The 57,671-nt window shown below is 52.8% G+C and carries 52 protein-coding genes, 1 tRNA gene and 1 pseudogene (2 of these 54 only partly in view); 39 read left to right on the top strand and 15 right to left on the bottom strand.

Annotated features, from left to right (window positions below; all coding sequences use genetic code 11):
• Window positions 1–222: the 5' portion of a DUF1272 domain-containing protein gene (locus tag PanJK_RS10955; RefSeq protein WP_256695884.1), read on the bottom strand. 9 nt of this gene lie to the left of the window's left edge; the window shows 222 of its 231 coding nt (coding positions 1–222); the start codon lies at window positions 220–222; the stop codon falls past the left edge of the window.
• 204 nt (window positions 223–426) lie between these two features.
• Between PanJK_RS10955 and PanJK_RS10960 the strand changes: the two genes are divergently transcribed.
• Entirely contained in the window at window positions 427–1,551 is a 1,125-nt protein-coding gene (locus tag PanJK_RS10960; RefSeq protein ID WP_256695883.1) for an AI-2E family transporter, read from the top strand.
• 111 nt (window positions 1,552–1,662) lie between these two features.
• Window positions 1,663–2,343, top strand: a complete 681-nt coding sequence (locus PanJK_RS10965; protein ID WP_265299597.1) for an HAD family hydrolase — start codon at window positions 1,663–1,665, stop codon at window positions 2,341–2,343.
• Between the two features lie 76 nt (window positions 2,344–2,419).
• Here the strand turns inward: PanJK_RS10965 and PanJK_RS10970 are convergent, their stop codons facing one another.
• From PanJK_RS10970 to PanJK_RS10995, 6 genes are read right to left on the bottom strand one after another with little or no spacing between them, the layout of a single operon-like run.
• Window positions 2,420–2,995 carry a TerD family protein gene (locus PanJK_RS10970; protein WP_008103742.1) on the bottom strand — a complete coding sequence of 192 codons (576 nt, stop codon included), beginning with the start codon at window positions 2,993–2,995 and terminating at the stop codon, window positions 2,420–2,422.
• A gap of 57 nt (window positions 2,996–3,052) precedes the next feature.
• Window positions 3,053–3,631 (bottom strand): TerD family protein, encoded by a 579-nt coding sequence (locus PanJK_RS10975; RefSeq protein WP_061717414.1) that lies wholly within the window; start codon window positions 3,629–3,631, stop codon window positions 3,053–3,055.
• A 50-nt stretch (window positions 3,632–3,681) separates the two neighbouring features.
• The gene (locus PanJK_RS10980) at window positions 3,682–4,719 is read right to left on the bottom strand and encodes a TerC/Alx family metal homeostasis membrane protein (RefSeq protein WP_008103746.1); all 1,038 of its coding nucleotides are present in this window, start codon (window positions 4,717–4,719) and stop codon (window positions 3,682–3,684) included.
• A gap of 24 nt (window positions 4,720–4,743) precedes the next feature.
• The gene (locus PanJK_RS10985; protein ID WP_192236653.1) at window positions 4,744–5,199 is read right to left on the bottom strand and encodes a tellurite resistance TerB family protein; all 456 of its coding nucleotides are present in this window, start codon (window positions 5,197–5,199) and stop codon (window positions 4,744–4,746) included.
• Window positions 5,200–5,219: 20 nt separating this feature from the next.
• Window positions 5,220–6,389 (bottom strand): TerD family protein, encoded by a 1,170-nt coding sequence (locus tag PanJK_RS10990; protein ID WP_265299601.1) that lies wholly within the window; start codon window positions 6,387–6,389, stop codon window positions 5,220–5,222.
• Window positions 6,389–6,973, bottom strand: a complete 585-nt coding sequence (locus tag PanJK_RS10995) for a TerD family protein (RefSeq protein WP_008103751.1) — start codon at window positions 6,971–6,973, stop codon at window positions 6,389–6,391. The genes PanJK_RS10990 and PanJK_RS10995 overlap by 1 nt, the downstream gene beginning before the upstream one ends.
• A 320-nt stretch (window positions 6,974–7,293) precedes the next feature.
• On the opposite strand from PanJK_RS10995, the gene PanJK_RS11000 reads away from it, so the two are divergent.
• The 24 genes from PanJK_RS11000 (at window position 7,294) to PanJK_RS11115 (ending at window position 34,592) form a co-directional block, all read left to right on the top strand.
• Complete coding sequence (locus tag PanJK_RS11000) at window positions 7,294–8,352, top strand: ATP-grasp domain-containing protein (protein ID WP_265299605.1); 1,059 nt, start codon at window positions 7,294–7,296, stop codon at window positions 8,350–8,352.
• A 10-nt stretch (window positions 8,353–8,362) separates the two neighbouring features.
• Entirely contained in the window at window positions 8,363–9,490 is a 1,128-nt protein-coding gene (locus PanJK_RS11005) for a phosphoribosyltransferase domain-containing protein (protein ID WP_265299607.1), read from the top strand.
• Window positions 9,483–10,268 (top strand): hypothetical protein, encoded by a 786-nt coding sequence (locus PanJK_RS11010; RefSeq protein ID WP_265299609.1) that lies wholly within the window; start codon window positions 9,483–9,485, stop codon window positions 10,266–10,268. The genes PanJK_RS11005 and PanJK_RS11010 overlap by 8 nt, the downstream gene beginning before the upstream one ends.
• The gene (locus tag PanJK_RS11015) at window positions 10,258–11,337 is read left to right on the top strand and encodes a cysteine protease StiP family protein (RefSeq protein WP_265299611.1); all 1,080 of its coding nucleotides are present in this window, start codon (window positions 10,258–10,260) and stop codon (window positions 11,335–11,337) included. Before PanJK_RS11010 ends, PanJK_RS11015 begins: the two co-directional genes overlap by 11 nt.
• Entirely contained in the window at window positions 11,337–12,281 is a 945-nt protein-coding gene (locus PanJK_RS11020; RefSeq protein ID WP_265299613.1) for an HpcH/HpaI aldolase/citrate lyase family protein, read from the top strand. Before PanJK_RS11015 ends, PanJK_RS11020 begins: the two co-directional genes overlap by 1 nt.
• 174 nt (window positions 12,282–12,455) lie before the next feature.
• A complete protein-coding gene (locus PanJK_RS11025; protein WP_008103765.1) occupies window positions 12,456–12,923 on the top strand; it encodes a hypothetical protein in 468 nt (155 codons plus the stop codon).
• A 559-nt stretch (window positions 12,924–13,482) separates the two neighbouring features.
• Window positions 13,483–14,139 carry a type VI secretion system protein TssL, short form gene (gene tssL / locus PanJK_RS11030; protein WP_265299616.1) on the top strand — a complete coding sequence of 219 codons (657 nt, stop codon included), beginning with the start codon at window positions 13,483–13,485 and terminating at the stop codon, window positions 14,137–14,139.
• Between the two features lie 36 nt (window positions 14,140–14,175).
• On the top strand, window positions 14,176–16,560 hold the full coding sequence (locus PanJK_RS11035; protein WP_265299618.1) for a type VI secretion system Vgr family protein: 2,385 nt from the start codon (window positions 14,176–14,178) through the stop codon (window positions 16,558–16,560).
• Between the two features lie 2 nt (window positions 16,561–16,562).
• Window positions 16,563–17,306 carry a DUF4123 domain-containing protein gene (locus PanJK_RS11040; protein WP_265299620.1) on the top strand — a complete coding sequence of 248 codons (744 nt, stop codon included), beginning with the start codon at window positions 16,563–16,565 and terminating at the stop codon, window positions 17,304–17,306.
• Window positions 17,307–17,312: 6 nt separating this feature from the next.
• Window positions 17,313–17,825, top strand: a complete 513-nt coding sequence (locus PanJK_RS11045; protein WP_265299622.1) for a DUF3304 domain-containing protein — start codon at window positions 17,313–17,315, stop codon at window positions 17,823–17,825.
• Window positions 17,810–20,119, top strand: a complete 2,310-nt coding sequence (locus PanJK_RS11050) for a T6SS phospholipase effector Tle1-like catalytic domain-containing protein (protein WP_265299624.1) — start codon at window positions 17,810–17,812, stop codon at window positions 20,117–20,119. The genes PanJK_RS11045 and PanJK_RS11050 overlap by 16 nt, the downstream gene beginning before the upstream one ends.
• Window positions 20,116–20,379 carry a PAAR domain-containing protein gene (locus PanJK_RS11055; protein ID WP_265299626.1) on the top strand — a complete coding sequence of 88 codons (264 nt, stop codon included), beginning with the start codon at window positions 20,116–20,118 and terminating at the stop codon, window positions 20,377–20,379. The genes PanJK_RS11050 and PanJK_RS11055 overlap by 4 nt, the downstream gene beginning before the upstream one ends.
• Entirely contained in the window at window positions 20,376–21,512 is a 1,137-nt protein-coding gene (locus PanJK_RS11060; protein WP_265299628.1) for a hypothetical protein, read from the top strand. Before PanJK_RS11055 ends, PanJK_RS11060 begins: the two co-directional genes overlap by 4 nt.
• A complete protein-coding gene (locus PanJK_RS11065; RefSeq protein WP_265299630.1) occupies window positions 21,493–24,828 on the top strand; it encodes an ImcF-related family protein in 3,336 nt (1,111 codons plus the stop codon). Before PanJK_RS11060 ends, PanJK_RS11065 begins: the two co-directional genes overlap by 20 nt.
• Window positions 24,825–25,346: a type VI secretion system lipoprotein TssJ gene (tssJ, locus tag PanJK_RS11070; RefSeq protein ID WP_265299632.1), complete on the top strand. Its 522-nt coding sequence runs from the start codon at window positions 24,825–24,827 to the stop codon at window positions 25,344–25,346. Before PanJK_RS11065 ends, tssJ begins: the two co-directional genes overlap by 4 nt.
• Before the next feature lie 29 nt (window positions 25,347–25,375).
• Entirely contained in the window at window positions 25,376–25,978 is a 603-nt protein-coding gene (locus tag PanJK_RS11075) for a CDP-alcohol phosphatidyltransferase family protein (protein WP_265299634.1), read from the top strand.
• The gene (locus tag PanJK_RS11080; RefSeq protein ID WP_265299636.1) at window positions 25,971–26,900 is read left to right on the top strand and encodes a phosphatidate cytidylyltransferase; all 930 of its coding nucleotides are present in this window, start codon (window positions 25,971–25,973) and stop codon (window positions 26,898–26,900) included. Before PanJK_RS11075 ends, PanJK_RS11080 begins: the two co-directional genes overlap by 8 nt.
• Before the next feature lie 9 nt (window positions 26,901–26,909).
• Window positions 26,910–27,542 (top strand): lysophospholipid acyltransferase family protein, encoded by a 633-nt coding sequence (locus PanJK_RS11085; protein ID WP_265299638.1) that lies wholly within the window; start codon window positions 26,910–26,912, stop codon window positions 27,540–27,542.
• Window positions 27,539–29,293: a bifunctional alpha/beta hydrolase/class I SAM-dependent methyltransferase gene (locus PanJK_RS11090; RefSeq protein ID WP_265299640.1), complete on the top strand. Its 1,755-nt coding sequence runs from the start codon at window positions 27,539–27,541 to the stop codon at window positions 29,291–29,293. The genes PanJK_RS11085 and PanJK_RS11090 overlap by 4 nt, the downstream gene beginning before the upstream one ends.
• 1 nt (window position 29,294) lies before the next feature.
• Window positions 29,295–30,614 (top strand): phosphatase PAP2/dual specificity phosphatase family protein, encoded by a 1,320-nt coding sequence (locus tag PanJK_RS11095; RefSeq protein ID WP_265299642.1) that lies wholly within the window; start codon window positions 29,295–29,297, stop codon window positions 30,612–30,614.
• Window positions 30,599–31,000 (top strand): hypothetical protein, encoded by a 402-nt coding sequence (locus tag PanJK_RS11100; RefSeq protein ID WP_265299644.1) that lies wholly within the window; start codon window positions 30,599–30,601, stop codon window positions 30,998–31,000. Before PanJK_RS11095 ends, PanJK_RS11100 begins: the two co-directional genes overlap by 16 nt.
• 7 nt (window positions 31,001–31,007) lie before the next feature.
• Window positions 31,008–32,792: a type VI secretion system baseplate subunit TssF gene (tssF, locus tag PanJK_RS11105; protein WP_265299646.1), complete on the top strand. Its 1,785-nt coding sequence runs from the start codon at window positions 31,008–31,010 to the stop codon at window positions 32,790–32,792.
• On the top strand, window positions 32,789–33,805 hold the full coding sequence (gene tssG, locus PanJK_RS11110; protein WP_265299647.1) for a type VI secretion system baseplate subunit TssG: 1,017 nt from the start codon (window positions 32,789–32,791) through the stop codon (window positions 33,803–33,805). The genes tssF and tssG overlap by 4 nt, the downstream gene beginning before the upstream one ends.
• A 22-nt stretch (window positions 33,806–33,827) precedes the next feature.
• A complete protein-coding gene (locus PanJK_RS11115) occupies window positions 33,828–34,592 on the top strand; it encodes a hypothetical protein (protein WP_265299649.1) in 765 nt (254 codons plus the stop codon).
• Between the two features lie 119 nt (window positions 34,593–34,711).
• Here the strand turns inward: PanJK_RS11115 and PanJK_RS11120 are convergent.
• A pseudogene (locus tag PanJK_RS11120) lies at window positions 34,712–35,389 on the bottom strand (type I restriction endonuclease subunit R); the annotation flags it as partial.
• A gap of 209 nt (window positions 35,390–35,598) precedes the next feature.
• Here PanJK_RS11120 and PanJK_RS11125 point away from each other — a divergent pair.
• Both PanJK_RS11125 and PanJK_RS11130 read left to right on the top strand, forming a co-directional pair.
• Window positions 35,599–40,455 carry an ATP-binding protein gene (locus PanJK_RS11125; RefSeq protein WP_265299651.1) on the top strand — a complete coding sequence of 1,619 codons (4,857 nt, stop codon included), beginning with the start codon at window positions 35,599–35,601 and terminating at the stop codon, window positions 40,453–40,455.
• Complete coding sequence (locus PanJK_RS11130; RefSeq protein WP_265299653.1) at window positions 40,452–41,879, top strand: hypothetical protein; 1,428 nt, start codon at window positions 40,452–40,454, stop codon at window positions 41,877–41,879. The genes PanJK_RS11125 and PanJK_RS11130 overlap by 4 nt, the downstream gene beginning before the upstream one ends.
• Before the next feature lie 499 nt (window positions 41,880–42,378).
• On the opposite strand, the gene PanJK_RS11140 is transcribed toward PanJK_RS11130, so the two are convergent.
• Together PanJK_RS11140 and PanJK_RS11145 are read right to left on the bottom strand one after the other, a co-directional pair.
• Window positions 42,379–42,455, bottom strand: a tRNA-Arg gene (locus PanJK_RS11140).
• Between the two features lie 95 nt (window positions 42,456–42,550).
• The gene (locus PanJK_RS11145; RefSeq protein WP_265299655.1) at window positions 42,551–43,054 is read right to left on the bottom strand and encodes a DUF1198 domain-containing protein; all 504 of its coding nucleotides are present in this window, start codon (window positions 43,052–43,054) and stop codon (window positions 42,551–42,553) included.
• Window positions 43,055–43,229: 175 nt separating this feature from the next.
• Between PanJK_RS11145 and folD the strand changes: the two genes are divergently transcribed.
• Window positions 43,230–44,096 carry a bifunctional methylenetetrahydrofolate dehydrogenase/methenyltetrahydrofolate cyclohydrolase FolD gene (gene folD, locus PanJK_RS11150; protein WP_061717422.1) on the top strand — a complete coding sequence of 289 codons (867 nt, stop codon included), beginning with the start codon at window positions 43,230–43,232 and terminating at the stop codon, window positions 44,094–44,096.
• Complete coding sequence (gene ybcJ / locus PanJK_RS11155; RefSeq protein WP_007890771.1) at window positions 44,096–44,308, top strand: ribosome-associated protein YbcJ; 213 nt, start codon at window positions 44,096–44,098, stop codon at window positions 44,306–44,308. The genes folD and ybcJ overlap by 1 nt, the downstream gene beginning before the upstream one ends.
• A gap of 30 nt (window positions 44,309–44,338) precedes the next feature.
• On the opposite strand, the gene PanJK_RS11160 is transcribed toward ybcJ, so the two are convergent.
• A complete protein-coding gene (locus PanJK_RS11160) occupies window positions 44,339–45,427 on the bottom strand; it encodes an AAA family ATPase (RefSeq protein ID WP_265299658.1) in 1,089 nt (362 codons plus the stop codon).
• A 32-nt stretch (window positions 45,428–45,459) separates the two neighbouring features.
• Window positions 45,460–46,845 carry a cysteine--tRNA ligase gene (cysS, locus tag PanJK_RS11165; protein WP_265299660.1) on the bottom strand — a complete coding sequence of 462 codons (1,386 nt, stop codon included), beginning with the start codon at window positions 46,843–46,845 and terminating at the stop codon, window positions 45,460–45,462.
• 273 nt (window positions 46,846–47,118) lie between these two features.
• On the opposite strand from cysS, the gene ppiB reads away from it, so the two are divergent.
• The 4 genes from ppiB to purK all read left to right on the top strand — a co-directional run bounded on the left by ppiB (window position 47,119) and on the right by purK (window position 50,031).
• Window positions 47,119–47,613: a peptidylprolyl isomerase B gene (gene ppiB, locus PanJK_RS11170; RefSeq protein ID WP_008103818.1), complete on the top strand. Its 495-nt coding sequence runs from the start codon at window positions 47,119–47,121 to the stop codon at window positions 47,611–47,613.
• Window positions 47,613–48,329, top strand: a complete 717-nt coding sequence (gene lpxH / locus PanJK_RS11175; protein WP_265299663.1) for a UDP-2,3-diacylglucosamine diphosphatase — start codon at window positions 47,613–47,615, stop codon at window positions 48,327–48,329. Before ppiB ends, lpxH begins: the two co-directional genes overlap by 1 nt.
• 131 nt (window positions 48,330–48,460) lie before the next feature.
• On the top strand, window positions 48,461–48,970 hold the full coding sequence (gene purE, locus PanJK_RS11180; RefSeq protein ID WP_256695844.1) for a 5-(carboxyamino)imidazole ribonucleotide mutase: 510 nt from the start codon (window positions 48,461–48,463) through the stop codon (window positions 48,968–48,970).
• Entirely contained in the window at window positions 48,967–50,031 is a 1,065-nt protein-coding gene (gene purK / locus PanJK_RS11185; protein WP_256695843.1) for a 5-(carboxyamino)imidazole ribonucleotide synthase, read from the top strand. The genes purE and purK overlap by 4 nt, the downstream gene beginning before the upstream one ends.
• A gap of 112 nt (window positions 50,032–50,143) precedes the next feature.
• On the opposite strand, the gene PanJK_RS11190 is transcribed toward purK, so the two are convergent.
• The 3 genes from PanJK_RS11190 to ybbA all read right to left on the bottom strand — a co-directional run bounded on the left by PanJK_RS11190 (window position 50,144) and on the right by ybbA (window position 54,070).
• Window positions 50,144–50,887: a class I SAM-dependent methyltransferase gene (locus PanJK_RS11190; RefSeq protein ID WP_265299666.1), complete on the bottom strand. Its 744-nt coding sequence runs from the start codon at window positions 50,885–50,887 to the stop codon at window positions 50,144–50,146.
• Between the two features lie 82 nt (window positions 50,888–50,969).
• Window positions 50,970–53,387: a putative ABC transporter permease subunit YbbP gene (gene ybbP / locus PanJK_RS11195; protein WP_265299668.1), complete on the bottom strand. Its 2,418-nt coding sequence runs from the start codon at window positions 53,385–53,387 to the stop codon at window positions 50,970–50,972.
• A complete protein-coding gene (gene ybbA / locus PanJK_RS11200; RefSeq protein WP_008103831.1) occupies window positions 53,384–54,070 on the bottom strand; it encodes a putative ABC transporter ATP-binding protein YbbA in 687 nt (228 codons plus the stop codon). The genes ybbP and ybbA overlap by 4 nt, the downstream gene beginning before the upstream one ends.
• Here ybbA and tesA point away from each other — a divergent pair.
• The 5 genes from tesA to PanJK_RS11225 form a co-directional block, all read left to right on the top strand.
• Window positions 54,038–54,664 carry a multifunctional acyl-CoA thioesterase I/protease I/lysophospholipase L1 gene (gene tesA / locus PanJK_RS11205; RefSeq protein WP_265299671.1) on the top strand — a complete coding sequence of 209 codons (627 nt, stop codon included), beginning with the start codon at window positions 54,038–54,040 and terminating at the stop codon, window positions 54,662–54,664. The genes ybbA and tesA overlap by 33 nt on opposite strands.
• 30 nt (window positions 54,665–54,694) lie before the next feature.
• On the top strand, window positions 54,695–55,468 hold the full coding sequence (locus tag PanJK_RS11210) for an SDR family oxidoreductase (protein WP_061717430.1): 774 nt from the start codon (window positions 54,695–54,697) through the stop codon (window positions 55,466–55,468).
• 79 nt (window positions 55,469–55,547) lie between these two features.
• The gene (locus PanJK_RS11215; RefSeq protein ID WP_265299674.1) at window positions 55,548–56,402 is read left to right on the top strand and encodes a co-chaperone YbbN; all 855 of its coding nucleotides are present in this window, start codon (window positions 55,548–55,550) and stop codon (window positions 56,400–56,402) included.
• 63 nt (window positions 56,403–56,465) lie between these two features.
• Complete coding sequence (locus tag PanJK_RS11220; protein WP_008103839.1) at window positions 56,466–57,380, top strand: SPFH domain-containing protein; 915 nt, start codon at window positions 56,466–56,468, stop codon at window positions 57,378–57,380.
• On the top strand, window positions 57,377–57,671 hold the 5' portion of the coding sequence (locus PanJK_RS11225) for an NfeD family protein (protein WP_008103840.1). It continues 167 nt past the right edge of the window; the window shows 295 of its 462 coding nt (coding positions 1–295); the start codon lies at window positions 57,377–57,379; its stop codon lies off the right edge, out of view. Before PanJK_RS11220 ends, PanJK_RS11225 begins: the two co-directional genes overlap by 4 nt.

Below are 57,671 nucleotides of genomic sequence, written 5' to 3' on the forward strand. Positions count from 1 at the left end.
AGATAAATGGCGCGTTGAGGACGCCGGATGACGCGCTAACGCCGCAGCAGGACGAATCGGTCGACGCACCAGTTCACCGCTGCAATTAGGGCAGCGCTGCGCCAGCGCGCCTTCCGCGCAGGCAACGCAGAAGGTGCATTCAAACGAACAGATGCGCGCATCAAGTGACTCCGGCGGCAGATCTTTATCGCAGCATTCGCAGTTAGGACGTAGTTCCAGCATGATTTCCTCCGGTGAGTTTCAGCCACCATCATCACCGTAATAATGCCGCTGCACCAGCCAGTGAACAGACATCAGACGGACAAATCGGGACATCGTTGGTCTGCGCTTGTCAGGCGCTTAAGCGAACCATCTGCCCTAAAAACATTACATTCCCCGCTAGGCGTTCTATAGTTCAATCGCCTTATCTACTAACGAGACACTGTAATGCGTATTAAAGGACTTAATTTAGGCTTCTTTATCGTGATTTTGGCGCTTGTCACCTACGCCTTTTTTGATGTGCTGACACCGTATTTTTCTGCCATTTTCTGGGCCGCGATTCTGGCGGTGATCTTCCATCCGCTGAAGTCGCTGTTGCGTCGTAAAATGGGCGATCGTAACGGTTTGGCTGCGTTTGCCACGCTGCTGATTATCTGCCTGATTGTGTTCACGCCGCTGGCGCTGATCACCTCTTCGATGGTGGTTGAAGTCAACACGGTGTACACCAAGCTGCAGAACAACTCTGCACAGTTCCCGGCGGTGTTTGCCGATCTGCTGCAGCATCTGCCTTCGTGGGCGCGTAACTATCTCGCCGATAACAACCTGAACAACGCGCAGGAGATTCAGCAGAAGCTCTCTGGTTTTGCGCTGAAAGGCGGCCAGTACATGGCGGGCAGCGTGTTCCTGATCGGCAAAGGGACCTTCACCTTTACCGTTGGCTTTGGCGTGATGCTCTATCTGCTGTTCTTCCTATTGAAAGATGGCGCCTGGCTGGTGAATTTGATTCTGGAAGCGCTGCCGCTTTCAACCTACGTGAAACATCACCTGATGATGAAGTTCGCAGCGGTCTCACGTGCCACAGTTAAAGGCACGGTGGTGGTTGCAGTGGTGCAAGGTGTACTGGGTGGCATCGCCTTCTGGATCACCGGCATCGACGGCAGTTTGCTGTGGGGCACCTTGATGGCATTCCTGTCGCTGATTCCGGCGGTCGGTTCCGCGATTGTTTGGGTCCCGGCAACCATCTTCTTCTTCGCCACCAGCGCCATCTGGAAAGCCCTGTTCCTGATTGGCTTCTTCGTGGTGGTGGTTGGCCTGGTGGATAACATCCTGCGTCCGCTGCTGGTCGGTAAAGACACCAAAATGCCGGACTATCTGATCCTGATCTCCACGCTGGGCGGCATGGAAGTGTATGGCATCAACGGCTTTGTCATTGGTCCGCTGATCGCCGCGCTGTTTATTGCCTGCTGGAATCTGCTTTCCGGTCGCGATAACCGCGAGAACTCAGAAGAGATCGACGAAGAGTTTATCGAAGAGGGTAAAACCCGCGAAGAAGAGGGCAAAATCCGCGAGTAAGCGTTTCAAACGGCTACCGTTTATCGGTAGCCGCATTCCCACATGAGAATATCGTCCCGCCATTTGCTATCATCGTTGCATTGATTACGGCTTGCGACAAAAGAGAACAACATGTCCATGGAATCCTCCTTAGCGCGTGAAAATCAGGTTCTGTCAGTCTTCGATTTCGACGGCACGCTGACCATTCACGACAGCTTTATCCCCTTTCTGCGCTTCAGCTTTGGCAAACGTGCGTTCGCACGCAAAATTGCCCGACTGGCACTGCCAACGCTGCGCTGCATGCGTAAAAAGCTCACGCGTGATGAGTTAAAAGAAGTGTTGATTCACACTTTTTTAACCGGCGTGGAGGAGCAATGGATTCGCCAGCAGGCGCAACTGTTCTGCGCGGCCAACTGGAACAAGTTGATGCGTCCAGCCGGACTGTTAGCGGTTGCCGCTGAAGTGAACTCCAGCGCGGAAGTGACCATCTGTTCCGCCTCGCCTGCGATGGTATTAGAACCGTTCGCCGAGCGTCTGGGCATCAACCTGATCGGCACCCAATTAGAAGTGGTGGACGGCATTCTTACCGGAAAGATTACCGGTCATAACTGCCGCTGCGGGCAAAAGGTTAAGCGACTGGAAAGCGTCTACGGCCCGCTGCATAACTATCACCTGCGCGCCTGGGGCGATACGCGCGGTGATTTTGAATTACTGGCCGCCGCTCAGGATCCACACTGGCGTCATTTCCATCCAACCTGGAAAAAACGCCGCGTACCGACGGAAAAACTCCGCATGCTGCGTCTGGATCCGTAGGGTCGCCATTCATGGCGACCAATTTAAATAGTAAAAAGCCCCGGACCAGCCGGGGCTTTGTTAGCAATGCTTTAAATCAGACGCTCACGCCGTGCTGAGAAGCCAGCGCCGACAGGCCGCCTGCGAAGCCCTGACCAACCGCTTTGAATTTCCACTCAGCACCGTTGCGATACAGCTCACCGAACACCATCGCGGTTTCAGTAGACGCATCTTCAGACAGGTCGAAACGGGCGATTTCAGCGCCGTTGTCATTGTTGAAGATACGCATGAAGCTGTTGCTCACCATGCCAAAGTTCTGCTTACGCGCTTCTGCATCATAAATGGTGACCGCAAAGACCAGCTTTTTCACGTCAGCCGGTACTTTAGACAGGGTAATTTTTACCTGCTCGTCATCGCCATCGCCGGCACCGGTGCGGTTATCGCCCTGATGCTCAACGGAACCACAAGCGCTCTGCTTGTTGTTGAAGAAGATGAAGCTGGCATCGCTCAGCACTTTACCGTCGTCACCGACCATAAACACTGACGCATCGAGGTCGAAGTCCTGACCATCTGTTACACGTGCATCCCAACCCAGACCCGCCATGGCAACATTCATGGTTGGTGCTTCTTTAGTCAGGGAAACGTTACCGCCTTTTACCAGAGAAACTGCCATTTTAAAGCTCCTGCTTTTAATTGGATGATGCGGGCAGCACGTGGCTGCCCGTGTTAATTAAGATGCGTTGATGCCGTACTGAGCACACACCGAGGCGAGGCCGCCGGCATACCCCTGGCCTACCGCGCGGAATTTCCACTCGGTACCGTTACGGTACAGCTCACCAAACAGCATCGCGGTTTCGGTGGAGGCATCTTCGGTCAAATCGTAACGCGCCACTTCACTGCGATCGTCATCGTTCACCAGGCGGATAAACGCGCCGGAAACCTGACCAAAGCTCTGACGACGGGTCTGCGCATCATGGATGGTAACCACAAACACGATCTTGTCGACGTCGGCTGGAATCAGGTCCAGTTTGATTTTCAGCGATTCATCATCGCCATCGCCGGCACCGGTACGGTTGTCACCGGTGTGCGAAACAGAACCGTCGGAAGAGACCAGGTTGTTATAGAAAATGAAGTCAGCATCGCCACGGACTTTGCCGCTGGCGGACAGCAAGAACGCTGACGCATCAAGGTCAAAGTCCTGACCATCGGTGGAACGTGCATCCCAGCCAAGGCCAACGAGGACGTTTTTCATGGTTGGTGCCGCTTTGCTCAGCGAAACGTTACCGCCTTTAGAAAGAGAAACGCTCATTGTAATTACCTCTTGGTTAATGATTTTTCAGACACATTACGGGCAGAAGATCAGCTCTCTTCTTTTTCCTCGGGTTTACCGGGGAACATCACGCTGAGTACGATACCGACAGCCAACACGCCGAGTACCACAAACAGGCTGGCGCTAGCAGAGATGCTGTAGCCGTGATGCCAGATATGATCGGTAGCATTCAGACCCAGTTTCACCGCGATGAAGAACAGCAGCACGATAACGGCTTTCTCGAGGTGAACCAGATACTGTTTCAATGCTTCAAGTACGAAGTACAGCGTACGCAAGCCGAGGATGGCGAACATCATGGCGCTATAGACGATCAGCGGTTCACGGCTTACTGCGATAATCGCCGGCACGGAGTCAAAGGCGAACATCACGTCAGAGAGTTCAACCACCGCCACACACAGCATCAACGGCGTGGCATACAGCGCCGCTTTCTTGCCGCGACCAATCGCTACGTCTTTGTTTTCTGGCTTCTGCAGCTCTTCATCAACTTCCTTCTGATTCAGCAGGAAGGCGTTACCGCGCATTTTTGGCCAGATTGGGAAGAAGCGCTTCACCATGCGATAGGCAAGGTGCTGCGAGTAATCTTCGATCTCGTCGCTGTCGTCCCCGCTTTTCAGCATCATCACCGCCGTCCACGCTACGATCAGCGCAAACACGATTTCGACGTACGGACCGAGGCTCAGCAAGCCGGTACCGATGGCCACGAAGATGCCACGGAAGACGATGGCACCGATGATGCCCCAATAGAGCACGCGGTGACGGTAGCGGTCCGGAACAGCAAACCACGAGAAGATCGCCATCATGACGAACAGGTTATCGACGGAGAGCACTTTCTCCAGCGCGTAACCGGTGACGAACAGGCTGGCAACTTCAGCGCCGTGATGAATATAGAGGAAGCCGGCGAAACCCATCGCCACCGCCACCCAGAACACCGACCACAGCGCCGCGCTTTTCAGCGAAATCGGCTTGTCGCCGCGGTGCATGAACAGGTCGATAAAAATAGCGCCCACCGACAGCGCGATGAAAACCGCGACTGTTTCAGTTGGGAAGCCAATGTGCGTAGACACCATGATGAACCCTTAAAAGATAAAAAATTACAGACCAAATATTGCTGGATCAAAGCCCAAAGCGACGGCTATTTCGCGCACCGCTTTCTGCTCGTCAGCATCAAAATCACCATCACTCTTACCGACAGCAATACCTACGCGGATCGCCAACTGTGCGGCTTCCGGCTGATCTTTCAACGCCATGATGTGCTTCATGGTTTCGCCCTTGCCGATTTCCAGATCGAAATCAAAGCTGCTCACCAGCTTGTTGAAGAACTCAATCACTTCATTGGTATCAAAGACTTTCAACTCTTCGGAGGCGCGCAGAAAACCGATCATCTTCTGCTTCTCTTCCGCGCTCACGCCGCCGTCTGCGACCGCAATGCGTGCGCAAACCGCCACCGTACCTTGCATAAATTTCTTATTTTTAAAGCGGCTAACCTGTTTGGTTAATTCATCGCGGCCGGAATTAAATGCGCCTTTAACCTTGTTGAAAAAGCTCATAGTGAATCCTCTGTCTGAAATTATTTGGAACCGGCTCGCCAGTTGAATCCCCAACCGAAAGCTTTATCCATATCGGAATGCCCGTTAAAGAACTGATTGATACGCTCGACGCGGATACTGCCGTTCTCATTGACCAGGCGAGCAATCGCACACATGTTGCGGCGATTCTCTCCTTCCGTCATACGCGTTTCAATCGGTGGCTGGTCTGGAATGTGCAGCGTCACTACGCCATCCGTTTTGTCCCAGCTCGCCGCACCTTGATAGATGAAGGCGAAAACCAACACTTCGCGAATCTGACTCCATTCGCGACCGTTGATGTGCAGCCATTCGCCATCGGTCACTTCGCCGGTGCGATCGTCGCCCTGCAAGTGTACGAAAGGTTTGGCATGCATGGCGCCAAAATTGCCGCCCAGCGCCTGAATCACACCACGCGAGCCGTCTTGCAGCTCAACGAAGGCACCGAGATCGAGATCCACGCCCTTGTTGCCGCCGAACAATCCGCGCAATCCGCCGCCACCGCTATTCGTTTCACGGTGCCAGTTTAGATTGATGCGGATCTCACCGAAGTTATCGCGCTTGGTCAGGCTGATGGCAGGCTTCTCTTTGGTGAGAGAAACTTTGCTCAGATTGATTTTTGCTGGCGCCGGCGTCGGTGCCGCCTGTGGTGCAGGTGCAGGCGTTGATGCAGGCGCAGGTTCCGCTATATCCACACCAAAATGTTCCGCCAGCGGCTGCAAGCCGCCGTTGAAACCCTGCGCAATAAAGCGGAATTTCCACTCATTGTTGCGACGATAAAGTTCGCCGAGGATCAATGCCGCTTCCTGACGTCCCACCAGCTCCACGTTACCGCTCAGCAGCACGTTGCCGCCCTGCTCCACCTGAATCGCCAGACGTTGCAAGCCCGATACGTTGCGGCCGCCGTCACAGGTGACGGTGAAGGCCACTTTCTGCACGTCGGGGCGCAAGCGAGTGAGATCGACAGAAAAGGCGGAGTTGTGCCCTTCGCTTTTCAGGCTGATGGTACGGTCATCGTTATCCGGCTGACCATAGAACACCATATCGGCATCGCCATTCACTTTGCCGCTGGCGAACAGACGAAAGGCGGAAGCATCAACGGCGGCGCCAGCGAGCACGCGCACCGTCAGCAGATTTGCAGGAACGGGAGCATTGCTCCCCGGCGTCATATTCATTAGCGCACCACTGCGGCAACGATGTCGTTTTGCATCGCATCGATGGTACGACCGGCGCTCGCGCGGCCATGCGCCGTGAAGTCCCACAATCCGCCGTTGCGGTGCAGCGAAGCAATCACGATGCCGGTATGGCTACCTTGCTCAGTCAGCTCATAGCGCGCCAGCTCTTTGCCGTTTTGATCAACCACGCGGCAGAAGGCATTTTCCACTTCGTTGAATGTTTGGCCCTGGAAGCTGTTCACGGTAAACGCCAGATACTCAACGTTGGCGGGCAGACGTGACAACTCGACGTTGATCACTTCATCGTCGCCATCGCCTTCGCCGGTACGGTTATCGCCGCTGTGTTTCACCGCACCACATTTGGAGGTTAATGCGCGGAACCAGATGGTATCAATGGCATTACCGGATTGATCCAATAATACGCAGCTGGCATCGAGATCGATGGAATCTCCGCCGCCGCCAAATAGCTTGCCTAACAAGCCTTTCTTTTTAATTGGATCCCAGCCTAAGCCGAAATGTAATTTATTCAGCGAAGCGGTTTGTTTGCTGAGTGAGACCGTCTGATTCTTGCTTAATGAAACCATGTCATAATTCCTTCAAACAGGTTTGAAAAGGGTTTTGTTTTTGCATCAAATTCCATGAGGGCGAAATCATATCATGATGATATTCATGTTCAGCATTAATTTTCACAGCAATTTTATGAAACACAATAAAGCGTTGCAGAAGAACAACTTAAGAGAATCCAACCCAAAGAGACAACACACTAAACATGACAATTCTTTACATTAAAATTCATAAGGTTACGTTAGGGTAAAAAATCATATTATGATTGACTCGTTTCGAGGTGAGAAATAAACTCGCCAGTCATAACCCAGCCACCAGCCTCTTGCGGAAATAATTAGAAATGTCTTACAAAATTTGGCTAATGGAAGGTTTATCCTCCCAACGCGATATAATTAATGGCATTAAATCTACAGCTAAAAAACATAATTACAACGTGTCGATTTATGCATCACATCGCCAATCGCGTAATGAAATACTTTCTCTGGCGGATCATGCATTAATTGAACCTAATGATATTAATCAGCGCCTCGAATTTATTCTTTCTACAGTAAAAAAATACGCCATTCAGGCGATCCATACCGGTCGACATGCGCATTGGTTTGAAGCCCATCGCGCCGCTATCGAAGCCAGCGGTACGCGCTTAACCACCGGCGCACGCGATGTCGCGATGCTGGATCTGGCCGATGACAAAGTCGCGTTTGCCCACCATATGAAAAGCCTGAATTTGCCGGTGGTGCCTTCACTGCGCATTGATTCACCCGTACAGTTGCGCGAGTTGATCGCCCGCAAACCCTTTGGCGATTTGCCGCTGTGCGTTAAGCCGGTTACCGGTATTTATGGCATGGGATTCTGGCAGTTTGATGAAAGCGTCTCGCCGATGGCGGCGTTTACCCATCCGGATGCGCGCCGGGTGAAAGCCGAATATTACTTACAGGCGTTGGAAGCCGCCGACAGCATGGAACCGCTGGTGCTGATGCCGTATCTGCCGGGCCCGGAATACTCGGTTGATATGCTGGCGGAAAACGGCAAGGTACTGGCCGCCGTGGCGCGCCGCAAAGAAGGTGCGCTGCAGTATCTGGAGAACAGCGGCGAAGCCTTTGAGCTGGCGCAAGCCTGCGCCGCCGCGATGGGCGCAGATGGATTGATTAACGTGCAGACGCGCAATGATGCCAGCGGCAAACCGCTATTACTGGAGATCAATATGCGCCCTTCCGGCGGCATTGGTTACACCCGTTTCAGCGGCGTAAATCTTCCCGGCTTGTTTGCCCTGCGCCAGCTAGGCTTGATCAGTCAGCAGCAGGTGATCGACGATGCCCGCCGCGACTTCACGCCAGCAACCGTCCGCGCGCTGAGCGACGTGGTGGCGTACAACCCCGTCCTGTCCAACCAGGTTCAATGAGGAATTATCCATGACCACACTTTGGAGCAGGACGCTTTCATGCGGCACGCTGAGTGTCACGCCAACCGGCGGCATCAGCGCCATCGACGATCTGTTTGAGATCGCCGAGCGCCGCAATCCCAAGCGCGCTTTTCTGTTCGTCAGTAAAGTACTTGGCCGCCACATTCCGGTCGCGCCGGAGAAAATGCGCGCCGTTTATCGCCAGCTGGCTGAACAGTTTCCGCCGCTTTCTGACGGTCCGGTACTGTTTATCGGCATGGCCGAAACCGCCGTTGGCCTGGGCGCAGGCGTATTTGATGAAGTGCGCCAGCGCGTGAGCGAACCGGTGTATCTCACCTCGACGCGCCATCCGCAGCAGGCGGATTTGCTGTGCGAGTTTAAAGAGAATCACAGCCACGCTACCGATCACCTGATCTATCTGCCCGACGATGCGCAGCTGCGCCAGCGCGTGCTTAACGCGCGCACGCTGGTGATGATTGATGACGAAGCGACCACCGGCAACACCTTCATTAACCTGCTCGACGCGCTGCGCAACGACGGCGGCTTAAAACAGATCGAGCAGGTTATCGCCGTTACGCTCACCGACTGGAGCGGCGATGCGCTACCCGCGCGCTGTCCGGTGCCGGTGCGCAGCGTGTCGCTGGTGCAAGGCGACTGGCACTGGCAGCAGGATCCTGACGCCGCGCTACCGCCGATGCCCGCGGTGGCGCTCAACGATGCCGCCACCGTGCCAATCACCGGCAAACAAAGCTGGGGCCGACTCGGCATGGAAGCGCCAGCGAGCGATTTTGGCCGTGCGATTCAGGCGCAGCCGGGAGAAAAAATCCTCGTGCTCGGCAGCAGCGAATTTGTCTGGGAACCCTTCCTGCTGGCCGAACGCCTGGCAGCACAAGGCGCCGAGGTGAAATACAGCTCCACCACGCGCTCGCCGATCGCTGCTGGATTTGCCATCGAATCGGCTATCGCCTTCGGTGATAACTACGGTCTCGGCATCGCCAACTTCGTTTACAACGTGGCGCATCAGCAGTTTGACCGCATTTTGCTGTGCATCGAAACGCCGATCGACAGCGTGGATCCGCTGTTAACCACGGCACTGGCCAGGGTAGCGCCGCAGGTGGAGGTGATCAGCTATGAATAAACCGGTAATTTTTTCCGACCTCGACGACACGCTATTTCAGACGCGCCGCAAAATGGTGGACGAGCTGGATCTCGAGCCGTTCCGCACCGGCGCGCTCGATCTCAGCCTGCAGCCGCGCAGCTTTATGACCGAAGAGCAGTCGATGCTGGTCGACTGGATGATCGAGCAGGCCGATTTGATCCCGGTCACCGCACGCGGCACCGAAGAGATCGCGCGCGTGCAGATCCCATTCCGTTCGTGGGCGGTGACCACGCATGGCGCGGTAATCCTCAATCCGCAAGGTGAGGAAGATGCCGCATGGCGCGCGCACATGCTGGAAAAACTGACGCCGTACGGCCCGGCGCTGCTCTCAATGCAGCAGGCGATCACCGACCTGATGTCAGAGCGTGACATCAACGGCTGGGCGCGCATTAACTATGAATATGGCGTCACGCCGATCTATCTGGTGATGAAGCACCGCGACAGCACGCGCCTCGAGGAGCTTTACGCCATCGCCGATGAAATCGAGCAACGCTTCCCCACCGCCGGCTATTACATCCATCGCAACAGCAACAACGTCGCGTGGCTGCCGAACGTGGTGGAAAAAGGCTTAGCCGTCAGCTACCTGCTGGAAAAATTACGCAGCGAGCGCGGCGTTTTCCCGGTGATTGGCCTCGGCGACAGCCTCAGCGATCATCGCTTTATGAAGCTGTGCAGCTGGTACGGCATTCCGCGTCAAAGCCAGTTTGCCGAACGCATCAACCAATCCCTATTCGGAGAACAATCAGATGGTGAATAACCTGCCTTTCTCTGGATCGTACCAAGCCGGCGACGTCGAATTCCTGCTCAAGCCGGTCGAGATCGACATGACGCCGGTGGAGCAAAAAGAGCAGCTGATCCAATCCGGCGCGCGCCACTATTCCGAGATGTTGAGCCAGGAACCGGAACCGACGCGCTGGCACCTTGAGCTGTTTTCCCGCGCGCTTGACGCAGGTGCCGGACGCCTGGCGAAAGAAGTCACCATGCTGGCGCGGACGCTGGTACACCAGTTTGGCGACATGCCGATTGTGCTAGTAAGCCTGGTACGCGCGGGTGTGCCGCTCGGCGTGATGCTGCAACAGGCGCTGCGCGCGATGGGCCGCGAATCGTACCATTACGGCATCAGCATCATCCGCGATCGCGGGATTGATGAGGCTGCGCTGGAGATCATCGAAGCGCGCCACGGCACCGCAGGCATTGTGTTCGTTGATGGCTGGACCGGCAAAGGCGCCATCACCGGCGAGCTGATTCGCAGCCTCGAACATCGTCCTGGCTATCCGGCGCAACCGCTCTTAGTGGTGCTGGCCGATCCTTGCGGTCGGGCGTGGCTTTCGGCCAGCGATGATGACTGGCTGATCCCGTTTGGTATTATGGGCGCGCCGGTTTCAGGATTGATCTCGCGCTCGTTGTGGTCTGAAGCGGGCTTGCACGGCTGCGTGCAGTGCGACCATCTGGCGCAATACGATTGCAGCCAGCAGCTGGTGAACACCGTGGCGGAATATGCGCGATCGCTGGATGTCAGCGCCCTGCCCGCGTGCCAGCAGGATCCGCAACATCAACAGCAGCTGGTGGCGCAAAGTGAAGCGGTGATCGCCATGCTGGCGGCGCGTTATCAGGTGAACAGCATCAACCGCATTAAGCCGGGTATCGCCGAAGCCACGCGCGCCGTGCTGCGTCGCGTGCCGGATCAGGTGCTGGTCCGTTCGGTGGACGATCCTGACGTGGCGTTGCTGGTCTATCTTGCCCAACAAAAAGGGCTGACCATCACAGAAGCGGGTGCCGACCTTGGGCAATACCGCGCCGTGACGATAATCAAAAAGGTGCTGTGATGAACAGCCGACTCTCTCCGTGGCGTTTGGGCGCGACGCTGTATATGCCGGCGGTGCGCAGCGATATCGTCGATGCCATTCTGCACAACAAAATCAGTGGCCTGCGCTCGCTGGTGATCTGCCTGGAAGATGCGGTCAGTGATGCGGATTTGCCGCAGGCGCTGCACAATCTCCAGCAAATCCTGCAGGTGTTGAATGCCGAACAGCGCGCCAATGGCAACACGCAGTGGCCGCTGGTGTTTATCCGTCCACGTAACAGCGAGATGGGCGCGTGGCTGGTGGAAAACCTCAACCTCAGCGCGATAGACGGCTTTGTGTTGCCGAAATTCACCGCCGACTCCATGCCGCTGTGGTGGCAGATTCTCGAACCGAGCCATCTGTGCATGATGCCGACGCTGGAAACCGAAGAGGTGTTCGACGTGGTGGCAATGCGCGAGCTGGCCCTCACGCTGCAAAACCATGCTTGCCGCGAGCGCGTGATCGCCCTGCGCATCGGCGGTAACGACTTGATGAATGTGCTGTCTTTGCGTCGCTCGCGCCACTTCACGCTGTATGACAGCCCGATGGGTTACACCATTAAAATGCTGGTGGCGGTGTTCGCGTCGCGGGATTTTGCGCTGACCGCACCGGTGTGCGAGCACATCGACGATCAACAGATTATGGATCAGGAACTGGCGCAGGATATCGCGCACGGCTTAGTGGGCAAAACCGCCATTCACCCGAGCCAGATTGGCAAGATTCAGGACATGCTGATGGTTTCCGCCAGCGATCAGGCGGATGCCTTCCGCATCCTCAACTCAAGCCAGGCGGTATTTAAATCGCAGGGCGCGATGTGTGAACCGGCGACGCATCGCCGCTGGGCCGCCGCTATTCTGGCCCGCGCGCAGGAATACGGCATCGCACCCGATGCTCGCGCTGACGGCGCATTGATGTTGGTAACCTGACAAACCCGTCGGGTGGGCATTCATGCCCACCGCGTTACCACCAAACCAAAAACCAAACGCAGGAATTTTCTGACCCTATTTACCTGATATTTAAATACCCTCTGATACTGTCGAAAACCGTTTGCCAGGAGGGCGATACAGACCATTGATCATTAACGCAGGCCTCAATCGACCATGCAACTCAGTACCCGACAGACACGCGTATTCATGCTCGCCTCACTGCTCAGCAGCGGCAAACCGGTCGCATCCAGCCGCATTCTCGCCTCGCTCGACTGCTCCGAACCCACGCTGACGCGCGCGCTAAAAGAGCTACGTGAATCCTGGTCTGCGGAGATCAAATACAGCCGCCTCACCCACTGCTACCAATTGACCGAACCCGGCAAGCTGGATAAGAAAAGCCTGCGCCATATTAATGAAGCCCTCAAACTCAATGCCGAACTGCAACAAAGCGAAACCGTCAGCCGGGTATTTCTGGATAAAGAGAAAAAGAAAGCGGTGTCGCTGTCGTTGCGCATGTCTGTTTTGAGGAAGATCGACCAGGTTGTAAGACTGAGTGAAACGACAAGAAGTGATGCGGTGGAGATGCTGGTTGAAAGCGGGTTGGATGAGTTGATTGAGAGGTTGATGCTTAAAAAGAACTAATTCAAACGGCAGTAATATTTATCAGTGGTTCAATGGCGTTTATTGCCGCGATGATTTCCAGCTAACTTCAGCGATGCAAACCTGCCTCAACCCCTTAAATGATTAATGGACCTCATCGACCTGGACAATGTCCCCTAACCTCCCAAAACTGTTAGCGTAATCACGTTTCATCGATCGTTATTTTCATCATTAGCATTCACATCATTGCACCGCATGATTACTTACACAGAACAGCGCCCCTTCGTTATTAATTATAAATAAATCAATACTTAAAATAAAAACTCGCAGTAACCGAATCGCGTTAAGGCTCTTTTTAATATCGAGTGTAAAACCTGGTAGATAATTGGAATCTTGTTTCACAAACTCAAATTGTCAGTTTGATCAACTATCACTCAATGTAATATCATCAGTACCGTTTAAATGTAGAGGCCGTTCTTCTAAGGCAGATAGTCCACCTTTGGTCGGCTAAGTAAGCAGCGTGGCAATAACAACTCCCCAATTGAAATCGGTAATTGGGTTAATGGATTAACAATGTTCAGGCGTTACCAGGAAGGTACCCATGACGTTTTCACAACACAATATTACAGCCAATACTCTCGATGCGCTGATGCAGGATACCTGGCTATTAGCGCTCGCGGTCCGCAATGGGCAATCGATCACGATTGATGATGCGCTCTACCAGCGTTGCTTCAATATGATTCAACAGGTTCAGGATCAACTCACTACAGCGGGAGCACCAGCTTCTCTCTGCGAAGAGATCAAATTTGTGCACTGCGTGTTTCTCGACGAACTGATCATGACCATTCCTGAAACTGATATCTCTGCCTGGTGGAAACGCACACCTTTGCAGGGACACTTTCTCGGGCACCTCAATGGTGGTGAGCATTTCTACGAACGCATCCAAAAACTGCTTCGTGAACCTGAAGCAGCTGAAGCCGCCGTTAGCTGTTACTACAGAATGCTGCATTTTGGTTATGCCGGGAAATACCGAACGGAAGACGATGAGGAGCGCCAGTCGCTAATGCAGCAGCTAAAAGCGCGGTTGCCGAAACAGATTGGCTCTGCCGACTCAGCAATAATTATCCAGCGCTCAAAGCATAAAACATTTTTCTGGCAACGCTCTCCCTGGCTTATTCGCAGCAGTGTGCTGGTTGCCATTATTGTCGCCACTTTCATCATGAAAGGTCATCTGCAATATCTGTTAGTCAAAGGGTAGGCTTCGGGCAAACAAATTTCAGGAAGGAATCTGTAAATGGGCAAAAGGGATTTTGTTATTCCGGGTGGCAAGACGCCGGTATATAACCACTATCAACTGAGCATCCAGACGTTGAAAAGTCAGCGTCCCGATATCCTGTTGTCGGTGCTGCGTTTTAGCGGTGAAGAGGCATTGAATTCGCCGTGGAAGTACAGCATTGAACTCACCAGCGCTACACGCGATATTCCCGCCGATATTCTGATTAACAGCACGGCCCAGCTATTGTTTTATCCTGATGGCCAACCCTGGCAGTCAGTGGAACCCCGCATTTTGCGCGGTGTAGTGACCGCTTTCCAGCAGTGCGAATCCTCTGCTGACCAAACACGTTATGTGGTCACGCTGGAATCGCGCCTTGCGCTGCTAAAAAACAGCCTGACCTATGCCGTTTACCAGCATAAAAGCGTACCGGGTGCGGTAGAGGATATCCTCAAACGCTGGGAATATTCCTCGCTGGATTATCACTTTCGCCTAAATACGCAGTATCCAATTCGCGATTTCTATATCTCATATGCCGAGAGCGATCTCGCCTTTATTGAGCGTCATCTTTCGCGCATTGGTGTCTTTTATTACTTCACCTGGGATGAAGAAAATCATCGCGATGTGCTGGTACTGGGTGACAGCGCGCAGGCCTATGGTGCTGAGCAAAGCATCGTCTTTCGCCATCCGTCAGGGTTATTTGATGGCGGCCAGGAATCACTCTGGGATATTTCAGTCAATCGCCAATCCGTTGCAGCTAGCACACGGCTCAACGATGAGTATTACTGCAATGCACAAAATGACATGCAGGCGCGGGCGGAAACTGATCCTGATAAACCTGCGCTTACGGGAGAGCTATATCGCTACGGTGAAAACTATCAGTCGCTGGGCAAGCAGTACCAGGCTCTGCCTGAACAGGGACAATGGTTTGTCAAACGCCGTCAGGAACGCCTGATAACCGAGCAGGTCACTTTCGACGGTATGAGCAACGGCATGGATATCCGTCCGGGCATGGTGATCTCGCCACAGGGTAAAGCGTGGCCGGATGCGCCGGATGGCCTGCTGGTGGTGTCCACTTCATCAATCCGTATTTCGCGCGATACCGCCTATGTAATTCGCTTTACCGCTGTGCCCGTTCGCACGCAAAGCAGTTATCGCCCACCGTTGAAAAGCTGGCCGCACATTGCAGGCACGCTGCTGGCTCGCGTCACCAGCCCGGTAGAAAATGCGCAATATGCAGAACTTGATGAACATGGCCGCTATCGGGTGCGTTTTCAGTTCGATCTAAACGAAGCCTGGCAGTCTGGTTTTGAAAGCGTACCGGTGCGGCTGGCGAAACCCTATGCAGGCAATGTCTACGGCTGGCACTTTCCGCTGATAGCCGGAACACAGGTGATGATTGCCTTCACCAACGGCGATCCTGACAGACCTTATATTCTGTGCTCGGTACATGACTCTCGCCATGAAGACCATGTCAATCTCTATAACTATCAACGCAATGTGCTGAGAACTCCGGCGAATAACAAACTCCGATTTGAGGATCGCCGTGGATATGAGCATGTCAAACTGTCGACGGAATTTGGCGGTAAGAGTCAGCTCTCACTCGGCCACATTGTCGACAGTTCTCGTAGCAAGCGCGGCGAAGGATTTGAACTGCGCACCGACAGCACCGGAACGCTGCGAGCCGGTAAGGGCCTTTTCCTGACGGCAGATGCGCAGACCACTGCGGCCGGGCCGGTACTGGAAATGACATCTGCAGTAAGCCTGGTCAAAGGTGCGATCAGCCAGATGAGCGACTGGCAGTCGATCACTCAGTCTCACCATAACCTCCAGCCTGATGCCACGCATCTCAGGGCTTATCTGGCCGCCGTCGACCAGCTCACATCCCCTACCATGTTGCTGAGTGCACCGGAAGGGATTGGCGTTGTCAGCCCCAAAAGTATCCTGCTCAACTCAGGCAGTACTCTGCATCTGCAAAGCCAGACGGAAACCAGCATTGCCAGCGGCAAACGCATTCAGGTCAACGCCAGCCAGGCGATTTCTTTGTTGTCACAACAGGAAGGGATTCGCATGGTATCGGGGCAAGGCCCACTGACGGTGGAATCGCACGGCGATACCCTGGGACTGACGGCGATGAAAGATATCAGCGTGCAAACCGTTCAGGGTGAACTGCGTCTAACCGCGAAAAACGGCATTGTGCTGGGTTGCGGCGGCGCAACCATCAGGATTACGCCGCAGGGTGATATCCAAATTCATTCACCGGGTAAAACCAGCATCCGTGGCATCCATGCCTGGAATTCTCCTGCCAGTGAAGAAACAGCGCTGCCAGATTTGCCTAAATCCGTGTGCAAAGAGTGCCTGAAAAAGGCGCAGGAAGCCGCGCTGGCTTTCGCGCCAAGGGGATAACCATGACGGACATGAATAATGGCACAGCATGGTTGAAACAGGCCACCGCGCTTTGCGCAACTGCCGGGCAGGATTATCTCGATGTGCTGGTTGATCAGGCGGGCACAGCACAGCCGCTGCAGCAGGCACTGAACCAGATTAACCCGCCGTTACGCTGGTTTGAGCTGTTTGAAAATACGCCGGAAGCGGCAACGCCAGAGTATTCACCGCTGGTGATGCGATTGCATTTTAACGTCAGCAGCCACCAGCGCTGGCTGGAACAGCTGATTGAGCACTTTTCCACGACGCCGCGTTTGACCTTGCTGATATCGCCACTGGCATTCGACCTGCTGAGTAGCCATTTGCAGGCTCTTTCACAGGTTCACTGGGAAGAACAAACCGGCTTACTGCGCTACTACGACAATCGCGTATTTCCCTCGTTACTTGAGCATGTCCTGACGCCAGAGCAGCAGGCGGCATTCACTGATATTGCGCTGTTCTGGAGCTGGCGGAATCGTGATGACGAGATGGTGTGGAAAACCGGAACCTGGAACCCGGGCCGACATCTTGCTGATGCCCCGGAAATGAATCGTGTAAGCGATGCGCAGGTTGAGCTGATGGGATGTATCAGTGATGCCGAGATGTTGATGAAGGAGCAGGCAACTTCAACTCTTTCGCGAGAAGCACATTTTACAGATTGTTTGGCAATTGCAATGCGGGCAAGCAAGTCTGGCTACGTTGGTGATTTGGCTGATTTTAGGGATTGAAACGTCATGAAAAAAATTGCGGTTAGTTGCTCACTACTGATTTTATTGATGATGGCTGGTTGCTCGCAGGCAAACAGTGATGATGGCTATACAGCTGGCGATCTTCGTGCAGTCAACCATGTCGAGGGACAAGGTATAAATGGTTTTTCAGTGAATGGATACCACGTTCCAGGTTTAGGTGGTGGATATTGCTGCATCATGCTTCCTGAAAAATGGACGCCTGATCTTAAAGCTCGGGTTGAGTGGGAAGTTGATCCTCATACTGCACCGCCATTTCCTGGATATAAAGATAGAGATAAATTTAATGCGTGGAAAAACTCCATCGAAAGCAGTTTTAAACAGCATAGCGCTATCGTGAATATCCCACAGTATGGTGAGGAGCGCTGTGGTTTAACTGTGCACTTCCTTCCTTGTAATCAGGTGAAAGTCACAACGGTTTGTTCCGGATATGGCACCGAGAACTATCCGATCAAGGAAGTGCTTAATATGAAGGAGCCTGCGACATGTCCCGTGAAATGAATTTAGCGCTTCCATGTTTTGCACCGCCTCTATTCCCTGACAGTGGTCGCTTGCCGCTTAGCGAAGCGCAAGTTAATGCCAATTATAAAAAGCAGATTCGCGAAGAAAATGATTATCGAGTAAGCCAGGCCGTAGAAACCGGAAAGAAAGGTATCGTCCCTTGCTGTAGAAGCCTACATATCAGCTTATTTTTTGATGGGACGGGAAATAACGAAGAGAACGATACGCGTATTGCTAAACCATCGCATCCCACCAATATCGCAAAGTTGTATCATGCGACATATCAAAATGCTGATGGTGAAGGCTATTTTCGCTATTACATTCCTGGTGTTGGCACGCCATTCCCAAAAATTGGCGAAATGGATTACAGCAACGATGGTCTGGCTTTCGCCGCAGGTGGAGAGGATCGAATTAACTGGGCATTGCTGAGATTAGTGGATGCGTTGACTTATGCCGGTACCAAAGGGGCTAAACGCCTTGATGATGGCCTGGCTAAAGGAATGCTGCCCAATATGCAGGCTCGCGGAGCTTTTTCAGGCGAAGTGAACCGACGTAATGCGATCATCCCCTTGTTGAAGGCGTTGGAAAGCCAGGCAGTGCAAACCCAGCAGCCCCATATTCTAGGTATTAAGTTATTTATCTACGGCTTTTCTCGTGGAGCTGCCGAAGCGCGCACTTTTGTGAACTGGTTAACCCAGTTACCCGACCCTAAATTAAAAAATGATCATCTGAAACTTGCTGGTTTACCCATCAGTATTGAGTTTCTTGGATTACTGGATACGGTGGCGTCTGTTGGGGCAGCTCACATTATGCCGGGTGCCGCAGGTCATATGGGCTGGGCCGATAATAGCCAGCAATTACCTGATGAACGTAAATTCCCTGGATTGATTAAGTGTTGCCGACATTTCGTTGCCGCACACGAACAGCGCTTATGTTTCCCTCTTGACTCAGTTCGTCGCCCTGATGGCAGTTACCCGGCCAACACTCAGGAGGTTATTTATCCTGGAATGCACTCGGATGTTGGTGGCGGTTATCCCCCGGGAGATCAGGGAAAATCATGTAATGGTGCAAATGAAATTCTGTCTCAAATCGCATTGCATGATATTTATCTGGTAGCGTTTGAAGCGGGTGCACCTCTCACCATCCAGCCACCATCAGTGACTCAGCTTATTAAAGATGTGTCACCGACCAGAGTTATGGATGGCAACACATTATTGGAATTTGATGTTGACCCCAAATTAGTCAAACGCTTCAACATCTGGCGTCAAACCCTGCTCAACACCACCCTGCAAGGCAGCGAAGAGGCGGGAGATAAATCAGAAGGTTATCGCGCCTATCAACTTTCTCAGGCACTTGAAAGTGCACTGATCGATCAGATTGGCTGGATCTCCGCGTGGCGTATTGGTCGTTATGCTCACGGCAGCATGCTTCCTCAGGGGGATAAGTTTGCCAACAGTTTCTTTAATAAAGCACCCCAGCTAACTCCTGAAGGGCTTAAAAAAGAAGCGGAAGACCATAAAGCAGCGGTAAAAGCGCTTAACTTACGACGAACAGAGGCCAAAAAGAGCCGCTTGCCGCTGGACGAAAGTTTACAGGGCAAACCCGATCTGGATCCCACCAACGCACAATATCAGCTACGCGAAGCGGCCCGTGAATTCCAGCATGATTATAAAGATTGGGGCCGGGATATTAATGGAAACTGGTGGGATAAAACCATACAGATTGCATTGGATGTAATCCCGAAACATGCCGTATTTCTGATCAACGGTGATGATGAAAAAGCGGAATACCAGCAGATGAAAGCCGATGGCGATCGTCGTTATCCGCAATTGTTTATCGACAAGCTGGGCACCGGCATTCGTACTCAACCACGTGCTGAGCTGCTAGCCCTCTTTGATGAACAAATTCACGATTCCCGCGCCTGGTTTATGCAAAGTGCACTGGCTGGACGTGAACCCTGGGGCGGTTATTTCCGCTATCGCATGCTTTACTGCGGCAACCAGACCAATAAGAATCTTCGCCTGATTTCCGTTGAAGGCAAAGTAATCAACGCCGCGCCAACCTCCAATAACGTCATCTATTTTATCGAGCCAAAAACCGCTTATAACAATGTGACCTATAAAGTGAAGGATATGGCGACCGGTGTCGTTCAAACACTCACTCCACCAGAAGCAACCACCCAACCAGGCGCCGCAGTTGCCTTGGCTCGCACCAGTGTGGTGAGCGAACAGCACCAGGCCATGATGACCTCTGCCGTCGATATGCTGAAATCCTCGGGAGCGCGAGTGGTATGACACTTAAAAAACTGGTGCGCGTGGGCGATACGCTCAAACCTTACGGTGGTGAAGTGCTCAGCGGGAGCTTTAACGCGTATGGCAAGCCGGTGGCCTGCTTCAATGACAAAGCGAAATGTAACGAGCACGGCATGACCGCCATTATTCAGGGAGCAACCAACAGCACCGTAAACGGTAAAGCGGTGGCGCTCGATGGGCATAAATGTGCCTGTGGTTGCACGCTGGTCAGTTCCCTGCCGGATATGGATGTTTGCGGATGAAACAACCGCCGGTTTATGCCGATTACGCCACCATTTACCCGGCCCGCTGGCAGCGCTGGTGGGTGGCGCTGCCCGTGCTGCTGTTTATATCGGCGATGACCACCATTTTGTTGTGGCCGGAGGGAAAGCCGACCCGTTCGCCGCTTTTTTGGTTCTGCGCGCTGATCTTGCCACTGCTGTGCTGGTTGCTGGCGGTGACGCTGCGCTGGCTGGTCTGGCTGCAATCCACCGATAACAGCCAGACGTATTATGCAGAAACCTCACTGGCGCTGGATGCGTGGTGGCGAAAACGCAGCCACGCGTTGCCGGTAGAAGCTGTGTTGCTGGTGACGCCAGCCGGAGAAGACGCATCCGAACATCTGGCGCTGTTGTCGCACCCAGCAGACGCCCCGCAACCGGACATCAACGCAGAAGGTTACGCTCAGTTGCGTTGCCCACGGGTGCTGAACAGCGCGCGCAGTCGTCCTGTCATGCTGGCGACTTATCTCGCCAATCGCCTGGTGGCGCATGTGCGTCAGTCAGGTGAAACACGCACGATCACGCATCTCTGTTGGCTGGGTGATGACCCAAGTCTGCTCGCCTTTCGCGAAAAGTTGCTGGCAGCGGGCATGGTTATGCCTGAAGAAACCATGCGGCTTAGTGCGATTGATGGAGCAGATAACGTTATCAATCTATTCGCCAAGACAGCTCCGACTTTGCTGCTGTGTGCCGGAGGTGGCGAAGGATTATCTGATGGCACCCAGGTTGCCGGAGAAGCCGCCTTTGCCTGGCTCTGCTCGGTGCAGGGGACTGCGTTGATGCATCGTTCGGAGCGCTGGCAACCGGCGTTGGGTGAAACGGCGACTCTGGCCGTCGCACAGCTTTCCCGTTATGCCGGATTAAGTGATACGCCGGATACGGTGATCGCGGCAGATGTCCCTGCAATGGAAGCGTTGCTGGATGGCGGCTGGTCCGCGCTGGATCACGTACTTGCCCCATGGCTCGGCCATGCCGGACAAATAACACCGTTTACGTTACGGTCGCTGGCGCTGCTCTCGGCGCTCAACGGCCAGTCCTGCGGCTGGATCGCCTCAGAAATGGAATCTCAATACACTACAGGAGTTTGTATTCCCCGTGGAAACCTCCCGCACTAATCCCCGGCACTCGTTGTTCTGGCTGGTTTGTGGCTATTTGCTTGTCGTAACCCTGTTGGTGCTGACTGGCGCAGGACTCTATTACTTCGCAGGCAGCAGCATTGACCTGCCGGAGGCTGTGCCGCGCCAGATTGCCTTCTGGTCATTGATGGTCTGGCTGGCGCTGGTGTGGTTCTGTCCACTGTTTATTCTCGCCTGGCGCGGGCTTATTCGACTTAACGCGCGTGAAGCAACCGGCGCAGTAGGTTTACAGAAACAGCGTCCTGCAGAATATCAGTGGGTACAGGACGTTATCACCCAGATGCGCTACCAGTATCGGTGGCGCTGGCGCAGCCGGGTACGCATTCTACTGGTGGTCGGCGATGAGCATCTGGTTGAACAGAGTATCCCTGGCCTGACAACTCAGCACTGGCTTGAGGGTCACAATACCTTGCTGCTCTGGCACGGCAGCCCGCAGGAAGATCCGCTACCCTCGCAGCTACGTGCGCTGCGTAAAATTCGCTGCCAGCTGGCAGATGCGGTGGTCTGGGTAGTGAACGCAGAAGCGGAAATGACTCAGGATGTGCTGGATACCACGGCTCGCCAGATGCAGAAGCGTTACAGCCTGTTGGGCCAGAATATCCCGCTGTGGCTATGGGAAATTCACGCCCCCTCTCTGCCTGGCGCCACCGCGCAGGGGATCGGATTTACCATCGCGCAAGGCGACAGTGCGGACGATTACCGTCAATCACTCGATGATCTTGAGCATCAGTTGGTTGAGCGCGGCATGCAGCATATTGAGCGTAATCGCCAGCACAGTTTCTTACTGGAGCTGGCGCACACGCTGCGCAGTGGTGGCGCGGATCGCCTGACACGAACCTTGTCGCAGCTCTCCACAGGTGCAAGGGCGCTGCCGCTGGCTGGCGTGGTACTCAGCCAGCCGGAGACCACCGGAAGCGCTTCATTGCGTCATGCCTGGCAGCCGGGAAAAGCCTGGCTGGATTTACTGGCGCTACGCTGGCGCAGGCCGGTCACCAACGGTGCCTCATGGCGGAAAACGTTGCTGACGCTCTGCTTCTGCCTGCTGGTGATGTGGATAGCCTGCCTGGTGTTTTCCTGGATTGCCAATGTTCGTCTTATACAGGCAGATCAGCAGCTTGCCGCCGCCGCAACAGATTCCCGTCAGCCGCTGCAGCAGCAACTTTTCGCCTTGCGCGAGCTGCAAAAAGAGATCGAGCGTCTGCAGCATCGTCAGCAATACGGTGCGCCCTGGTCTATGCGTTTTGGCCTCAGCCAGAATGACGCACTACTGGATTCTCTGTGGCATCAATGGCAGCAGGCGGCCATGCCGCTACTGCGTGATGCCTCCGTCAAGCGCCTGACTACGCTGATGAGCGGCTGGCGTAACCTGCCGCCCGATAGCCCGCTGCGGGCCGATGAGGCTAAAAGCATGTATGACCTGCTCAAGGCGTACCTGATGCTGGCGCATCCCGAACAATCCGATCCGGCGTTTTTCAGCACCACGGTTATGAAGGTCTGGCTACGGCGTGATGGCGTTCAGGACGTAAGCTGGCGCAACAATGGCGGCGCTATGCTGGCCTTTATGATGACGAATCTGCCTGCGCACCCAGAGTGGCAGTTACAACCGGATATGCGACTGGTCAGCAGTATGCGCTCAGCGCTGCTGCGTCAGATTGGTGCCAGCAATGCGGAGACCTCGCGCTATCAGCAGCTCATCGAGCAGGTGTCCCGTGATTATGCTGATATGACGCTCAGTGAGATGGTCAGCGGCACCGACAGCAGCAGGTTGTTCAATACCGATGAAATCGTGCCTGGCGTCTTTACCCGTAAAGCGTGGGAAGAGGCAGTAGAGCCTGCGATTGAGCAAGCGGCGAAAGTGCGTCGCGATGAAATCGACTGGGTGCTGAGTGATAACAAAACTGCCAGCAATAATGATGTTTCTCCGGAAACGCTGCAAGCGCGGCTGACAGACCGCTATTTCTCCGATTACGCCGGCGCCTGGCTGAAATTCCTCAACAGCCTGCAATGGCAGCGGGCGGAGAGTCTGTCGGAATCGATTGAACAGTTAACCCTGCTGGCCGATATACGCCAGTCACCTCTGATTGCGCTGATGAGCACGCTGAATGTTCAGGGCCGGACGGGGCAAACAGGCGGCGATTTGACCGATTCGCTGGTGAGCTCTGCAAAGAATTTGCTCAGCAGTGACAAAACCCATGCCATCGCCAGACCACAAGGTGCACGTGGCCCAATGGATGACGCCTTTGGACCTTTGCTGGCGCTGACCGATACCGGCGCAGCGGCTAAAGATAGCCTCAGCCTGCAAACATTCCTGACGCGTATCACCCGTGTTCGTCTGCGACTGCAGCAGGTAACCAACGCGCCGGATCCGCAGGCCATGATGCAGTCGTTAGCACTGACGGTGTTTCAGGGCAAAGCCGTTGATCTCACTGAGACCCGCGATTACGGCAGTTTGGTTGCTGCCAGCCTCGGACAGGAGTGGAGCGGATTTGGTCAGGCGATATTTGTCGAACCGATGGTGCAGGCGTGGGAGCAGGTGCTCAGCCCGACCGCTGAAAGCATTAACAGTCAGTGGCAGAGCGATGTTGTAACGCCGTGGGATCAATCGTTTGCCGACCGCTATCCGTTTGCTAACCGACAAAGCGATGTCTCCTTACCACATTTAGCGCAGTTTATGCGTACCGACACCGGACGCATCGCGCAGTTCGTTAAGTCTCGCCTCGGTGGCCTGCTACGGCTCGAAGGCGATCGCTGGGTACCGGATGCCATGAACAGCCAGGGGCTGACATTCGATCCTGCTTTTCTCAGCGCGCTGAATAAACTGACGCACATCGCCAACACCGCATTTGTCCGGGGTGATGTGGAGCTGCATTTTCAGATGATGGCAAAACCTTCCCGCGACGTGGTGGAATCTGAGCTGACGGTGGATCGCCAGAAGCTGCAATATTTTAACCAGGAAGAGAACTGGCAAACGCTGAACTGGCCAGACAACCGCTGGCAACCACAAACCACGCTGACCTGGCGCAGCACCCATACCGGAACCCGCATTTATGCCGATCACCCTGGAAGCTGGGGCCTGATCCGCCTGCTGGATAAAGCCCGCATCACCGATCTCGGCAGCAACATTTATCGTGTTGTCTGGCCGACGCCGGACGGGCTGGCATTGAACTATCAGATTCGCACGGAGCTCGGCAGCGGCCCGCTGGCGCTACTCGAGTTACGCGGCTTTCGCATGCCTGCACGGATATTTATTTCCGCAACGCAGAGTGAAGTTGCGTATCAGGGAGGTGAACAATGAGGGTTCGTTTCGCCCATGTTTTGCTGATTTGCTTCGCGGCAACATTGCTGAGCAGTTGTGGTGCATGGCAAAAAACCAAACAGGGAACAGCAAGCATTGCAGATGCCGTGTTTTATCGCCAGGTCAACACCCTGCACCTGACCTTCACTGCGCGTACAGCGATCAATCAGGACGATGCCCAGCAGTCGATGCCTTTGCGGCTGATTATTTTGCAGCTCAGCACGCGTCAAAGTTTCGATAACGCCGAATACAGCAGCCTGCTGGCACAGCCAGATTTGGTGCTGAAAGAGAGTCTGGTGGCGCAGCGGCAGCTCAGCGTCATGCCGGGACAAAGCGTCAGCCTGGATATGCCAATGGAGAAGCAGGCGCAGTTTGTCGCGGTCGTGGGCTTGTTCCGCCAGCCGGACCGGGAGCGCGGTACATGGAAACGGGTGCTGAGCCGTGAGGAGCTTGATCCGGATTCACCACGCACGATTGAAGTAAGGGATAACACCCTGAATTTGGAATTATTGAAGTAACTATTCAATTTAACGGCAGGAGCCACAAAGTGACGCTATACGATATAAAACCGAAGTTTCAGAATTTATTAAGACCGCTGGTCGTCAGGTTACATGCGCAGAGTATCACCGCGAACCAGGTAACGTTGTTTGCCATGCTCACCTCTGTGGTGCTTGGCGCATTGTTGATGTGTTTCTCCGATCCAGGCTTTTTTATCACCCTGCCCGTTTTCCTGTTTTTCCGCATGGCGTTAAACGCCATTGATGGCATGTTAGCCAGGGAATTCAATCAGCAATCCACCTTCGGAGCGATCCTCAACGAGGTGGGTGACATTATCTCCGACGCCGCACTCTACCTCGCTTATGCCTTTGTTACAGGCATATCTCCCTGGTTGGTTGTGCTGGTGGTGCTACTTTCCTGGCTGAGCGAATTTTGCGGTGTGATGTGCCAGACGCTGAACGGCATGCGTAGCTACCGTGGTCCGTTGGGCAAAAGTGACCGCGCATTTATCTTTGGTGCTCTCGGCCTGGTGATTGCGCTGTGGCCGCAGTATATCGTTTACGCTGACGCAGTGTTTGCCATTGCCGCCCTGTTGCTGTGTTGGACCAGCTTGAGTCGCTGCCGCAATGCGATGGAGGCGAAAAATGGCTGATTCCAGACACGTGCTTTATTACTGCCTGGGCGGCATCTTCGGCGTTCTCATTCTGGCGACGTTGATTATTTTTGTGCTGAGAAAGTGGCGCCCACAACACAACTGGGTGGAATTGCAACAGCGCGTTAATAGCTGGTGGGTCATTATCTGCCTGTTCTCGTTAGCCATGCTGTCGCCAAAGTGGCTGGCGCTGACCTTTTTCGGCTTCATCAGCTTCCTGTCGCTAAAAGAGTATCTGACGCTAGCCCCTACGCGGCGTTCTGACAGTATGCCGCTGCTGTGGATGTATGCCGCAATCCCGGTGCAATATCTCTGGACCGGCATGGCCTGGTACGGCATGTTCATCATTTTTATCCCGGTTTATGTCTTCCTGTTCCTGCCCGCTCGCATGGTGATTGCTGGTGATACCAAAGGTTTTCTGCACTCTGCGTCGGTGATGCACTGGGGCATGATGACCACCGTGTTCGCTCTGAGCCACGTTGCCTACCTGATGACTTTACCCGGTGCGGATGCTAGCGCCGGTGCGCTGCTGGTGTTCTTCCTCGTTGCGCTGACTGAGCTGAATGATATTGCCCAGTATCTGTGGGGAAAATCGCTGGGCAGGATTCGAGTGACGCCCAAAGTCAGCCCGAATAAGACGCTGGCCGGTTTGCTGGGTGGCATCTTTACCACCATGTTGCTGGCTGTGATTCTTGGCCCACTGCTGACACCGATGAGTTATCTCCACTCGCTGGGTGCTGGGTTGATTATTGGTGCAAGCGGCTTTTGCGGCGATGTTGTTATGTCGGCGATCAAGCGTGACTTTGGCGTGAAGGATTCCGGCAAATTGCTGCCTGGACACGGTGGCATTTTGGATCGACTCGATTCACTGATCTACACCGCGCCGCTGTTCTTCCACTTCTATTACTACTTCTACGTGTAAGAGGCGCACATGAACCGAATGCTGCGCTGGATCTTTACCCTTTGCATCGCTTATCCGGTGGTGTGGATATGGCTGGGTGTCGCCGTTGCCAACCGCAAGAAGCTACCGAAAACAGGCTCGGCGATCATTGTGGCAAACCACAACAGCCATCTGGATGTACTGACGCTGTTCACCTTGTTCCCCCTCTCGACGCTGGTGAATGTACAGCCGGTGGCTGCGGCTGATTACTTCCTGAAAAACAAAGCGGTGGGTTGGTTTGCACTCAAGGTGATTGGCATCATTCCGGTATATCGCGGGGCGCATCAGGCTAATCCATTGCAGGCCTGCGTCGATGCACTGGCGGAAAAGAAAATCGTGATTATTTTCCCGGAAGGCACGCGCGGCGAGCCGGGGAAACTGTCAGAAATTAAATCTGGCCTGTGGCATCTCAGCCAGCAGTGCCCGGATGTGCCCATCATTCCGGTCTATATGCACGGGCTGGATCGCTCAATGGGTAAAGGTCAGAAAATACCGGTGCCGTTCTTTATCGATATTTATATCGATGATCCGCTGCGTTATCAGGACAACAAGGCCGAATTTAAAAGCGCGTTATTAAATCGTTTTGTCGAATTACAACAGCAAGCCATAAGGAAATCATCATGAGCCAGGAAGCACGTTTATTTCAGGAAGGATCTTTTTCAACCAGCGACGGTGAATCACTCTATTTTCGCCACTGGCCCGCGCAGGATGCGCAGAGCAAAAAAGTGATTGTGCTATTTCATCGCGGGCATGAGCACTCAGGACGTTTGCAGCATGTTGTCGATGAGTTGCTGATGCCGGATGCCCATTTTTACGCCTGGGATGCGCGTGGACACGGACATTCGCCGGGAGAGCGAGGTTACAGCCCAAGCCTGGCTCGCTCAGTGCAGGACGTCGATGAATTTGTTCGCTTTGTCGCTGAACAAGCCAAGGTGGGCATTGAAGATATTGTTGTGATTGCGCAAAGCGTCGGCGCGGTGCTGGTTGCTAAATGGGTGCATGATTACGCGCCTAAAATTCGCGGTATGGTGCTGGCATCTCCAGCGTTTAAGGTGAAGCTGTATGTGCCTTTCGCACGCGCGGGTTTAGGTTTGCTGCAACGTATTCGCGGTCTGTTTTACGTGAACTCTTACGTCAAAGGTAAATATCTCAGCCACGACCCAGAGCGCATTAGCAGCTTTGAGCAGGATAAACTCATCACCCGTCAGATTGCGGTGAATATTCTGCTGGATCTGTATAAAACGGCGGAGCGCATTGTTTCTGACTCTGCTGCCATCACCGTGCCAACACAGCTGCTGATTTCCGGCGATGATTTTGTAGTGCACACCAAACCGCAGAAAAAGTTCTATCAGGGGCTGCGTAGCGCCATTAAAGAGCAGCATATTCTGCCAGGTTTTTATCACGACACGCTGGGTGAAAAGGATCGTCAGCTCGCCTTCGATAAAATGAAGCCGTTTATCGAACAGCTTTACCACGCTGCACCTTATACCTTCGATTACAGCCATGAAGAGCAGTGGAGTCCGGGCGCTGATGCGTACCGTGAGTTGCAGGCACCACCTAAGCGCAGCTCACTACAAGGCATGTCTTACGCTTCATTAAGTTTTGGCATGAAAACCATTGGCAGGCTGTCTAAAGGCATGCGTCTGGGATATGAAACCGGCTTTGACTCTGGCAGCACGCTGGATTATGTCTACCGCAACACGCCTGAAGGCACCGGCATTGTTGGCCGTATCATCGACAGGCAGTACCTCAACAGCATTGGCTGGCGCGGCATTCGCATGCGCAAAGAAAATATCCAGCAGGTGATTGCGCAGGCCGTAGCAAAACTGCAAGAGCACAATTTGCCGATTCGCGTGGTCGATATTGCCGCCGGACATGGCCGCTACGTTCTTGATGCGCTGGAGAAACAGCCGGGAATTGAAAGCATCCTGCTGCGCGATTACAGCGATCTGAATGTGGAGAAAGGCCAGGCGATGATTGAAGCGCGTCAATTAGGCCACCTCGCGCAGTTTAAAAAAGGCAATGCCTTTGATTATGACTCGCTCGCCACACTCGTGCCTGCGCCCACGCTGGGCATTGTCTCCGGCCTCTATGAACTTTTCCCAAGCAACAAATTAATCAAAACTTCGTTGGCCGGGTTGGCCGCAGCCATTCCGCCGGGCGGCGTGCTGGTTTACACCGGGCAGCCGTGGCATCCGCAGTTGAAAACCATCGCATGGACCTTAACCAGCCACCAGAACGGTATTCCCTGGTTGATGCGCGTACGCAGCCAGAAAGAGATGGACACGCTGGTCGAAGAAGCTGGATTTGAGAAATGCCATCAGCTGATCGATGAGTTTGGCATCTTTACCGTGTCGCTGGCGGTAAGAAAATAGCATGACTGAATCGTTGCTGACACAACGCCCTTTTCGCCCCTGGAAACAGGGGCTTTGCTGGCTGATGTTGCTGGGACCCCTGTTTTTTCTCAGCTACGGGCAGGTGAATACCTACACCGCGACCCGCGATGATGTGGAAAGCCTGGTATTTGCCTGGGAACGTTCGATTCCGTTTATTCCCTGGACTATCGTGCCTTACTGGAGCATCGACCTGCTTTACGGTATTTCACTGTTCATCTGCACATCAAGACAAGAGCTGATGCGTCACGGCTATCGCCTGCTTGCGGCATCGCTGGTGGCGTGTGCAGCATTTTTACTTTTCCCGCTGAAGTTTACCTTCACACGTCCGGAAACCCAGGGTGCGTTCGGCTGGTTGTTCCGCCAGCTTGAACAGTTTGATTTGCCCTATAACCAGGCGCCTTCGCTGCACATCATTCTGACCTGGCTGCTCTGGCTGCGCTTTCGCCAGCATCTAAATCGCAATGCGAGAATCGTTGCGGGCGCTTGGTTCCTGCTGATTGCTGTCTCCGTACTGACCACCTGGCAGCACCATTTTATCGATGTCATTAGCGGGATTGTGGTCGCGGTGATCATCAGCTACCTGATTCCGATTAGAGGCGAATGGCGCTGGCAGCGGCCAACTCTGCACGCGCGACGTCTTGCGGGTAAATACTGCCTGGGTGGAATGCTGTTTTTACTGGCTGGCGCAGCGATTCCCTGTGGTTATTTGCTGCTGTGGCCTGCCATGGCGCTGCTGGCAGTGGCTGCGGGCTATGCCGGATTGGGCGTGACGGTATTCCAGAAAAGCAACCACGGCAACTTATCTCTCTCCGCCCGCCTGCTGCTTTTACCCTATCTGACAGGCGCGAAGATTTCCCGCTGCTGGTTTTCCCTGCATACCGCGCAAAGTAATGAGATTGCCGCTGGCGTATCGCTGGGCAGGTTTCCGGACAAGGCGCAGCAAGATTTTGCCGTTTTTGATCTGACCGCAGAATTTCACAAAGGCAACCGGAACGCACAGCGATGGCAGGCCTATCCGCTAATGGATCTGCTGGTGCCCGACATTGAGCATTTACGCACTGCTGTAATACAGCTCCAGCAACTGCACCGGGAAAGTGACAAGGTGTTGGTTTGCTGCGCGCTGGGTTTATCGCGCAGTGCCACGGTGATTGCGGCATGGCTGCTGGCGGAACGGCACGCAACGTCTGTCGCTGAGGCCGTTGAACTCATCCATTCCCGACGCCCGCAGATTGTTCTCACCCCTGCACACATTGAAATCCTGGAAGCCTTCAGCAAGGAACAGCTATGTCAGACATCATGATGACCAACCGAATTGTGCAAATTCATCTGGCAAGCTGGCGCTACTTTGCCGCGCTGACACTGCCACCGTTGGCGCTGATACTCAGCCTTATCTACTCCGCGCTAAGTCTGCCGTTAATGGTGTTGTTCTTCATTACACACTACTACTGCTGGCGTTTATGGCTCGATGAACGGCTCTTCGCATTGCTCAACAACGAAGACGATCTTGCTGAATTTGACTGGGGCATGGCGCAGCTGTGGCCGAAAAAATTTGCCCGCCCGCGTTCTCTGGCAGATCGCCTGCACGGAACAAGAGTCATGTTTTACCGGGCAATGACCTCACTGCTGGTATTGTGGTTGGTTTCACTCTGCTCAGTGATTTATCTGGCACTCACGCTGGCTGAGTAGGTGAACCATGAACGATCATGATTTTCTAAAATATTTCGACAGCGAAATGCGTTATCTGAAAGCGGCTGCGCAGGAGTTTGCGGAGCAGTATCCGGAGGCGGGACGGCGACTGGGTGTCGACGGAAAATCTCTGAAGATGGATGACTCGGTCGAGCAACTGTTTCAGAGCTTCTCGCTGATGATGGCGCAGATGCGTCGCAAGATTGATGACGATATTCCTGAGCTGACGGAGCCGCTGCTCGGGCATCTGCTACCCGTGGTGAACCGCACGCTGCCATCAATGGCGGTAGTTGAATTAACGCCCGATAGGGTCGCTCAGGTACGTGACGCGGTGCTGCCGGCGGACACAACGCTGCTGACCCGACCGATGGATATCATTGGCCAATGCTGCCCGTATCGCACGACCGATACGCTGAAATTGCATCCGCTGACGCTGGGCGAGATAACGACGCCCTTCCATCCTGATGGACACCAGATGATCTCCCTGCGGTTTACACTCAGCCCTCAGGCAGATCCGAGCCAAATCGATCTCAGCGATATCCCGCTCTACATCCACGGAGATCGCCCGGTGCAGTCAATGATGTATCAGGCTCTAACCAACCAAATTGAAAGAATTACTGTTCGTCAGCCGCAGAGCGATAACTGTGATCCAAAACTCTTTAGTGGCGACATCCGCGCCCGCTGGCAACAGCACTGGCAATCGGTCTGGCCGGAAAGCGACAGTCCTGCACTCTGCGGCGAAGTCCGCCCGCTGCTGGAATATTTCAGTTTTCCGGCTCGCTACGCCTTCTTTACTCTATCGGGCCTCAACACGCTGCTTTTCAACGAAAGTTGTCGGGAGGTTATCCTCGATATTCATCTTAGTCAGCCACTTCCGCGTGATATTTCCCTGCCGGCAGACGCGCTGCGCATTCACTGCGTGCCGGTGATTAACCTGTTTACGCTGAACGCCGAGCCGCTGAAGGTGAAGCCTGCGGTGCTCGATTATCGTCTGCGCCCGCACCGCCTGCGCGATCGGCACACTGAGATTTACAGTGTTGATGAAGTTGCCGCCAGCGAAACACTGGATAAGCGGCGTTATGTGCCGTATCGGCACTTCCGGCAAAAAGGGGGCATGCTGCAACGCAAAGAGTCCTGGCCGGCGCGATATTTCCATACGCGCATCTGGCGCGGTGTCAGCGGTCTTTATGAAACCCTGCTGATGCTGGGCGGCGATGAAAGCGAGACCGATCGGGCCGAAGATGATGCCACGCTGTTTATGAACATCACCTGCACCAATGGTAACTATCCGCGCATGGCGCTGGAGAAAGCCGTATTTGATGGAAGCGCGGTAACCGGCAACCTGACGTTGCAGTGCACAACGCGTCATTCCCCTTCTATGCCTTATTACCCGCCAACCACGCAGTTGTATCAGTGGCATGTGATGTCGCTGCTGCATCCGCGCGCGCTGAGCCAGATGATTAACGACGCTGCAAGCCTGAGAGCGGTACTGGCGCTGTTTGACTGGAGCAATGACGATAACAACCGCCGTCGCATCAGCGGTATTCGTCACGTCAGCTGGCGTCAGGACTATAACTCGTCGTATCACTGGCACGGGGTGCGTATTCGCGTGGCGCTCGATGAAACCCAGTTCAGCGGCACCGGCGATGCCCGCCTTTTCTGCGAGCTGCTGGAGCAGTTCCTGACGCAGTACGCCAGCGTTGTGCGTTTTACCCAGCTGACGGTGCTGCTGACCGCTTCGGGCACCGAATGGGCCTGGCCGGAGCGACGCATTGACAGGGTGCTGATGTGAGCGACGAAAACAACAAACCGTTCTGGCTGGACGATAACGGCAATGACCAAACGGCGCAGTATAACTTTTACCGCTTCTGCCAGATGCTTGAGCAAACGACCGGCAGCCGCCTTGGCACGGGCCGCACGCCTGAGAGTGATCCGGTGCGATTTCGTCCAAATCCGCATTTGGGCTTTCCCGCCGGGGAGCTAAAACGCACGGAAATTGACGCCGATAATCCGGATGCGCCGCCAACGGTCAGAACCAACTTCTTCGGCTTGTACGGCGTCGATTCGCCGTTGCCCACCAGCATCATTGACGACATCAACCAAGGGCGTGACGGCGCTGATGCGATGGCGGCGTTTCTGGATATCTTCAATCACCGGCTGATGACGCAGTTTTACCGCATCTGGCGCAAGTACAGCTATCCGGCCACCTTTGAGCCGGGCGGTACCGATACGGTGTCGCAAAGCCTGATGGCGCTGACCGGCATTACCCATAGCGGCGACCAACCTTCGTCGCGCCTGCTGGCGATACTTAAACCGCTGCTGCATACCACGCACACTGCTGAAGGCATCGCTGCGGTGATACGAAGCCAGGCACCGAACACCATAGTTGAGGTTTTCGCACATCATCCTGTGACGATGCCGGTGGCAAAACGCGCCCGACTCTCAATGCACAGCGGCATGACGCTCGATCAGAATCCGATACTGGGTGATGAAACCCGCGTGGCTGATTACTGCTCACGGGTTGAGCTTTCAACAGACGATCCTGATGAGGCAAAGGGTTGGATGCCTAACGGGCAACTCAGGCAGGACGTGATGGCGCTACTGCGCACGTATCTGGGCTGTGACTATGATTTGCGGTTTTGGCTGACGATTCCAACTAGATTGCTGCCAATGCCCCGGCTGGGCGATGCCGGGTTGTTCAACGGATGCAACATGATGCTGGGGTTGAGGGAGGATAATCTGAGTGCGATGCAGGAAACGGTGCGCATCAAAGTGGGAAAGCTGCGACAAAGTAATGTTAAATAATATAAACATCGAGAGTGAATAAATGGAAGAAATAAACTCAACAATTAACTTCTCAACTTTAATAAGCACCGAGTCGCTTAAGCTATCTCTGGGTGTACTTATTCCTGGGTTAATAAAAGCCGCGTGGCCCCTTATAAAAAGGTTGGCAGGTATCCATTATGCTGAGAAGGCCACTATCACTGAAAAAAGAGCAAAAGCACTTACCTGCATTTCCGACCTGTACACAAAAAGTATAAATACTGCCACGGAGAATGCTGTTAAGGCACTATATGATGTAATAGGAATGCAGTACTCGGTAAAAATAAACGAGCTGCTTTTGACATTCCTTAGAGAGCGAAACATCAGCTATGAAGACCGAGACTTTCAAGGCTTTATTAAAACCCCTTGCATCAAGGACATTCAGAACGACTCGTTTAATAGTTACAATAAACGGTACAGGAAGTTAAGAGGTTTGCAACTCGCATTCATCAGTATCATTTCGCTGATTCTTCTCACTGCTCTATTTGTATTTGTAGACATAGGTAAAACCTCATCTGGAAGTGAACAAGTGTTTTTCATTGTACTCGCTATGTCCGCCTATTTTTTAAATGTATTTTGGATCCTTTTCATGATGAGTCAGTTTGAAAGGTTCAGAAGAGCAAGGATTTTTTACAGAACATTTTCTCCATGGCTGCAACAAAAATTGCGTGAGGAAACTGACATTCAGACAAAACAACAACAGAAGCTGAACTGGCAGAATAAATATTTGCGCACAGACTCGCAAATGCTACATCACTTTTATGATTGAACTGCTGACATGCCCCTTTCAGAAACAGGATTCGACATAATAAATTTCCAATTATTTTTTCTACAAGCATGTTAACAAGCGTATTTAGGATAACGAGGCGATAGTCTGCCTCGTATTATCTAAGCGCCTTTCAACATATCAAACACCACCCTGGCAAACCCTTTCGCAAACTCCGGATTCGACAAGTACTGAATCATCATCTCCTGATGCGCATCATTGCTATCCATTACGGCATCATCAATCGCTTTCGGGAAATCTCCCAGCATTGCCTGTTCGCGCGTATTGTTGGCAATTTGCGTCATTACCGCCTGGTTCTCAGATAATTTGTCTCGTACGGAAAAAGCATAATTAATCATGTTTTTATCGCTAAGATTGTCAGTAATAAAGAGGTCATTCAGACGCGCCAGGATATTTGAAAGGAACTCTTCTTTTGTGTTCTTAGGCTTTGCCGTGCCTATATCATTGCCGGGTTTGAGTTTGTACTCTTCGGCATCTTCTTGCAGCTTCAGATGCTGTTCATGGAGCTTTGACAAACGATAATAGCTCATCTCAACATTACTGAGATCGACCTCATCTTCTGCAATGCGCTGTTCATGCAACATTGGGCGCAAGTGGCGAGCAAACAGGCTTAGCTTTTCCAGATCCTTGTCATCATAGTCAACAATCTGCGACATAAACTCGTAGAAACGAAAAAAACTGCCGAGATCTTTTTTGAAGATATTCAGTTTGTCCTTTTCCTGCTTGCAGGCTTTGAATGTGTTTTCTACATTAGTGATTAGCACCACGTCACCAGTTTTAGTTGACTACTACATTCAGAACAAATTATGAAAAACAGGCCTGTGTGACTTTTGACTTAAAGCCGACCTGGTGATGATAAAATCTCTTGTAAGAAATCAACAAGTAGGCCTACATTATCTATTGTTTTAAAAGATTATTATTAACATAATACTAATTACTATAAGTTTAAATGTGCATCCGCACTCCAGAAGAAATGTGAAGGTGGAACTTGTCTGATACGAATCTGAATGGCCCTGCGAACGGTGGTGGTGCGGCAACCAGTAGCGGTATTTTATTCGAGCAAAAGCTTGGCGCTTATTTTGCGGCACAGATTCTCAATGGCGACAGACTGGATGCACACCTTGGATTAGGAAATGCAGTTCCTATCTGGTTACGTTTTGAAACTGAAGCTCCTGTAGACGATATATTGGTGGCAACTTCAGCTGATGGTTTTGTGGCCATTCAAGCCAAAACGACAGTTTCTCTTTCAGATGATGAAAACAGCCCATTTTACCGAACGGTGGAGCAATTTGTTCGATACTGGCTGGCATCCGAGAATGGTAATGGTTCTTTAGAATGGAATAGGCCTCTAGACCTAGATAAAGATCGTCTCGTTTTAGCTGTTAGTACTAAAGCCCCTATAACTGTTCGCACAACTCTTGCAACTACCCTGCAACTTTTTTCTCATCATGGTAGCGGTGCCATGAATAAGAGTCAGCAGCAGGCGTTTGATATTTTTGAACGCTGCGTTTTTAAAGCATGGAAACGCTCAACATCGCTTCCTCAACCACCTCATTTACTAACCCAACTTTCTCGGCTCGTTGTTGTGATGGTTGTCGATTTTGAAAGTATGGACTTGGTGATCACCTCCAAGCTTACACAGAGCCTTGATGAGGATACAGATCCAACGACAGCTCTAAGTGTGCTTGCAGAAATCTGTGGCAAAATGATGTCTTGCCGTGGTGGTGGAGATAGCGGACTACTGCGTAATGAACTTATGGGGAAAGGGATAAAACTGGCAGCACCCCCACTATACTTCGATGATATTTCACGGCTTCGTCAGCACTCTTTGGAAATTAGTAACTCACTTAAGCGATATGAAATCATCGAAAGCGAGTATGGACATCCGGTAAGCATAGTCAGAGAGTGCCAAAATGCCGTTGAAGAGGCTGTACAAATGGGTTCTCTGCTGATTATCGGTGAACCTGGAGCTGGTAAAAGTGGTGTGCTCAATACTCTAGCCCGCAGTCTTCGTCAAAGAGGTGATGATGTATTAGAGCTAGCAGTTGATCGATACTCAGTAGAATCATTAGAAGGACTTAGCCGCGAACTCAGGCTTGAACATAGTCTAACTGAAGTTATCGAAGCATGGGATGGCCCATCAAATGGTTGGCTGATTATTGATGCGCTGGATGCTACCAGAGGAGGAAAAGGTGAAGCAGTATTTCGCCCTTTAGTTGAAAAGATAATGGAAAGTGCTGGTCGATGGCGTGTAATTGCTTCAATCCGCAGTTTTGATCTAAGGATGGGTGTTAAACTCCGTGAGCTATTTAAAGGGCATCCTCCCATTGCGGAACTATCTGACTCTATGTTTTCTACTGTTCGCCATATAGTCATCCCTCGTTGGTCAGATAATGAGTTCATTCAGCTATTAAAACAGTCTCCTGCATTAGCTACATCACTGAAAGGTGTCTCTGAAAGGCTGTACGATCTAGCTAAAGTACCTTTTAATACGAGGCTTCTTGCAGAGTTAATCTCTCAGAACTCAAACATAAGTCTACTAAAGGTTTCATCCCAGACTGAATTGTTAAAGTTATATTGGCAATACCGTGTTGAAGCACATGGACTTAACGCACTTAAGTGTATTAAAGCGCTTGTAGATGCAATGATCACCTCTCGATCTCTCAAAGCGCCGTCACTTCTTTCCCAAGCTAATGTAGAAATGATCGACATACTGTGCCGAGAAGGGGTATTAACTCGAGAAGGCAATGATCGTTGGGTACAATTTCGCCATCATCTTTTATTTGACTACGCGGCTGCACAAACTGCATTTGATCCAAACTCTCTAATTAATGGAATGCAACATTTTCCTAAACAACAAGCCCAAGGGTTAATCTTGTCTCCTGCCCTAGGCTTCATTCTTAAGGAAATCTGGGAGTACAGCGCTGATCACCACCACTTTTGGCGTGCTATAGGCCACCTACTGAATAACAAAGAATGTGATCCAATCATGCGTAGCTACGCAGGTCGTATCGCGGCAGAGTATCCAACAGAAAAAAATGACCTAATTTGGCTCGCAAAGCGCGTGGCAATTGATGACAAGATTGCCATAGATAGTCTAGGCCATATTTGTGGTGCATTAGCAATACGTTTTGAAGATGAGACAAAGATTCCTCTGATTCCATGGGTGCATTTAGTAGCAGCCCTGACGCCTGAAGTGAGGTATATACCAGAGACTATACGTTTTTTATTGTACCAACTGATTAAAAGAGTTACCGATAATAATTCCCTACGTGAAATTTTGGGTGCATCAAGCCGTGTACTGCTTTCATACAGCCTCACACTTAATGAACCAGGCTATTTGGTAAGAAGCTCAATTCCCTTCGTTGCTGACACTATTGATACCGACATTACTAATTCTTCCCGTTTATTAGAAAGTATCCTCGTCCCCGAAAGGTTAAAGCTTTTTGGCTCAGAGGAGATTCCAGCCATTTGTTACAATATCGAGAAAATCGGAGAGAAGGCCCCAGATTTTGTTATTAAGATTTTTGATTTTGTTTATAGCCACGATGTCATGGAAGAAAGAGAAACTAATCTGGGAAGTAGCCGAATTCTACCTCTGAGATCAAATGCACGGCAGGATTATGAATCAGCTCGTTATTCACTCGGTGAGTATTTCCCCAATTTTCTCAAACAACATCCGACGCAAGCAATTGAAGCTGTAATTAGGGCAATGCATGGCTTCGTAGCAAGAAAGCATCCTCTTGACACACCTAGAGAACATATATCAGTTACTAATTATGATATTAATCTTCAAACTGATCGTAGCCACATATGGGCACACGACCCAGATAGTGACTACGGCCATGATGGTGAAGTACTAATTAAAAAGCTACTTCAGTGTCTGAGAGAAGCCCCTGAGCCAGATGCAATTTTCCTTGCGCAACTTATTTGTGAAAAAGCATCGCTAGCTATATTCTGGGCTAGGTTATTCCTTGCAGCGAATGAAAGAGATGATAGTCTTATTGATATTATTTGGCCTATTGCTTCTCAAGAAGTTTTCATCCGTAATAGTGATACTCGTAAAGATGCCATTGATCTAGTAGCCAAAGGGATTGAACGTCGTTCGAAATCTGAACGATATGATTTAGAAAATACAGCTTTTATGTATGACTTTTCCGAACATCCTTATAAAGAAGAAGCAAAAAATAGGCTATTATGTCGCCTATTCAACACAATTGGTTCAGATAAATTATGTACTGATGCAGCTAGGGTTTTACTAAAAAACACCATTACTAGTGACGAATCATTAAATAATGAAAGAATTTTTAGATTACATACGACTATTAGTAACGATACACCATATCACTATATTGATGGCTTGAATATAAATGAGCCAGATAATGAAGATCTTATCAAAATCATAGAAGAAGCTAAATCAACGATCGGTTTAGGTTCTGACAGGGAACTCTCATCTAATTTATCAATAGATGAAATCTTAAGTACCCTTAAAACCGTGCAGGATAAACTTAGCTTAGAAAATATTCATTCATATGTCAGAACATTAGCAGAAGACGTTATTGCCAAAGGGTGCTCCGCAATTATTTCAAAAAAAATGATACCTCTTGAAAAGAATGATAAGAGTGAGGAACGAACTTGGCATTTTTTAGAGTTATTACAAATCCTTTCTAACTCTACAGATCCTACTGTAGATAAAGATACTGAGGAAAGCTTTTCTCAAAGTGTTGGTTGGGGTTCTCCTGCACCAAGAATTGATGCAGCACAAATCGTTATCGAAGTTATACCTCTGCGTCCGGATCTTTATAAACGACTTAAACCTAACATTGAAAAGATGCTAAATGATCCTCACCCCGCAGTACGTTTTCAGATATCAGCTCGCCTATTACATCTATGGGAGTTTGATCAGGAAACTGCGTGGGAATACTTAAGAAAACGCCTAGAGCAAGAAAGTAACACAGGTATTATTGAACACTTGGTTAGATCCGGTATCGGAAGACTATTGCATACCAATCCTCAATGTGTTTTCGAGATGATCAGTAATTTACTGAACCGTTTTGATGATAATCCTGAAAATCAGAAACGTATTCGTAATATAGTCAGCAGTGATCTGGCCGTTCTCTGGTGTGTACATGATATCAATGAAGCATATGAAATATTGCAACACTGGATTATCAATCCAACGGTATATAAAAATGAGATAAATAGCATATTATTAGCTCTAAGAGAAGGGCTCATTCTTGGGCTTGATAACGAAGCCATATCCAAAGACTCGGTTATTAGACAACGTGCATTTGATATGGTTTTTGACATTATTGATACAGCAGGAATCAACTTAGAAAATTATTATTCTCTTAGTGACATGTCAGAAACGGATCAAGAAAATGCGAAGTTATGCGCTCAACTTATTGACACCGCTTGCTCTCAGTTTCGTTTTGCATGTGAAGGAATACTCAATGCGAGTAAATCACAATTAGAATATAGTGGATTAAAAACATTCGTAAATGAAACAGAAAGACATCTGAGACGTATAGGCGATTGCGGTACACCACACACTATATATTATCTTTTAGAATTACTTGAAAAACTTGTTCCTGTAAATCCTGAAAAATGTTTTGATCTTATGGCTCATGCATTGCGTCATGGAACAAAGACCGGTTTCCAAAACGAATCTATGGGAATGGAACAACTTGTAAAAATGATGGGGATTTTTCTTGCGGATTATAAAATAATTTTTGAAGATGAATGCCGGCGAGGACGCTTGATTGATAGTCTGGATATATTTATGGCCGCAGGCTGGCCAGCTGCCAGACGCTTACTCTATCGTTTACCGGAGTTTATGCAGTGAACGAAAACCAGCTGAGAAACCAATTTAAGCATGATCTATCTGAATTATTGAAAGATATCAGATATATTATTACTCTCGGAAATCCCAATCCTTATGCACAAGTACGTTCAGATGTACTGCATGAGCATAATACGCGTGTGTTTTTTCTCGATCGACTATTAACAATCTTGGGTTGGAGTCTTGGCCCTATAGGAAACGTTACAGAAGAAGCCAGAATCAAAGCAGAAACCACACGCTTCATAGATTACGTTGGTCTAAATGAAGATACTAATGCACCGTTAATGATCTTTGAAGCAAAGGCTTGGGGTAAACCCTTTGTGACTGCACGTAAACCAGATGACAGAAGAATAAATGAGGACTTAATCGCTGCAGCAGTCTGCCATGTTCTAGACGGAAATACAGAGAATAGTTCTCCAGTTGTAAATCTATGGCATGACTATTTAAAGCAAATTATTGACTACGTCCGTACAATGAAGAACAGGAACGAACATGATACACCATGCGCAGTTCTATCCAATGGCGAATGGACTGTTGTTTTTACCAACCCAACTCTAACATTCATTAATGGTAAAGTAAGCTCTAGAGACATTCAAATTTTCGATCTAGAAACATATCAGGATAATTCTGATGCATTATTTGATTTACTTCATCGGTCTAGACTTGCAAAAGAAATCCCATATCCTTTACGCTCAACCCAGCTAAATGAATATATTAGCGCTGATTCAATTGATTCAGTTTATTATGGTGTCCACGTACATTTTGAAGTGACAGGAAGTCGATTTCATGGGCCAAAACCACAAATTTTAATTTATCCAATTCTAATTTTTCAACGATGTGATGGAATATTTGCGATAGTGAGCAACTCGGGCGAAAACTTTCCAATAGACTATTTAAAAAATAGCAACGAAAATACAAACGATCTCAGTGAACATTTAGAGTCTGTATCTTCTTGTTTGGATAAAATTTATCACATGTGCGGGGATGAATTAGATTCCACCTTGGAAATATCCCCTTTAAATAAATTCCCTGGTTTTCCAACAAAATCATTAAACCATTTAAACCCTACAACTATTATTAAGCAAATTAAAAACACTTATAACGAATGGTTTGTTGTTACAGGAAAAGAAAAACATTACCTTTCCGATAAGCCACTAATTGAATCATGCCGTTTTCATGCATGGGCAGAGTGCCGAACCGAAAATCAAGCTAATGGAATATCTGCTGTTAATACTCGCTCAATTAAACCACGAATAATATTTATAGACTCTGATAATCATCACTGCGCTCATCAAACTGTATTTGATAGAAAAAAAACAAAATGCTATTTATTAGAAATAGATGAAAGAATTTGCTGCCAAGCCTGTAATTTTTTACATACTTGCTGGTCTCAAGCCGACTTGGAAAAATTACCTTGTGGTAAATGAGTTTGACTAACGATGCATTATACACTCCAACATCATTACACCTGTGGACGTAAAATTTCGTAATATTATTACTGAAACCCGTAATTAATCTTATTTTTTTAAACCATTACATAATACGAAACCCAACCACGCCAATAGTTCATTGGCCATCCATCTAACCAAAATAATCCCCATATCACTGCAACATCTCCCGACGTTGTTCTAGAAACTGCGTATGATTGTATGTGCCACAAATGGCATTCTTTCCACATGAGCTGGCAGAACGTATTCATCCAGGGAACTTTTATTCTTTTTATTTGGTTTTTTCTGTATCAATATGCCGTGCATTTAGTGGCAAAGGGGCCCCTACGAAATGAGCCCCCGTAAAGGCCTTCAGACACCACTTGATTTTAGTAGAACAAGATAGACTCTGATTAAGTCTCGCAATAGAAAAATTCAACAACATCAGGGATGTATAAAGCAAAGAAAGAGAGTTCAGTAGAAGTGTGTTGACTTAAAATGGTACGCCCTACAGGATTCGAACCTGTGACCTACGGCTTAGAAGGCCGGTGCTCTATCCAACTGAGCTAAGGGCGCATAGTGATTGGGTCGGATTATACGTCCAGCGGCTCGCGCGTCAACGTTTTTGCCTCCCACCAGCAACGGAGTGCTGCCAGATTAACCAAAACCCCTTAATGCCGCTTGCGCCATTCGCTCATCGACACCAGATTCCCGCCCTGCTCGGTTTCGCCTTCCAGCTCAATCCCTTGCTGCGTGAAGTGCGCATTGTACTGCTCGCGCAGCGCATGCAGTTCCTGGCTGTCCGGCTCCAGTTGGCGCAAGAACCCCAACGCCAGCAACAGCTGCTGCCTCGATATCAACGCTGAAAACCCAGCCCGGCTCAAAATGCCATGCCAGCGCTGCCTATTTTCGTCGCTGCCATCGACAATCAGCACCTGCCAAATCAGCAGCACCGCCGCGCCATTGTGCAGATGCGTGTCGTTATCGCCCGCGATGTAATCGGTAAACTCTTTTGCCGCCTCTTTGCCCATCAGCGACAACATCGATTCGATATGCACCGGCGGCAGTTGCAACCGTTTATTGAGCGCCTGCACCGCATGGCGCGAGCTGGCCGTCAGCAGCTGAAAACCTACTACGAACACCACCGCCAGCGTGGCGAGAATTAACCAAATCATCACGTCATCCATCTCATTCACTGCCGGGCATCATAAGCGCTAACGCGGGCGGGCGCCACGGCGAAAAATCGGGAAAGCGGCGTTGATGGCGAATCTCTACCTGACAGCCGCACGCGCTTCTGACAGAATAGGCGCCATCCCCGATCTAACCCTCTACAGATGGATTTCCTCTCTGATGGCAGCAAAAATTATTGACGGTAAAACGATTGCGCAGCAGGTGCGCCTTGAGGTTGCCGAAAAAGTACAGCAGCGTCTGGCGGCCGGTAAACGTGCGCCCGGTTTGGCAGTTGTGCTGGTGGGTGAAAACCCAGCTTCGCAGATCTATGTCGCCAGCAAACGTCGTGCTTGTGATGAAGTGGGCTTCATCTCTCGCTCATACGATCTGCCCGCCACCACCAGCGAAGCCGAGCTGCTGGAGCTGATTGATACGCTCAACAACGACAACGATATCGACGGCATTCTGGTGCAGCTGCCGCTGCCAGCCGGCATCGATAACGTCAAAGTGCTGGAGCGCATCGTGCCGGACAAAGACGTGGATGGCTTCCATCCGTACAACGTCGGTCGTCTGTGCCAGCGCGCGCCAAAGCTGCGTCCGTGTACGCCGCGCGGCATCGTCACTTTGCTGGAGCGCTACAATATCGATACTTACGGCCTGAACGCCGTAGTGGTTGGCGCATCGAATATCGTTGGCCGTCCGATGAGCATGGAGCTGCTGCTCGCCGGTTGTACCACCACCGTGACGCACCGTTTCACCAAAGATCTGCGTCATCACGTTGAGCACGCCGATCTGCTGGTAGTGGCGGTTGGCAAGCCGGGCTTTATTCCAGGCGACTGGATCAAGCCGGGCGCGGTGGTGATTGATGTGGGTATCAATCGTCTCGACAGCGGCAAAGTGGTCGGCGATGTGGAGTTCGAAGCGGCTTCTGAGCGCGCCTCGTACATCACGCCCGTTCCAGGCGGCGTCGGTCCAATGACGGTCGCTACACTGATCCAAAACACGCTGACGGCGTGTGAAGAATTTCACGACATTGAGGAGGCATAATGGCCAGTTTTTCTCTCGGTAAACATGCCCACGTTGATTTGTGCGACCTGCTGAAACTCGAAGGTTGGGTGCAAAGCGGTGCGCAGGCGAAAGCCGTGATCGCGGAAGGCGAAGTGCGCGTCGATGGCGCAGTTGAAACGCGTAAGCGCTGCAAGATTGTTGAAGGCCAGAAGGTTGAGTTTGCTGGTTTTAAAATTACGGTTGTAGCGTAGTCATCCGGAAGGTCGCCATGAATGGCGACCTTACAAGACCCGGATTTCCCCTTCGATTTGCTCCAGCTCGATATGATTCACCGCCGTATGTTGCGCAATCAGCGTCGCCAGTTTCGGTGAATGGCTGGTGATCCACAGTTGGCTAAACTGGCTGGCTTCGGCAATCAGTCGCGCTAAAGCGGGCAGCAGATCTTCATGCAAACTGTTCTCCGGTTCATTCAGCGCCATAAACGCTGGCGGACGCGGGCTGAGCAGCGCCACCACCAAACACAAAAAGCGCAACGTGCCATCCGAGAACTCAGCGCTCTCCAGCGGACGCAAAATCCCACGCCGAGACATCAGCATCTGAAAACGTCCATTCTGCACATCAACGTGAAATTCGGTGTCAGGGAACGCTTCGGCCATCACTTGATGCAGCAATTCGCGATGCCCGACTTCATTAATAGTCGCCCACGCGGCAGCTAAATTACTGCCATCATGCGCCAGAATCGGCGCACGCACGCCTATCTGCGGCGCACGAATTGGCGAACCTGGCCACACGGCAAACTCGTGGTAGAAGCGCCATTTCTGCAACCTTTCGCGCACCTGAGAAAGCTCGGGATAAAGATGCGGTTCGCCCAGTTGCCCAAACAGCGACTCTTCCGGGTGCAAAACCGCCGGGTAGGTCACGCGTTCACCCTCGACGTTATGCAGAAACGCGGTTTGATTTTGCCGCTGCAAAATGCACGAGGAAGGGCGACGTCGCTGACCACTCATCCAGATGCGCTCCTCTTTCACCAGCGGATCAAGGCTAAAGAGCGTCGGAGACGGCTCAGGAAAACCGATATCGAGCTGATAATCCATATCGTCCATCACCACCGCCATGATCAAACGCTTGGGATCGTGGCGACGATCGCCGCGCCGCAATCCGCCCGCCCACATCGCTTTCTGAATGCCGCCCTCTTCCGCCAGCGCCAGCGCTAAGCGTCCGCTCGCCGCTTCATGCAGCAGTCGCACCGCTTTATACAGGTTGGATTTGCCGCAGCCGTTGGGGCCGCTGACCACGTTGAGCTGCTGCAGCGGCAGCGTCAGATCGCGCACCGAGCGGAAGCCGTGAATATGAATCTGTTCAATCACCATAATAAAAAAGGGCGATTTCTCGCCCTCTCCGGTTATTTGCGTCGCCAGCTGGAACCTTGCGGCCCATCTTCAACGATCACGCCCAACTCATTGAGCTTATCGCGCGCCACATCCGCCTGCGCCCAATCTTTGGCTGCACGCGCGTCGGAACGGGCTTTCACCCAATGCTCAATTTCCGCCACTTCATCGTCATTCACCTGCGCACCGCTTTGCAGGAACTGCTCGGGATCCTGCTGCAGAATGCCGAGCACGTTAGCGATCTGGCGCAGTTTCGCCGCCAGCGCATCAGCGGAGGCTTTGTCTTCGGTTTTCAAACGATTCACTTCACGCGCCATATCGAACAACACCGAATAGGCTTCCGGCGTGTTGAAGTCGTCATCCATCGCGGTGCGGAAACGCGCCTCAAACGCTTCGCCACCCGCCGCCGTGGCGTTGGCATCGGTATGACGCAGCGCGGTGTATAAACGCTCGAGCGCGGCACGCGCCTGGTTGAGGTTATCTTCGCCGTAGTTGAGCTGGCTGCGATAGTGACCCGACATCAGGAAGTAACGCACGGTTTCGGCATCGTAGTGCTGCAACACATCGCGCACGGTGAAGAAGTTATCCAGCGATTTCGACATCTTCTCGCGATCAACCATCACCATGCCGGAGTGCATCCAGTAATTCACATACGGGCCATCGTGCGCACAGGTGGATTGCGCCACTTCGTTTTCGTGGTGCGGGAACATCAGATCCGAACCGCCGCCGTGGATGTCGAAATGGGTGCCGAGCTGTTTGCAGTTCATCGCCGAACATTCGATGTGCCAGCCTGGACGGCCGTTGCCCCACGGCGAGTTCCACGCCGGTTCGTCCGCTTTAGACATCTTCCACAGCACGAAGTCCATCGGATTGCGCTTCACATCCGCCACTTCGACGCGCGCACCGGCCTGCAGCTGCTCCAGATCCTGACGCGACAGCGCGCCGTAATCTTTGTCGCTCAGCACGTCGAACATCACGTCGCCGTTGTCCGCCACGTAGGCGTGCTTACGTTCAATCAGCGTGCCGACCAGCTCGATAATCTCGTCGATATGGCGGGTGGCGCGCGGCTCCAGATCCGGCGGCAAAATGCCGAGCGCAGCGAAATCGTTGTGCATCTCGGCGATCATACGGTTGGTCAGCGTTTCAATGCTTTCACCGTTTTGATTAGCTCGTTTGATGATTTTGTCATCGATATCGGTGATGTTACGCACATACTTCAGCTGATAGCCCACGTAACGCAGATAGCGCGCCACCACGTCGAATGCCACAAAAGTACGCCCATGGCCGATATGACAGAGGTCGTAAACCGTGATACCACACACGTACATACCGATTTGACCGGCATGAATGGGTTTGAATTCCTCTTTCTGTCGACTCAGGGTGTTATAAATCTTTAGCATTGAACGGTTCCGTTTTAATTACGTGTGCGGGATTCGAACGTGATAAATGTGCATTTGGTTTAATACGGTCACCATAAATGGCGACCCTACGTAACCTAACCAGCCGGTTATTGTGCCGTATTTTTCTGACTTGTGCATCGCTCGGTTGCCAACTGCCGTCCGGTTACTGACGCGTTATTGGAAATTGTGATATAAGAAGCGTCTACAAAAATGCCTCGCCGCCTTGCTGGCGTGGCAGTTGATACTGACGACAACCTTGACAGGAAGAAAATAATGGTCACTTTCCAGACGAACCATGGCGATATCGTAATTAAAACTTTCGATGACAAAGCGCCGGCTACCGTGAAGAACTTCCTGGAATACTGCGCGGAAGGTTTTTACGATAACACTATCTTCCATCGCGTAATCAACGGTTTCATGATTCAGGGCGGCGGTTTTGAGCCTGGCATGAAGCAGAAAGATACCAAAGCAGACATCCGCAACGAAGCGAACAACGGCCTGAAAAACACCAAAGGCACGCTGGCGATGGCGCGTACTCAGGCGCCACACTCTGCCACTGCCCAGTTCTTCATCAACGTGGCAGACAACGACTTCCTGAACTTCCGTGACGAAAGCCTGCAAGGCTGGGGTTACTGCGTGTTCGCTGAAGTGGTTGAAGGCATGGACGTGGTTGAGAAAATCAAAGCGGTGAAAACCGGCCGCAGCGGCATGCATCAGGACGTTCCGGTTGAAGACGTTGTCATCCAGAAAGTGACTGTTAGCGAGTAATGTCGCGCACGCTGTTTATCGCAGATCTGCATCTGTGTCATGAAGAACCGGCAATTACTGCCGGTTTTCTGCATTTTTTGCAGGGAGAAGCGCGTTCCTGCGATGCGCTTTACATCCTCGGCGATCTGTTTGAAGCCTGGATCGGCGACGACGATCCCAATCCGCTGCATCAGCAAATCGCTGCGGCGCTCAAGGCGCTGCCGGTGCCTAAATTCTTTATCCACGGTAATCGCGATTTCCTGCTCGGCCAGCGTTTTGCACGCGCTTCTGGCATGACGTTGCTGCCGGAAGAAAAGGTGCTCGATCTCTACGGACATCGCGTGTTGATCATGCACGGCGATACCTTGTGCACCGACGATGAAGGTTATCAGCGTTTTCGCGCCAAAGTGCATCAGCGCTGGTTGCAGCGCCTGTTCCTCGCGTTGCCACTGCGTCTGCGCGTGCGCATTGCCGCGCGCATGCGCAATGGCAGCAAGCAGGCGAATCAGCACAAGTCGGTCAGCATCATGGACGTCAATCAGTCCGCAGAGGAAGCCGCGATGACGCGCCAGCAGGTGCCGATTCTGATTCACGGCCACACCCATCGTCCCGCCATTCACACCTTCACGCTGCACGGCAAAAACGCCGAGCGCGCGGTGCTGGGTGCCTGGCATGAGAACGGATCGATGATTCAGCTTGATGCCAACGGCGTCAGCCTGATCGAATTCCCCTTCTGAAATCCGGGCATCAATGCCCGTTTTCCGCCTACGCAACCGTTTTCCTTGCTGCCATCTCATGCTATTCTCTGTGCCCTTCTTCGCCTGCCCGCCCGGCCAGGTTCGTTTGCATATTCACAGGAGTTGACCGCATGTCATCCAACGCCACCCCGGCCCGTATCGCCATTGTCATGGGTTCCAAAAGTGACTGGGCTACCATGCAGTTCGCCGAGGAAATTCTTAACAGCCTGGATGTTCCCTTCCACGTTGAAGTGGTCTCAGCTCACCGTACGCCCGACAAACTGTTCAGCTTCGCGGAAACCGCAGCCGACAACGGTTTTCAGGTGATCATCGCCGGTGCCGGCGGTGCTGCCCATTTGCCGGGCATGCTGGCCGCGAAAACGCTGGTGCCGGTGCTGGGCGTGCCAGTGCAAAGCGCGGCGCTGAGCGGCGTCGATAGCCTCTACTCCATCGTGCAGATGCCGCGCGGTATTCCGGTCGGAACGCTGGCGATTGGTAAAGCCGGTGCCGCTAACGCTGCCCTGCTGGCGGCGCAGATTCTGGCGATCCACGACAGCGCGCTGTCAACGCGCATCGCCAACTGGCGTCAAACGCAGACTGATGAAGTGCTGAACAACCCGGATCCGCGGGAGGAAGCATGAAGCCGGTTTGCGTATTAGGAAATGGTCAGTTAGGCCGCATGCTGCGCCAGGCCGGTGAACCGCTGGGCATCGCGGTGTATCCGGTGGGTCTGGATGCGGAGCCTTCTGCGCTGCCGATCGCCGAAAGCGTGATCACCGCTGAGATTGAGCGCTGGCCGGAAACCGCGTTAACCCGCGAACTGGCGAGCCATCCGGCCTTTGTGAATCGCGATATTTTCCCGCGTCTGGCCGATCGCCTGACGCAAAAACAGCTGCTGGATCAACTGAACCTCGCCACCGCGCCGTGGCAGCTGCTGGCCGATAAAGCCGAGTGGCCGAACGTGTTCAGCAAATTGGGCGAACTGGCGATTGTGAAGCGTCGTACCGGCGGCTATGACGGCCGTGGTCAGTGGCGTTTGCGCGCCAATGAAACCGATGCGCTACCGGATGAGTGCTACGGCGAATGCATCGTTGAGCAGGGCATTAATTTCAGCGGCGAAGTATCGCTGGTCGGCGCGCGCGGACACGATGGCAGCACGGTGTTTTATCCGCTGACGCATAACCTGCATCAGGACGGCATTCTGCGCACCAGCGTGGCGTTCCCGCAGGCCGATGCCAGACAGCAACAGCAGGCGGAAGTGATGCTCAGCGCCATCATGCATGAGCTGAAGTATGTTGGCGTGATGGCGATGGAGTGTTTCATTACGCCAGAGGGTCTGCTGATCAACGAGCTGGCCCCGCGCGTGCACAACAGCGGTCACTGGACGCAGAATGGCGCGTCCATCAGCCAGTTCGAGCTGCATCTGCGTGCGGTGCTGGGTCTGGCGCTTCCCCAGCCGGTGATGTTTGCGCCGTCGGTGATGGTGAATCTGATTGGTACCGATGTGAATCTGGCGTGGCTGCAACAGCCGCTGGTGCATCTGCATTGGTACGACAAAGAGGTGCGCGAAGGCCGCAAGGTTGGGCATCTTAATCTGACCGATAGCGATCGTGGGCGCCTTGCGTCAGCCTTGAATGCGCTGGTGCCGTTGTTGCCGGAAGCGTATGCGAGCGGGATTGCGTGGGCGGTTGAGAAGTTATAGTGCAGCTGTTTTTCCCTCACCCTAGCCCTCTCCCGAAGGGAGAGGGAACCGATCGAGCGAACATCTCCCTCTCCCTGTGGGAGAGGGCCGGGGTGAGGGCATCAGGCCCCCTTTACCCCACCATCTTCATCGCCACATGGCTCCAGCGATTCAGATGCGTAATCTGGAACCCATGCGCACTGAACAATGCATTCAGCGACGCTTCCGAATGAATCGTAATATGTCCGGTGCGCGGCGAAATATACCAGTCCGTCATACCAAGGTGGCTCACTTCGTCGGTGGTCGCTGTGCTGAAGAAAAACACGCCGCCTTGTTTCATAAAGCCTGAAACCTCTGCCAGCGTTTTATGTGGATCGGGCGTGTGCTCAAACACCTCAAAACTGGTCATAAATTCATACGAATTCAGTTCCGGATAATCGCCGGGCACAAATGGATCCCACGCCACCATATCAATGCCCACTTCCTGCATTAAGCGCGCCAGCGTGCCGGTGCCGCCACCGTAATCCAGCATTTTTTTGCCGTGATATTTTTTGAATAACGTCAAAATCAGATCGCGATTTCTCATCGGTCGATTGATCTCATAGTTAGGATCAAACTGCCCGTAAGCCTCGTTATACATATGCTGTGCATAATCCGCTGGCGTCCAGTCATCGCATGCGTGTGTATACACCAAACCACAGGTCTGGCATTGATGATAATAAATCGCCACGCCGGTGAGCGGATAAGTGTAACGACTGGCATTTTCCGAATGACAGATGGTATTGAAATCGGTCACACCATACAGCGTGGCCTCGCCCTGGCAGACTTTACAGCAGCCGATTTCAACAACGGATTTGACGATAAGTGGAGATGACATGTTTAGCCTTAAATAAGTCTGGTCTGCTTTCATGAGTCGACTCACGCAGACCAGAACTTAAATTTAAGACAAATCGTTTTGCTTATCCGGCACTGAAGCTTCTGAACAGCGCCTTCTGTTTTAATAAACGAATGCCCAGCCAGGCACCGCACAGCGAGAGCAGCAGCGCGCCGCCGATCGGCAAGGCGATCCATAACGTCCAGTCTGGCTGCCACGGGAAATCGAAGATCTTGCGCTGCAAGCCCCACAGCGCCGCTTCCGCGCCAAGCGCCGCCGCAATCCCCGACACCACGCCCAGCAGCGCAAACTCGCACCACAACGTACCGCGCAGCAGGCGCTTGCTGGCACCAAGTGTGCGATAGACCACCAACTCCTGCCGACGCTGGCGCATGCCCACCTGAATCTGCGCCAGCAGCAGCAGCACGCCACACACCGTCACCAGCACCACCATCACTTCCAGCGCCTGACTCACCTGCGTCAACACCTGGCCGATCTGGCGCATCATGCTGCCGATATCCAACAGGCTCAGCGTCGGGAATGCGCGATTAAGCTGCGCCAGCAGCGCCGGATTGCTCGCCATGCGGAAGCTGGTCAGCCAGGTTTGTGGCTGTTGATCGAGCGCGCCCGGCGGGAAGATAAAGAAGAAATTCGGCCGCAGACTTTCCCAATCCACCTTACGCAAGCTGGTGATTTTGGCGCTGAACTGCTGGGTGTCGCCGCTGAAGGTTAAGGTATCGCCGAGCTTCACGCCCAGACGATCCGCCAGCTCCACTTCCATCGACACTTCACCGGCCTGCGGCGGCCAGTTGCCGGAGATCAGCGGATTGTGATCCGGACGCTCTGCTTGCCACGTCAGATTGAGTTCGCGATTTAGCGCGTTATCCAGTTTGGGATCGGCCTCTTTGCCGTTCAGTTCGGTCAGGCGCGCACGCACAATCGGGTAGAAGGTTTCCGGCTTAAGCTGATGCTCGCTCAGGAAGTCACGCACCAGCGGCACCTGCTCTTTGGTGATGTTCAGCAGGAAATAGTTCGGGCTATCCGGCGGCAATTGTTGTTGCCAGCGATCCAGCAGATCGCCGCGCATCACCAGCAGTAGCGCCAGCAGCATAAATGACAGCGAAAACGCTGCCAGTTGGCTGAGCGTCATTGCCGGTTGTCGCAGCAGACGGTTAATCGCCAGCCGCAGCGCCAGATTGCGTACCACCAACCGACGCAGCAGCAGCAAGGTGCCCCAGCCGAGTAACGCCAGCAGCAGCGCCAGCATCACCACGCCCGCCAGCAGCGCCCACAACATTTTGCTGCCGCCCATCAGCAACGCCAGCAAGCCAATCACTACCAGCGCCATCGCGGGTAGATAGATGCGCAGCGGCCAGACGTTCGCCACCGCATCCCGACGCAGTACGCGCAGCGGTTGCGTCGCCATCAGCAAGCGGTACGGACGCAAACCCACCAGCAGCGAAATCACAAACATCGCGCCAATCGCCCACAGCCACGGCCAGAAACTCGCCGCAGGCAGCGCGCCCGGCAGCACCGGTTTCAGCATCAGTAGCAGAATCATTTCAATGCCCTGCCCCAACGCGCTTCCGACAATCGCCGCCAGCAGCAGCACCGCCAGCCACTGGCCGATAATCAGCCGCTGCAGCGCCTTACGGGTTGCGCCCAGGGTTTTCAGCACCGCCACCAAATCGTAGCGGCTGCGGCAGTAATGACTCATCGCCACCGCCACCGCAGCAATCGCCAGCATCAGCGTCAGCAAGGCCGAGAGCAGTAAAAATTGCTGCGCGCGCTGCATCGAGCGGCCCAGCGCGTCTTCCGAGTTATCGACGCTGATCCAGCGCTGATCGGCTTTCAGCTGGGGTTCGATCCAGCTGTCATAGCGCGCCAGCGGTGCCGGGTCGCCAGAGAATTTATAGCGCCAGCTCAGACGACTGCCCGGCTGCACCGCGCCGGTTTTCTCCACGTCAGCCAGATTCATCAGCAGACGCGGCGCGGTCTGGAACGGATTGAAGCCGCCATCCGGCTCCTGAATCACTTCACCGGCAATGCGCAGCGTGGTGTCGCCGACATCCACGCTATCGCCCACTTTCAGATTCAGCAGCGCCAGCAAACGCGGCGCGGCCAACACCGTGCCCGCTTGTGGACGCAAGCCTGGCGGATCGGTTTGCAGCGTACCAAACATCGGATAGGCGTTATCCACCGCTTTAACGTCCGCCAGCTGCGGCGTCTCTTGCGCGAAGGTCATGGTCATAAAGTGCAGCTGGCTGCTGACCGAGAGACCTTCGTCACGCGCTTTGTTAAGCCACGCTTCCGGAGCGGGAGAAGTTGTTCGCAGCGTACGATCGCCCGCCATAAAGTCGCGGCTCTGCTGGCTCAAGCCTTTTTCCATGCGATCGCTGATCGATCCCAGCGCCAGCACGCAGGCCACCGCAAGCGTGAGCGCCATCCAGACAATCAGTAGCGAGGGCGAACGCCACTCGCGCCAGAACCAGCGCCAAATCATGACTCCTCCCACAACTTGCCGTCACGCAGCCGTAAGCGACGGTCGCAGCGCGCCGCCAGTTGTTCATCGTGCGTCACCAGAATCAGCGTGGTGGCAAAATCGCGGTTAAGGGAGAACAGCAGATCGGCAATGCGATCGCCGGTTTTACGATCAAGGTTGCCTGTGGGTTCATCGGCAAACAGCAAACCGGGACGACCACTAAAGGCACGCGCCAGCGCCACACGCTGCTGCTCGCCGCCAGAAAGTTGGGCCGGCAGATGATGCAGACGATCTTTCAAGCCCAATAAAGTAAGCAACTCCACCGATTGCGCACGGCTTTCGCGATCGCTGTCGCCACGCAACAGCGCCGGGAGTTGCACGTTTTCCAGCGCGTTCAGCGTCGGCACCAGCATAAAGGATTGAAATACAAAGCCCACTTCGCGTGCGCGCAACGCCGCTCGCTGCTCTTCGTTCATGCTGTGCAGCGGCTGGCCAAGCAGATGCACTTCGCCGCTGCTGCCGTCATCCAGTCCGGCCAGAATGCCCAGCAGCGTGGATTTGCCAGAGCCGGACTCGCCAATCAGGGCGATGGTCTCAGCTGGTTTGACAACCAGCTCAACTCCGGTAAGGATGGTCAGCTGATGCTCTCCCTGACCGACGGACTTAGTAAGATGATGAACTGCAACAATGTTTTCCGCTGGCATTATCCCTTCCTGTTGTTATTGCTTCTGCTGGTGTCCCGACTCGCCGCCGCCGATACCTTGCTGGTATTGGGCGACAGCCTGAGCGCCGGGTATCGCATGTCGGCCACGGCGGCCTGGCCGAGCCTGCTGAATAAAGAGTGGCAACAGCAGCCCAAAGTGGTGAACGCCAGCATCAGCGGAGATACCGCAGGACAAGGGCTGGCGCGTTTACCGGGCCTATTAAAACAGCATCAACCCCGCTGGGTGTTAATCGAATTGGGCGGTAACGATGGCCTGCGCGGTTTCCCGCCGCAGAATATCGCCGCCGCTCTGACCAAAGTGATCGACGAAGTGAAAGCCGCTAAGGCGCAGCCGCTGCTGATGCAGATTCGTCTACCGGCCAATTATGGACGTCGTTATACGGAGGCGTTTAGCGCGATTTATCCGCGCCTGGCACAGCAGTACGACATTCCTCTGGTGCCCTTCTTTATGGAGCAGGTCTACCTGAAGCCGGAGTGGATGCAGCAGGATGGAATTCACCCCAATCCGGATGCACAGCCGTTTATCGCCAATTTGATGGCGACCGAACTGGCTCCGTTAGTAAAGCATGATTAATACAGACGTGTGATTTTAACGGGTAAAAAAATGCAAAGAACAATTCTCATCACCGGCTGCTCAAGCGGCATTGGTTTGGTCGCCGCGAACGACCTTTTATCGCGCGGCTACCGCGTGCTGGCCGCCTGTCGCCGCGCCGACGATGTGGCGCGCATGGAAGCGCTGGGATTTATTGGCGTGCAGCTGGATCTGGATGATGCCGCCAGCGTCGATGCCGCCGCCGACCGCGTGCTGGAACTCACCGATCATCGCCTGCATGCGCTATTTAACAACGGCGGTTTTGGTCAATATGGGCCGCTCAGCAGCGTTTCGCGTCAGCAGTTAGAAAAGCAGTTTTCCACCAACCTGTTTGGCACTCATCAACTGACCATGCGCCTGCTGCCCGCGCTGCAAGCCAGCGGTAACGGGCGCATCGTCAATACCAGCTCGGTGCTGGGACTGATCTCAACGCCGGGTCGTGGTGCTTATGCCGCCAGCAAATGGGCGCTGGAAGCCTGGAGCGATGCGCTACGTCTCGAAGTGCGCGACTCAGGCGTGCGCGTTAGCCTGATTGAGCCGGGCCCGATTAGCACCCGTTTCACCGATAACGTGCATCAGGGCCAGCAGGACAAACCGGTACGCAATCCGGGCATCGCCGCGCGTTTTACCCTGCCGCCGGAAGCGATTCTGCCAAAGCTGCGCCACGCGTTAGAGAGCAAACATCCGCGTCTGCGCTATCCAGTGACGCTGGTCGCCTGGGCGATGAGTCTGCTGAAACGTCTGTTGCCAGGTTGGATACTGGATCGCATTTTGCGCAGCAACTAAGCTGCAACGCAGAATCAAACTTGAACCGGGGCAGCTTGCCCCCATATCCTCAACACACTTTCTGACAAGAGACGTATTCATGTCACACGCTTTGACTATCGACATCAACGAATCCAACCTGCAGCAGACCTTAGAACAGTCGATGCAGCTGCCGGTGCTGTTTTATTTCTGGTCCGAACGCAGTCAGCACTGTCTGGAACTGACGCCGGTGCTGGATCGCCTGGCGCAGGAGTATGCGGGTCAGTTTATTTTGGCGAAGCTGGATTGCGATAAAGAGCAGATGGTGGCATCGCAGTTTGGCCTGCGCTCCATTCCAACCGTTTACCTGTTCCAGAACGGTCAGCCGGTGGATGGCTTCCAGGGACCACAGCCGGAAGAGGCGATTCGCGCCCTGCTGCAAAAAGTGTTGCCGCGTGAAGAAGAGGTTAAAGCGCAGCAGGCGATGCAATTGATGCACGAAGGCAAACCGCTGGAAGCGCTGCCGCTGCTGAAAGACGCCTGGCAGCTGAGCAACAAAAACAGCGAAATTGGTTTCCTGCTGGCGGAAGTGCTGATCACCCTGAACCGCAGCGACGAAGCAGAAACCGTGCTGGATGCGGTGCCGTTGCAGGATCAGGACACGCGCTATCAAAGCCTGGTTTCGCAAATCGACCTGTTAAAGCAGGCCGCCGACACACCAGAAATTCAGCTGTTGCAGGAGCAGTTAGCCAGCGATCCAACCAATGCTGAGCTGGCTGCTAAACTGTCGTTACAGCTGCATCAGGTTGGCCGCAATGAGGAAGCGCTGGAGTTGTTGTTCAGCTTCCTGAAAAGCGATCTCAGCGTCGGTGACGGCCAGGTGCGTAAAATGTTCCAGGAGATTTTGGCCGCACTCGGCACCGGCGACACCCTCGCCACGCGCTATCGCCGCCAGCTTTACTCGCTGCTGTACTGATCGGTACCGCGCGTTAAACGGGCCGAACGACTCGGCCCGACAATCTGACAGCCAGGAGGTTATATGTTAACGGTCATTCCCGTCATCATTGTGCTCGCACTCGTTACCGTGTGGGCCGGTGTAAAAATTGTTCCACAGGGCTATCAGTGGACGGTAGAACGCTTTGGCCGTTATACCAAAACGCTGGAGCCTGGCCTCAATCTGCTTGTGCCGTTCATGGATCGCATTGGTCGCAAAATCAATATGATGGAGCAGGTACTCGACATCCCTTCCCAGGAAATCATCTCTAAAGACAACGCCAACGTCACTATTGATGCAGTGTGCTTTATCCAGGTTGTCGATCCGGCGCGCGCCGCCTATGAAGTCAGCAATCTTGAACTCTCGATCCTCAATCTGACCATGACCAACATCCGCACCGTGCTCGGCAGCATGGAGCTGGATGAGATGCTGTCGCAGCGCGACAACATCAACACGCGTCTGCTGCATATCGTCGATGAAGCCACCAATCCGTGGGGCGTGAAAATCACCCGTATTGAAATCCGCGATGTGCGCCCGCCGCAGGAGTTGATCGCCGCGATGAACGCGCAGATGAAGGCGGAACGTACTAAGCGCGCCGACATCCTTGCCGCCGAAGGCGTACGCCAGGCGGCGATTTTGCGCGCCGAAGGCGACAAGCAGTCGCAGATCCTCAAAGCCGAAGGTGAACGCACCTCCGCCTTCCTGCAAGCCGAAGCCCGTGAGCGTCAGGCGGAAGCGGAAGCCACGGCAACGCGCATGGTCTCCGAAGCGATAGCCGCCGGCGATATTCAGGCGGTGAACTACTTCGTGGCGCAGAAATACACCGACGCGCTGCAAAAAATTGGCGAAGCCAACAACAGCAAAGTGGTGATGATGCCGCTGGACGCCAGCAGCCTGCTCGGTTCAATTGCCGGTATAAGTGAGTTGCTGAAGGAGAGCCGGACGGAGCGCCGACCATGATCCTGATGGAGCTGATTGCGCATCCACATTGGTTCTGGCTGACGTTGGGCGGCCTGCTGTTGGCCGCCGAAATGCTCGGCACCAGCGGTTATCTGCTGTGGAGTGGCTTAGCCGCCGTCGCGGTGGCGCTGATCGAATGGTTGTTTCCCATATCATGGACCAGCCAGGGCATTGTGTTTGCGGTGATGACGCTGCTCAGCGCGTTTTTCTGGCATCGCTGGATGCGCTATCGCGAATCGTCGCAGGTCGCCAACACGCTTAACCAACGCGGCAATCAGTTAATGGGCATGC

This window comes from Pantoea sp. JK (assembly GCF_026130245.1).
Classification (GTDB): Bacteria; Pseudomonadota; Gammaproteobacteria; order Enterobacterales; family Enterobacteriaceae; genus Pantoea; species Pantoea trifolii.

Excerpts from the sequence above, each read along its gene's own strand:
- PanJK_RS10960 (WP_256695883.1), top strand. The coding sequence starts at position 427 with ATGCGTATTAAAGGACTTAATTTAGGCTTCTTTATCGTGATTTTGGCG.
- PanJK_RS10965 (WP_265299597.1), top strand. The coding sequence starts at position 1,663 with ATGTCCATGGAATCCTCCTTAGCGCGTGAAAATCAGGTTCTGTCAGTC.
- PanJK_RS10970 (WP_008103742.1), bottom strand. The coding sequence starts at position 2,995 with ATGGCAGTTTCTCTGGTAAAAGGCGGTAACGTTTCCCTGACTAAAGAA.
- PanJK_RS10975 (WP_061717414.1), bottom strand. The coding sequence starts at position 3,631 with ATGAGCGTTTCTCTTTCTAAAGGCGGTAACGTTTCGCTGAGCAAAGCG.
- PanJK_RS10980 (WP_008103746.1), bottom strand. The coding sequence starts at position 4,719 with ATGGTGTCTACGCACATTGGCTTCCCAACTGAAACAGTCGCGGTTTTC.
- PanJK_RS10985 (WP_192236653.1), bottom strand. The coding sequence starts at position 5,199 with ATGAGCTTTTTCAACAAGGTTAAAGGCGCATTTAATTCCGGCCGCGAT.
- PanJK_RS10990 (WP_265299601.1), bottom strand. The coding sequence starts at position 6,389 with ATGAATATGACGCCGGGGAGCAATGCTCCCGTTCCTGCAAATCTGCTG.
- PanJK_RS10995 (WP_008103751.1), bottom strand. The coding sequence starts at position 6,973 with ATGGTTTCATTAAGCAAGAATCAGACGGTCTCACTCAGCAAACAAACC.
- PanJK_RS11000 (WP_265299605.1), top strand. The coding sequence starts at position 7,294 with ATGTCTTACAAAATTTGGCTAATGGAAGGTTTATCCTCCCAACGCGAT.
- PanJK_RS11005 (WP_265299607.1), top strand. The coding sequence starts at position 8,363 with ATGACCACACTTTGGAGCAGGACGCTTTCATGCGGCACGCTGAGTGTC.
- PanJK_RS11010 (WP_265299609.1), top strand. The coding sequence starts at position 9,483 with ATGAATAAACCGGTAATTTTTTCCGACCTCGACGACACGCTATTTCAG.
- PanJK_RS11015 (WP_265299611.1), top strand. The coding sequence starts at position 10,258 with ATGGTGAATAACCTGCCTTTCTCTGGATCGTACCAAGCCGGCGACGTC.
- PanJK_RS11020 (WP_265299613.1), top strand. The coding sequence starts at position 11,337 with ATGAACAGCCGACTCTCTCCGTGGCGTTTGGGCGCGACGCTGTATATG.
- PanJK_RS11025 (WP_008103765.1), top strand. The coding sequence starts at position 12,456 with ATGCAACTCAGTACCCGACAGACACGCGTATTCATGCTCGCCTCACTG.
- tssL (WP_265299616.1), top strand. The coding sequence starts at position 13,483 with ATGACGTTTTCACAACACAATATTACAGCCAATACTCTCGATGCGCTG.
- PanJK_RS11035 (WP_265299618.1), top strand. The coding sequence starts at position 14,176 with ATGGGCAAAAGGGATTTTGTTATTCCGGGTGGCAAGACGCCGGTATAT.
- PanJK_RS11040 (WP_265299620.1), top strand. The coding sequence starts at position 16,563 with ATGACGGACATGAATAATGGCACAGCATGGTTGAAACAGGCCACCGCG.
- PanJK_RS11045 (WP_265299622.1), top strand. The coding sequence starts at position 17,313 with ATGAAAAAAATTGCGGTTAGTTGCTCACTACTGATTTTATTGATGATG.
- PanJK_RS11050 (WP_265299624.1), top strand. The coding sequence starts at position 17,810 with ATGTCCCGTGAAATGAATTTAGCGCTTCCATGTTTTGCACCGCCTCTA.
- PanJK_RS11055 (WP_265299626.1), top strand. The coding sequence starts at position 20,116 with ATGACACTTAAAAAACTGGTGCGCGTGGGCGATACGCTCAAACCTTAC.
- PanJK_RS11060 (WP_265299628.1), top strand. The coding sequence starts at position 20,376 with ATGAAACAACCGCCGGTTTATGCCGATTACGCCACCATTTACCCGGCC.
- tssJ (WP_265299632.1), top strand. The coding sequence starts at position 24,825 with ATGAGGGTTCGTTTCGCCCATGTTTTGCTGATTTGCTTCGCGGCAACA.
- PanJK_RS11080 (WP_265299636.1), top strand. The coding sequence starts at position 25,971 with ATGGCTGATTCCAGACACGTGCTTTATTACTGCCTGGGCGGCATCTTC.
- PanJK_RS11085 (WP_265299638.1), top strand. The coding sequence starts at position 26,910 with ATGAACCGAATGCTGCGCTGGATCTTTACCCTTTGCATCGCTTATCCG.
- PanJK_RS11090 (WP_265299640.1), top strand. The coding sequence starts at position 27,539 with ATGAGCCAGGAAGCACGTTTATTTCAGGAAGGATCTTTTTCAACCAGC.
- PanJK_RS11095 (WP_265299642.1), top strand. The coding sequence starts at position 29,295 with ATGACTGAATCGTTGCTGACACAACGCCCTTTTCGCCCCTGGAAACAG.
- PanJK_RS11100 (WP_265299644.1), top strand. The coding sequence starts at position 30,599 with ATGTCAGACATCATGATGACCAACCGAATTGTGCAAATTCATCTGGCA.
- tssF (WP_265299646.1), top strand. The coding sequence starts at position 31,008 with ATGAACGATCATGATTTTCTAAAATATTTCGACAGCGAAATGCGTTAT.
- PanJK_RS11115 (WP_265299649.1), top strand. The coding sequence starts at position 33,828 with ATGGAAGAAATAAACTCAACAATTAACTTCTCAACTTTAATAAGCACC.
- PanJK_RS11145 (WP_265299655.1), bottom strand. The coding sequence starts at position 43,054 with ATGATTTGGTTAATTCTCGCCACGCTGGCGGTGGTGTTCGTAGTAGGT.
- folD (WP_061717422.1), top strand. The coding sequence starts at position 43,230 with ATGGCAGCAAAAATTATTGACGGTAAAACGATTGCGCAGCAGGTGCGC.
- ybcJ (WP_007890771.1), top strand. The coding sequence starts at position 44,096 with ATGGCCAGTTTTTCTCTCGGTAAACATGCCCACGTTGATTTGTGCGAC.
- PanJK_RS11160 (WP_265299658.1), bottom strand. The coding sequence starts at position 45,427 with ATGGTGATTGAACAGATTCATATTCACGGCTTCCGCTCGGTGCGCGAT.
- cysS (WP_265299660.1), bottom strand. The coding sequence starts at position 46,845 with ATGCTAAAGATTTATAACACCCTGAGTCGACAGAAAGAGGAATTCAAA.
- ppiB (WP_008103818.1), top strand. The coding sequence starts at position 47,119 with ATGGTCACTTTCCAGACGAACCATGGCGATATCGTAATTAAAACTTTC.
- lpxH (WP_265299663.1), top strand. The coding sequence starts at position 47,613 with ATGTCGCGCACGCTGTTTATCGCAGATCTGCATCTGTGTCATGAAGAA.
- purE (WP_256695844.1), top strand. The coding sequence starts at position 48,461 with ATGTCATCCAACGCCACCCCGGCCCGTATCGCCATTGTCATGGGTTCC.
- purK (WP_256695843.1), top strand. The coding sequence starts at position 48,967 with ATGAAGCCGGTTTGCGTATTAGGAAATGGTCAGTTAGGCCGCATGCTG.
- PanJK_RS11190 (WP_265299666.1), bottom strand. The coding sequence starts at position 50,887 with ATGTCATCTCCACTTATCGTCAAATCCGTTGTTGAAATCGGCTGCTGT.
- ybbP (WP_265299668.1), bottom strand. The coding sequence starts at position 53,387 with ATGATTTGGCGCTGGTTCTGGCGCGAGTGGCGTTCGCCCTCGCTACTG.
- tesA (WP_265299671.1), top strand. The coding sequence starts at position 54,038 with ATGATGAACTGCAACAATGTTTTCCGCTGGCATTATCCCTTCCTGTTG.
- ybbA (WP_008103831.1), bottom strand. The coding sequence starts at position 54,070 with ATGCCAGCGGAAAACATTGTTGCAGTTCATCATCTTACTAAGTCCGTC.
- PanJK_RS11210 (WP_061717430.1), top strand. The coding sequence starts at position 54,695 with ATGCAAAGAACAATTCTCATCACCGGCTGCTCAAGCGGCATTGGTTTG.
- PanJK_RS11215 (WP_265299674.1), top strand. The coding sequence starts at position 55,548 with ATGTCACACGCTTTGACTATCGACATCAACGAATCCAACCTGCAGCAG.
- PanJK_RS11220 (WP_008103839.1), top strand. The coding sequence starts at position 56,466 with ATGTTAACGGTCATTCCCGTCATCATTGTGCTCGCACTCGTTACCGTG.